This window comes from Actinomadura sp. NPDC048955 (assembly GCF_040649435.1).
Classification (GTDB): Bacteria; Actinomycetota; Actinomycetes; order Streptosporangiales; family Streptosporangiaceae; genus Spirillospora; species Spirillospora luteofluorescens.
This window is the reverse complement of sequence record NZ_JBEZJI010000015.1, coordinates 1-56,874: the sequence shown is the minus strand read 5'-3', so window position 1 is coordinate 56,874 and position 56,874 is coordinate 1. Positions and strand designations below refer to the sequence as shown.

Below are 56,874 nucleotides of genomic sequence, written 5' to 3'. Positions count from 1 at the left end.
CGGCACGGCTCAGCACGTCGGCGGACATGAAGATCTCACCGCCGGGCTTGAGGACGCGCGCCATCTCGTCCAGCGACCTGCCGCCGTCGTCGAAGTGCTCGATCGCGCAGACCGACAGGACCGCGTCGAAGGAGCCGTCGGCGAACGGCAGCCGCAGCGCGTCGCACTCGATCAGCGCCGGGGCGTGCGCGAGCGTCCGCCCGTAGACCATCTTGCCGCGGGCCAGGTCGATCGAGACGGCGTCGGCGCCGCGCCGGCGCGCGCGGCCGGCCCAGTAGCCGTCACCGCCCGCGACGTCGAGGACCCGCTTGCCGCGCAGGTCGCGCCCCATCCAGTCGAGCAGCGTCCCCGCCTCGCGGTACCGGCACACGTGCACCTGGTGCCCCATGAAGGCGACCACATCCGAAATCTTCATCGCCACCCAACTCTAGGCGGAGCGGACGGCCGCGAGGTCACGTTCGCCTACGCTGGGCGCGTGAAGATGAAGGTCGTCGCCGTCCGGGGCCTGCGCGTGCTCCTGGTCCTGCTCGCGCTCGCGTTCTGCGGCTACAGCGTCGCGTCCCAGTGGGACGCCGCCGTGGACGCGTTCCGGCAGATGTCGTGGGCGACGCTCGCCGGGGCGCTCGCCGCCGGCCTGGCGGGGCTCTTCGTCTGGATGCTCGGCTGGCGGGAGTTCCTCGCCGGCCTCGGGTCGCCGCTGCCGGTGCGGGCCGTCTTCCGGATCTCGGGGATCAGCCAGCTCGGCAAGTACGTCCCGGGCAAGGTGTGGGCGCTGGTCACCCAGATCGAGATGACGCGCGAGCACAAGGTGCCGCCCGAGCGCAGCTTCGGCTCGACGATGCTCGCGGTCGCGACGTCCACCTCGTGCGGGCTCGCGGTCGCGGCGGTGACGCTGCCGCTGACGTCCGCGGCGGCGCGCCGGGAGTACTGGTACCTGTTCCTCCTGGCGCCCGTCCTGCTGGCCATGCTGCACCCGAGGATCGTGAGCTGGGCGCTCGGCGTGATGCTCAGGCTCGTGCGGCGGCCGCCGCTGGAGCACCCGGTCAGCCTGGGCGCGACGCTCAGGGCCGTCGGGTGGACGGTCCTCGGCTGGGCCCTGTTCGGCCTGCACACCTGGCTCCTGTGCGCGGCCGTGGGCGGCGACGGCAAGGGGCTGCCGTTCCTGGCGACCGGGGCGTACGCGCTGGCGTTCGTGGCCGGCTTCCTCGTCTTCATCGCGCCGGGCGGCATCGGGGCCCGGGAGGCGGCGCTGACGGTCGTGCTGACGCCGGTGCTCCCGGCGGGCGCGCCGGTCGTGGTCGCGATCGCGTCCCGGGTGCTGCTGACCGCCGCCGACCTGCTGATCGCGGGCGCGGCGTTCCTGCTGGGCAGGACGGCCCCGGGACCCGGGAATGAACCGCGGTCCAAGGAGCTTGTGACGGGTACGCAGCCCACGACAGGCACGCAGCCTACGAAGGAGGGACCGTGACGGCCCCGATCACCGTGACCGACGCGACGTTCGCGGACGAGGTCCTGAGCAGTGACACTCCCGTGCTGGTCGACTTCTGGGCCGACTGGTGCGGGCCGTGCCGCATGATCGCTCCGGTGCTGGAGCAGATCGCCGCCGAGCAGGACGGCAAGATCAAGATCGCGAAGATGGACTACGACGCGAACCCGCAGACGCCGGGCAAGTACGGCGTGATGGGGCTGCCGACCCTGCTGCTCCTCAAGAACGGCGAGGTCGTGGAGCAGATCGTCGGCGCCAAGCCGAAGCGCGCCCTGATGAAGGTCATCGAACCGCACCTGTGAGCGCGTCGAGGTAGGCGGCCCACACCGGGCCGTGGTCGACCGGGCGGACGCCGGAGCGCAGTCGCTCCGGCTCCCCCGGCTCGTAGAAGCGGCGGAGGGCGCCGGCGAGCGCGGGCACGTCGTCCGGCGCGCAGACCAGGCCGTCCACACCGTCGCGGATCTGCCCGGCGAACCCGCCCACATCGGTGGCGATCACCGGGAGGCCGTGCTCGTGGGCCATCCACACGTTCTGCGACGACGTCGCCGACCGGTAGGGCATGACGAGCGCGTCGGCCGCGGCGAACAGCCCCGGGATGTCGGCCGCCGGGACGTACCCGGGCCGCAGCTCCACCCTGGACGCCAGGTCCAGCGAGCCGACCAGCTCCCGGGTCTCGTCGAGGCCGCCCCAGAACTCGCCCGCGACGGTCAGGGCCACGTCGTCCGGGCCCTCGGCGAGGGCGCGCAGCAGGACGTCCAGGCCCTTGTACGGGCGGACGATCCCGAAGAACAGCAGCCGCCGGCGCACCTTCCCGTCGCCGGGCGCGGCGGCGCCGGCCGCGGGCAGGTGCGCGGCCATCTCCGCGACCCGCACCGGCCGCGGGGTGAGCCCCCGCGCCAGGCCGGCCTGGGCCTCGGTGTGGACGAGCACGCCGTCCACCTTCCGCAGCAGGCGCCTCATCAGCGGCTCGTCGTAGGACTTGCGCTCGTGCGGCAGGACGTTGTGGCACAGCGCCACCACCGGGGTCCGGCCCCCGAGCCCGGCGAGGATCCCCAGGTAGGACGGCACCTGGACGGTGCTCAGCACCACCAGGACGACCAGGTCGCACGACCGCAGCGCGCGGCCGGTGCGCCACCAGCCGTCCGGGCGGCGCCAGTCGAGCCGGCGCCGGGTGCCGGGGAACGGCTCCCCCTCCGGCTCGGAGATCGTCTGCTGGCCCGGGTACAGGAACGAGGGGTACTGAGCCCGCCACGACTCGATGACGACGTCGTGGCCGGCGGCCGCCAGCCGGTGCGCCAGCTCGGTGGTGTGCCGGGCGCCGCCGCCCTTGTAGGGGAACGCGGGCCCGACGATCGCGACGCGCATGCCGCTAGACGTCGCCGCGCGAGCGGACGATCAGGTCGGCCAGCAGCGCCAGCGAGGCGATGATCAACCCCGTCACGAAGATCATGATGGTGTTGTTGGCGAAGTAGCCGAAGTGCACCACCATGTCGAACACGCCCTTGAGCAGCCCGATCACGATCAGCCACAGCGCGGGCGGCATCAGCACCTTGAGCGGGTTGAAGTACATCACCATCCGCAGCACCTGCAGGATGTAGCGGTAGGCGTCCTTGGTGAAGTGGAACTTCGACTTGCCGGCCCGCTTGGCGTAGTCGATCGGCATGTACCGGACCGGGTGCTGGTTCGACAGGAACGCGATGGTGATCGTCGTGACGCAGGAGAACCCGGGCGGCAGCAGCCGCAGGTACGGCAGCGACACCTCGCGGCGGAACGCGCGCAGCCCCGAGTTCAGGTCGGGGATCTTGGTGTTGGTGAGCCGCTCGGCGACCTTGCGGATGAACCACTTGGCGGGCACCCGCAGCGCCTTGTGCGTCCCCTCCTCGGTGGTGCGCGCCCCGACGACCTGGTCGACGGCCGGGTCGGTGTCGAGGACCTCGACCAGCTCGGGGATCCGCTCGTTCGGGTAGGACATGTCGGCGTCGGTCCACACGACGATGTCGCCGCGGGCCTGCTGGGAGCCGATGCGCCGGACGGTGCCCGACCCGCTGTTGTGCTGGAACGCCATGATCCGCATGTTCGGGAAGCGGGGCGCCGCCTCCTCCAGCCGGGCGAGCGTCGCGTCCGTCGAGCAGTCGTCGACGGCCAGCAGCTCGTAGGTCTTGCCGCTGCCGTCCATCGCCTTGCAGATGCGCTCGATCTCGTCGATCACGTGGTCCTGCTCGTTGTAGCAGGGCAGGACGATCGTGACGTGGACGCTGTCGGACGCGGCCGGCGGACCGGGCGCGGGCGCCGGGCCCGGCACGGGCGCGGGCTCCACATCGGCGGGCGGCTGGGACTTCGGCTCGACAGACTGGGTGCTCACGCAGCGCGAGGATACTCGCCCCCGCGCGCATCGGCGGCCTTACGGCCGCGCGGGCTCGGCCGTCCACACGTCCATCGTCAGCCCCCAGGTGCCGCCGGGCGGGCCGGTGAGCGTGCGCCCGTCCTGCCGCGTCACCAGGTGCAGCACCTGCCGCGGGGTCCCGTACGGGGCGACCTGCTCGGGCTTCGCCGCCATGATCACCGGACGCCGCCCGGCCCGGTGCGCCCCGGCGGCGACGCGCCGCACGTCCTCGGGCGACGCGGAGCCGGCGGTGCGCGCGGCGGGCACCCCGCACTCGCCGCGGACGACCTGGAGGAACCGGTCGGCGGTGGACTGCTCGACCATCACGACGGAGGCGCGCGGAGGCAGCGCGCGGCACATCCCGTCCACGGCGGCGACCTCGCCCTGCTCGGTGCGGGTGACCAGGTAGCCGCCGGACGTCAGCAGGATCGGCACCAGCATCAGCACGACACCGGCGACCGTGCCCGTCCGCACCACCCGCGGCCCGTAGCCGAGCCGCCGGACGCGCTTGACCGTCCAGGCCGACGCGAACACGGTGAACAACAGCAGGCCGGGGATGACGAGGCCGATCAGCCGGCGGGACGCCCACGGATGGTCGGGCGTGATCCCGGGACGGACCAGCACCTGCGCGGTCGTCCAGACGACCATCGCGTAGGGCAGCAGCCATTCCGGGGACTGCCCGCGCAGCAGCCGCCGCACCAGCAGCGCCGCGCCGAACGCGGCGAACAGCAGCGCGGGGACGCCGACGTACCAGAGGACCCAGTACAGCGACAGCTCCGAGTACTGCCGGGTGCCGTCGACCGGGAGGGCCTGGATCTTCTGGATCATCTCGATGAACCGGACGTTCATCGCGTCGTCGCCGGTCGCGGGCGGGCGGCGGACCGTCTGCACCAGTGGCCGGGCCGCGAAGGCCGCCAGCACCAGCACGGTGAGGACGGCGGCGGCGCCCGGCAGGCGGCCGCGCGCGACCGCCGCGCCGGCGCGGCGCAGCCGGGCCCCCGCCGGGTCCCAGCGCAGCGCCGCGACCAGCAGGACGGTCGCGACGAGCACGGCCGCGGAGATGGCCAGCAGCGGCACGAGCGACGTCCGGAGGTAGGACAGGTAGGGCCGGGACATCGTGAAGCCCTCGACCACGCCGGCGCCCGCGCCGAGCAGCAGGCCACCGGCCGTCCAGTAGCCGGCCGCGCGCCTGCGCGCGACCAGCAGGCCCGCGAACGCCACCACCGGCAGGACGTCCCGCAGCCCGTCGATGCGGACGAGCACGATCAGCCCGAGCGCGGCCCCGGCGAGGAGCGCCTTGGCGCCGGCGACGCGCCCGTCGCGGGGCTCCCGGCGGACGTCGTACATCAGCGACAGGCCGCCCAGCAGCAGGACGATGGCGGGCAGCTCGCTGAAGGTGTTGCGGGAGACGTAGAGCATCGGCAGCGTCAGCGCCAGCAGCAGCGCCCCCGCGGGCGCCCAGCGGGGGCCGACGAGGCGCGCCACGAGCCCGGCGAACGACAGCACGCAGCACGCGCCGAGCACCGGCGCCATCATCACCATCCCGTGGGCGCCGCCGACCCATCCGGCCGGCGCCAGCACGAGCGGCCATCCGGCCATGAACTGCGGGACGACGGCCCCGCCGTCCTGGTAGAAGGCGGGGCTCGCGAAGTTCAGGACCGCGTCGGGGCCGCCGAACGCCGCCTCCGACAGCGGGATCGGCAGCGAGCCGTGCTTCGCCAGCCACGTCGCGAACTGGACGTAGGACGCGGGGTCGCGGCGGACGACGACCTGCTCGGCGCACATGACGACCTGGAGCACCAGGAACGCGGCGGTGACGGCGAACACCGACCACACCGGCCAGCGCTGCACCGCGTCGAGGCCGCCCGGGGCGTTCAGGCTCCCCGGGCGCCCGCCGGGGTCGTCGCCCGGGCGGGTGCGCAGGCCGAGCCACAGCACCAGGGCCGCGACCGGCACGAACAGCGCGACGGCCGGGGCCGGGCGGAACACGCCCGCCATCAGCAGCGGCAGCGACACCGCCAGCCACGCGACGAGGACCAGCGCCGGGGCCGCGGTCGCGCGGACGAGCAGCCGACCAGCGTTCATGATTCCGCCCCGTGCTCGCCGTCGCGGCGCTCGCGGTCGTGGTGCCCGCCGCCGCGGCGCCCGCCCGCCACTGTTCCGTCCTTCACCCGTGCGGAGCGTAGCGGCATCGGCGCGATGGCGGCGCCACGACGATCATGCGGGCATACGCTCGGACCATGAGCGCACATGCCGGGGCCGCGGACACGCCCGCGGAGCTGCTGCGGAGGCGGGTCGCGGACGATCCGTCCCGCCCGCTGGTCACCTTCTACGACGACGCGCGCGGCGAGCGGGTCGAGCTGTCCGCGCGGACGTTCGGGAACTGGGTGGCCAAGACGGCGAACTTCCTGGTGGACGGCCTCGCCGCCGAGCCGGGGACCCGCGTCGTCCTGGTCCTGCCGCCGCACTGGCAGACCGCGGTGTGGCTGATGGCCTGCTGGTCGGCCGGTCTGGTCGCCGAGCCGGTCGATCCGGAGGAGTTCGGTCGCGGCGGCGCCGAACCGGCCGGGGCGTCCGGGCCGTACATCCTGGCGGCGGCGCAGGAGGTGCTGGACGACGTGCTCGCGGACGACGTGCTCGCAGGAGGGGCCGAGGAGATCGTCGGCCTGTCGCTGCACGCGCTCGGCGGCCCGCTCGCCGACTGCCCGCCCGGCGTGACCGACTACGCGGCGGAGGTGCGCGCGTACGGAGACCGATTCGACCCGGGCCCGGAGGCGGCGCCGGAGGCCCCCGCGTTGAGTGTGACAAAGACCACATTCACTGCGGCGGAGCTGGTGGGCGCCGCGCGCGGGGCCGTTGAGAAATGGGAGCTGGACGCACGCGACCGGCTCCTGGTTGACATGTCCTTCACCACACTCGACGGGGTACTGACCTGCCTTCTCGCACCACTAGCCTCGGGTGCTTCCGTCATAATCCAACGAAACTTTGACAAAGCCGCCCTAGATCGTCGCCTGACCGTGGAGCATGTGACGGTGGTGGCCGGTACGCCCGGACCGAATGACGAATCCGGCTCCGTGCACCGCCTCCCCTGACCTACGCTTCCCTTGCCCTCGTCCCGTCCGTTCGACCATGAGCCATGGGCCGGCCCCCCTCCCGGGGGACGCCCCCGGACCCCCGGAACCGCCCATACCCCCGGACCTCGGAGCCGATGAACAGCAACCCGATGTACATGGAGTACGTCGACGACGCCGACCCGCAGCCGGCGCCGCGACGCGGCTGGCGCATCCTCGGCTGGGTGTGCATCGGACTGTCGGCGGTCATGGTGGTCGGCTCTCTCACCGCCTACGGCCTGTACCGCCAGGCGTTCGGGAACATCTCGCACGAGGACGTCAACGCCCAGCTCGGCCCCAACCGGCCGAAGAAGCTGAACAGCGCGATGAACATCCTGATGCTCGGGTCCGACACCCGTGAGGGCGCGAACTCCAAGTACGGCCGCTCGATGAAGAACGAGGTGCCGCGCTCGGACACGATGATCCTGCTGCACCTGTCCCCGGGCGGCGGCCAGGCGATGGGCATCAGCTTCCCCCGCGACCTCATGGTCCGGATGCCGTCCTGCAAGAGCCGCAAGGGCGGGACGATCCCGGCGCAGACCCGGGCGCAGATCAACTCGGCGTTCAGCAACGGCGGCGCGGCCTGCGTCATCAAGACGATCGAGAGCATCTCCAACATCCGCATCGACCACTTCATGCAGGTCGACTTCAACGGGTTCAAGGCCATCACCAGCGCCGTCGGCGGCGTCCCGGTGTGCCTGCCCAAGGACGTGAACGACCCCAAGTCCAAGCTCAAGCTGAGCCGGGGCAAGCACAAGATCAAGGGTGAGACGGCGCTGGCGTACGTGCGCGTGCGGCACGGCCTCGGCGACGGCTCCGACACCGACCGCATCAAGCGCCAGCAGAAGTTCATGGGCTCCCTGGCCGGCCAGGCGATGAGCGCCGGCGTGCTCAGCAACCCCCGGCGCATGCTCCAGCTGATGAACGCCGTGACCAAGTCGCTCACCACCGACAAGGAGCTGACGCCGCAGGTCATGATGGACATCGGCAAGGAGATGCAGGGCATGACCACCGGCAAGCTCCGGTTCGTGACCGTCCCGTCCGGGCCCGACCCGCTGGACCCGAACCGGGTGGCGCTCACGACCGCCGCCCAGCCGTTCTTCTCCGCCGTCCGCAACGACAAGACCGTGCCGAAGGAGCCCAAGCCGGGCGCCACGAAGATCCCGCCGAGCCAGGTGCGCGTGCGGGTCTACAACGGCAGCGGCATCGACGGCCAGGCCGGGCGCGTCGCCAGCGACCTGGAGTCGCAGGGCTTCCAGGTCACCGTCGGCGGGAACGCCCCCGCGCCCACGACCGTCACGAAGGTGATGTACGGTGCCGGAGCCGACCAGCAGGCGCAGACCCTGACCGCGCTGATCCCGAGCAAGCCGCAGGCCGCGGCGCGCACCACGGGCGGCACGCCGGGGCTCGTCGACCTGATCGTCGGCCAGGACTGGACCAACCTCAAGAGCGCCGGCGCCGGCATCCCGAAGCAGCAGGGTGAGATCCGCGCCAGCGACGACATCTGCAAGGAGAGCTGACCGGGCAGCCGTATGACCTACACCACCAGGCCCTCAGAGGCCGACGCGGCACAGCGGACCGAACGGCCGTCCCCCACGGACGCGGCGGCGCCCCCCGGGGCGAGGCCGCCGGACGCCGCGGGCACCGCCCCCTCCGGGAGCCCGGCCCCGCAGGCCGCCGCGCGCAAGGTACGCGACCCGTTCTTCGACAACGCCAAGTACTTCGCGATCCTGCTGGTGGTGGCGGGGCACTCCCTGGCCAACCTGCTGAACGTCCCGCTGGCCAAGGGCCTGTACCTGTTCATCTACCTGTTCCACATGCCGCTGTTCATCGTGATCACCGGCTACTTCTCCCGGAACTGGACGTTCGCCGGCGGCAAGGCCCGCAAACTGATCACCAACGTCGGGGTCCCGTACGTGGTGTTCGAGTTCGCCTACTCGATCTACGACTGGCTCGCGGGCCGCAACCACCTCGAGATCAGCCTGCTGAACCCGTACTACCTGACGTGGTTCCTCTGCGCGCTGTTCATGTGGCGCCTGTCCACCCCGGTCTGGCAGCAGATCCGCTGGCCGCTCGCCGTGGCGACGGTGTTCGCGCTGCTGTCGTACATGAGCGACCTCGGCGGGACGTTCGACATCCACCGGGTGATCGGGCTGCTGCCCTTCTACGTCCTCGGGCTCACGCTGAAGCCGCAGCACTTCGAGCTGCTGAAGAAGCCGATCGCACGGCCGATCGGCGCGCTGGTGCTCGCCGCCGGCCTCGCCGGCAGCTACCTCGTCATGGACCACATGTCGCGGAGCTGGATCTACTGGAAGCACGCGAACTTCGAACTCCACGTCGGCAACCTCACCGGCACCGTGGTGCGGATCGCGATGTTCGCCGCGGCGGTCGTCTTCGTCGCCGCCTTCCTCAGCCTCATCCCGCGCAAGCGGTACTGGTTCACCTCTCTCGGCTCCTACACGCTGTACGCGTACCTGCTGCACGGGTTCGTGACCCGGCTGCTCAACTTCACCGGCTGGTGGGGCGCCGACTGGATGCACACCCCGACCGGGGTGGGCATCGTGGTCGTCGGCGCCCTGGTGGTCGGAACGTTCCTATGCTCCAAGCCCGTCGTGCGGACGATGAGCTGGGCCCTGGAACCGAAGATGATGTGGGTCTTCACCCCCCTGAGAAGGCCCGCCCGCTCCCGCTGACGCCCGCTCCCGCTGAGACCCGACCCCCCGGAGATATGACCGACGTCCTCCCGACCCCGCCACCCGCCACGGGCAGTGCGCCTCCCGCCACGGGCAGTGCGCTCGCCGTGCCCGCGGCGCCGCCCGTCCCCGCTCCGCGTCCCGCGCCCGGCCCGGCGCCGCCGAAGCCCGCCTCGCGCGCCCGGGACGCCTACTTCGACAACGCCAAGTTCTTCACGGCCGTGCTGGTCGTGGTCGGGCACTTCTGGTCCCAGTTCGGGGACAGCCGTGCGGCACATGCCGCATATGTCGTCCTCTACGCTTTTCATATGCCGGTATTCGTTTTCATCTCCGGCTATTTCGCACGCGGATTCATGCGCTCGACGGACAAGTTCCGGAGCGTTCTCCCGACGCTCGTCGTCCCCTATGTCATCTTCATCCTGCTCTACCGGGCGCAATTGATCCTCATCAACGGGGTGCCGTTCCGGTTGAGCGAACTCTTCCGGCCGCACTTCCTGATGTGGTTCCTCGTGGCGCTCGTGTTCTGGCGGCTGAGCGCGCCGCTGTGGGGGCACCTGCGCCATCCGGTGGCCGTCTCGGTCGCGTTCGCCCTCGTCGGCGGGAGCTGGGCGTTCACCGCCGACTCCACGCTCAGCCGGACCGCGGGCCTGCTGCCGCTCTTCGTCCTCGGGCTGACCGTCGACCCGGAGCACGTGCGGCGCCTGCGCGGCCGCTGGGCGAGGTGGGCCGGGTTCGCGGTACTGGCCGCCGCCCTCCCCGTCGCCTACGTCTGGGAGCTCGGCACCGTCGTCCCGAAGATCGACAGCGGTCTGCTCTACTGGAACCAGGGTTACGATGCCATGGGCTTCGGCACCGCCGAAGGCATGATGTGGCGGTTCGTGGCCCTCGCCTTCGCCGTTCTCCTCGGTGCGGCCTTCCTCGCGTGCATCCCGCGCGGACGGTCCTGGTACACCGAGATGGGGACGCGGACGATGTACGTGTACCTGCTGCACGGACTCGTCATGAAGACGTTCGATTACACCGGCATGCTGGACAAGCCAGTCCTGCACGGCCCGTCGGGCATCGTCTCGGTCACCGTGGCGGCCGTGGCGCTCGGCGTCGTCCTGGCCACCGCGCCCGTACGGCGGCTCACCCGGTGGGCGGTCGAGCCCGACGCGCGGTGGCTCCTGCGGCCCGCGCACGGCAGGACCTGAGGTTCGAACCCGACCCGTGGGTATAGTCCAGAATCACCGAGTAGTTGATTGGCCTTCGCGTGAGCTCTGATCACGATATTTCCCTGAGCATCATCGTGCCCGTGCACAAAGTGCAGGGGTACATCCGGCAATGCCTTGATTCCATCCTCGATCCGGACCTTCCCCATCTCGAGGTCATCGCCGTCGACGACCGCTCACCGGACGGCTGCGGCGAGATCCTCGACGAGTTCGCCGAGCGCGACCCGCGCGTCAAGGTCCGGCACCTCGAGGAGAACGTCGGGCTCGGCCGGGCGCGCAACATCGGGCTCGACATGGCGACCGGCGACTACGTCTGGTTCTTCGACAGCGACGACCACGCGACCGAGGGCGCCGTCCGCGCGATCTGCGACCGGCTCGCCGAGACCCGCCCCGACGTCCTGGTCTTCGACTACGCCCGGTCCTACTGGAACGGCAAGGTCAAGCGCAGCATCATCAACCACCTGTTCCGCGAGCCGCCGGCGCCGGACGTGTTCACCCTCGCCGAGCGGCCGAGCGTCCTCGAGATGATGATGACGGCGTGGAACAAGGCGATCCGCCGCGAGTTCCTGCTCGACCTCGGGCTGCGCTTCAGCGGCGGCTACTACGAGGACGTCAACGTCACCTACCCGATCCTGATGGCCGCCGAGCGCCTGAGCCTGCTGGACCGGGTCTGCTACATCTACCGGCAGCGCCGCCGCGGGGCGATCACCAAGACCGCGAGCGCCAAGCACTTCGACGCGTTCGCGCAGTACGACCGCATCTTCGAGTTCATGGACGCGATGGGGGCGAAGGCCGACCCGTTCCGCCCGCTGATGTTCGACCGGACGATCTGGCACCTGCTCGTCATCCTCGAGCGCCCCGACCGCGTGCACGAGTCGGAGAAGGCGCGGTTCTTCGCGGAGATGTCGAAGACGTACGGCAAGTACGAGCCCGCGGGGCACGTCCCGCCGGACGACAAGCCGTTCCTCGCCGACAAGCACCAGATGATCAAGGCGGGCGACCACCGGGGCTTCGAGCGGGTCCGCGCCGCCGAGGCCAAGGACAAGACGAGGAGCCGGGCCGGGAAGGCCGCCAAGATCCGCAGGCGCGGCGTGCTGCTGGGCAAGGAGCTCGCCAAGGAGCGCTACTACCAGATGCAGCGGCGCCTCCCGATCGAGGAGGACCTCGCCGTCTTCGGCGCGTACTGGTACCGCGGGTACGCCTGCAACCCGGCGGCGATCTACGAGAAGGTCCGCGAGCTGGCCCCGGACGTCCGCCCGGTGTGGATCGTCAAGCCCGGGGCGCGCAAGACGATGCCGGAGGGCGTCGAGTACGTCGTGGCGGGCTCCGCCGACTACTACCGGACGCTGGCCCGCGCGAAGTACTTCGTCAACAACGTCAACTTCCCCGACAACTACGTGAAGCGGCCGGGGCAGGTGCACATGATGACGCAGCACGGGACGCCGCTGAAGAAGATGGGCCTCGACCAGATGGAGTACCCGGTCGGCGCCAACGACATGGACTTCAAGGCCCTCATCGCCCGGTCGGACCGGTGGGACTACCTCGTGTCGTCCAACCCGCTGTCGACGGAGGCGTGGGAGCGCGGTTTCCCCTGCGACTACGAGATGCTGGAGATCGGCTACCCGCGCAACGACCGGCTCGTCGCGGCCGGCGAGGAGGAGCGCGCCCGGCTGCGCGCCGAGCTCGGCGTCCCGGACGGCGCGACCGCGATCCTGTACGCGCCGACGCACCGCGACTACCAGCGCCGCTACACGCCCCAGTTCGACATCGGGCGGGTCGCGGACGCGCTCGGCGAGGGGCACGTGCTGCTGCTGCGGGCGCACTACTACTACAAGATCAAGAACATGGCGGCGGACCTGGGCTGGCCGGAGGGCCGGGTCATCGACGTGTCCAAGCACCCGTCCGTCGAGGACCTCATGATCGCGTCGGACGCGCTGCTCACGGACTACTCCTCGGTGATGTTCGACTACGCCAACCTCGACCGGCCGATCGTGATCTACGCGAACGACTGGGAGACCTACCGGCTCACCCGCGGGGTCAACTTCGACCTGATGGCGACCCCTCCCGGCGCCGTCGCCGCGACCGAGGCCGAGCTGGTCGACGCGTTCGTGTCCCGGGCCGCGTGGAGCGACGCCGCCGCGAAGAACCTCGCGAACTTCCGGGCGCGGTTCTGCCCCTGGGACGACGGGCACGCGGCCGAACGCGCCGTCCGCCGCATGTTCCTCGGGGAGAAGATCCCGAACCCGCCGCAGGCCCAGTAGGCCGCCGGGCGCCGGCCCCGCCGCAACGCCGTCCGGCCCGCACATCCCGTCACGCCCGAAGGAGTGGGTCGCTTGCCCTCCAGCAGGATCAGCGTCGTCGTGCTCGCGCACGGAGCCGGAGAGTCGCTCGGCGGCACCCTCGCGTCGATCGCGGGCCAGTCGCACGCCGACCTGAGGGTCCTGGTGATGGACGACGGCGCGGGCGCGGCCGCCGGGGCGGTCCTGCCCGACGAGCGGTTCCGCGTCGTGCGGCGGGGCGCGCTCAGCCGGGGCGCGGCGCGCTGCCTCGGCGCCGCGGAGAGCGACGGCGACTTCCTGCTGTTCGTGGACGGCGGCGACGAGCTGCCCGAGGACGCCGCCGCGTCGCTGGCCGCGGCGCTGGAGGCGTCCGGGTCCGACATCGCGATCGGCCGCGAGGCCGTGCGCCGCGGGCCGGACCGGGCGCCGGTGTGGCGGCCCGTCGAGCCCGCCCTCGCCCCGGCCACCGGCACGGACGTGCGCCGGACCCCCGACCTGGTGCGCGAGCGCGGGGTCCGCGGGAAGCTGTACCGGCGGTCGTTCTGGACGTCGCACGGGCTGGAGTTCCCCGACCTCGGCCGCTACGACGACCTGCCGGCGGCGGTGCGGGCGCTGCACCTCGCGGCGGGCGTGGACGTGCTGCCCGGCGTCGTCCTGCGCCGGCGGGGCGAGCGGTTCGCGGCCACGACGGAGGCGCAGGAGATCGCGGACGGGTTCGGCGCGGTCGCCCTCGCCGTCGACTGGCTCGGCGAGCACGGCCACACCCGGTCCCGGCGGCGGTTGCAGGCCCTCGCGGCCGCCGAGGAGCTGCGGGTGTTCCTCGACGCGCTGCCCGACCTGCCCGCCGACGAGCGCGAGCAGGTCGTCGCGCAGGCCGCCGGGTACGCCTCCGGGCTTCCCGCCAAGCTGCTCGCCGACGTCCCGGCGCTCACCCGGCTGAAGTGGCATCTCGCCTCGGCCGGGCACACGACGGAGCTGGTGAAGGTCGTCCGGTACGAGCGGGGGAAGGCGTCGCCGTCGATCGTCCGCGACCCGCTGCGCCGGTACGTCGTCTACCCGTACTGGAAGGACACCAAGGTCGACGTCCCGCGCGAGGTCTACCGGGCCCGCGGCGAGCTGCGGATGCGGGGCCGGGTCCACGCGGTCGGCTGGGACGGCGACCGGCTCACCGTCACCGGCGAGGCCTACATCAACTCCGTCAGCATGCGGCGCCGCTGGACGTCGGTGAAGACGATCACGCTGCGGTCCGGCAGGCGGAAGATGACCGCGCGGGCCCGGCAGGCGCCGGCGCCCGGCAAGAAATCGGGCTGGTCCGGCTTCGAGTTCGCCTTCGACGTCGGCCGTCTTCGCGACCACGGGACGTGGGTCGAGGGCGTCTGGACGGTCGAGGCGTCGGTGCTGAACGCGGGCGTGCTCCGGCGGGGGCCGCTGCGCGGCGGCGGCTCCGGCAGCGGCGCCCACCCGCCGTACCGCTACGTCGCCGACGGCGTGCGCGTCGTCCCGCGCATCGACGACGGCCGCCTCGTCATCGAGGTCGAGCGCGTCGCGACGGCGGCCGTCGCGCTGTCGTGGGACGACGGCACGCTGGTCGTCGAGGTGGAGGCGGACGAGGCGCCGGACGGGCTGTCGCTCACGCTCGGCGACGACCGCGTCGACGTGCCGGTCACCGCGTCCGGCGGCCGGTACGTCGCCCGCGTCGCCCCGGAGGCCCTCGAAGGGTCCCCGCTGCCTCCGGAGGAGATCGACGACACCCGGGACTGGACGGTCCGCGTCGCGGGCCGCCCCCTGGTGCTCGCCGAAGGCGTCGAGGACGCCCGGCGGTCGTTCGGCCCGCTGGAGGTCGCCGCGGACCGCGGGCCCGGCGGCTACCTTCGCGTCCGGCGCACCACGGCGCGGCTCTCCGTGGACGCCTGCGCCTGGCGGCCGGACGGGACGCTCGTCCTGACCGCGGCGCATCCCGCGCACGGCGGCGGCCAGATCGTGCTGCGCGGCCGGTGGCACCGCAAGGAGTACGCGTTCGACCTCGTCGCCGACCCGGAGTCGGGGGTGCTGCGCGGGCACGTCCCGGCCGCGGCCGTGCCGGGCGTCGCGGGCGTCCTGCCGCTGCGTCCCGGCCGGTGGGACGTGCTGTTCCGGCCTCCGGGCGAGCGGGCGCTGACCGTCCGGCTGTCGCCGGAGGCGCAGCGCGAGCTGCCCGGACCGGTGGAGGTGGCGCGGCGCGGCTACGCCCTGGAGGCGCGCGACGGGCGGCTCGCCGTGGCGGTGACGGGCGACGTGCCGGCGGAGGAGAAGAGCGCCGGAGGCAGGTACCGGGAGGAGGCGCGCCGCCGCGCCGACCGCGACGGGCTGCGCGACACCGTCCTGTTCTCCTGCTTCAGCGGGAGGCAGTACTCCGACAGCCCGAAGGCCGTCCACGAGGAGCTGACGCGCCGGGGCTCGGACCTGGAGCAGCTCTGGGTCGTCAACGACGCGCAGGTGGAGTTGCCGGGCACGCTGCGGCCCGTCCGGCTGCACGGCAGGGAGTGGCACGAGGCGCTCGCCACGTCCCGCTACATCGTGACGAACCACCGGCTGGGCGACGCGTTCCAGCGGCACCCGGACCAGGTCGTCCTGCAGACCTGGCACGGCACCCCGCTCAAGAAGATCGGCGGTGACATCAAGGAGGTGCACTTCGCCTACGCGCCCGGCATGAAGAAGGCCCTCCAGTCGCGCTCGAAGGACCCCGGGCCCTCCCTGCCCGAGTGGACCCACCTGCTGTCCCCCAACCCGTTCAGTACGGAGATCTTCCGCCGCGCTTTCGCGTTCAAGGGCGAGATGCTGGAGGTCGGCTACCCGCGCAACGACCTGCTGCACAGCCCGGAGGCCGACGCGGTCGCGGCGCGGGTCCGGGCCCGGCTCGGCATCCCCGAGGGCAAGCGGGTCGTGCTGTACGCCCCGACGTGGCGCGACGACCAGTACTACAGCCGCGGCCGCTACAGGTTCGACATGCGGATCGACCTGGAGCGGGCCCGCGCGGCGCTCGGCGACGACCACGTCCTGCTGGTCCGGCTGCACACCAACGTCGTGGACGGCGTCCGCGAGGACGGGCACGGCTTCGTCCGCGACGTGTCGGCCTATCCCGACATCACCGAGCTGTACCTGATCTCCGATGTGATGATCAGCGACTACTCGTCGGTGATGTTCGACTACGCCAACACCGGCCGGCCCATGCTGTTCTTCACCTACGACCTCGCCGACTACCGGGACCGGCTGCGCGGCTTCTACTTCGACTTCGAGGCCGAGTCCCCGGGACCGCTTGTGGAGACCTCCGACGACCTCATCGAGGCGGTCCGCCACGCGGAGTCCGCCATGGACGGCTATCGCGACCGCTACAAGGACTTCGTCGCGCGTTTCTGCCCTCTCGACGACGGGCATGCCGCCTCTCGTGCCGTCGACCGGGTGTTCGGCCCGGACGGCGGAGGCCGGTAGGCGTCATCGGGGAAGGCGACTGGTCCGTGAACACGGTTCCTGACCGTTGCAAGGAGTTAGACGGGTGCGGGGTGGCCGACCATTGCAGGGTCGGCGCGGACGACACGCTCCACATCCGGTGGAGGCGCCCTGCGGCGGAGGGCGAGCGGATCGTCCTGCGCCACGCGCCGACCGGGGAGGTCCGTGCCGGGCCGCTCGCGGATGACCGGTGCTCCGCCGCGCTTGCGGTCGGCGGGCTCGCGCCGGGCGCGTGGGACGTGCTGCTCGGCGCGGACCGTCCGCTGCTGACCGACGACCCCGGGTTCTCGTTCGACGGGCTGCGCGAGTACGCCGGGCGGGCGCGGGAGCGGGCCGTCCGCGTCGTGCGGGCGCCGGACGGGCGGGCCACGCTCGACGTCCGCGATGTCGCCCCGCACGCGGAGGTCGAGGAGGTGCACCCGCTCGACGGCGAAATCAAGATCATCGGATGGCTCGCCCACACCGGGCCGCGTCCGGGCGCCGCCGCCCGGCTGGTCGCGGTCGCCCGCGACGGCGGCGGCCGTGAGACGGGGGTCGCCCGGCTCGACGGGACCGCGTTCGACGCCTGCCTGGACGTTCACGCGTTCACCCGGCACGAGCCCGGCCTGTGGGACCTCTGGCTGGAGGCCGGCGACGTCCGCGCCCGCCTCGCCACCTTCCTCGACGACGCGCCGGGCAAGCACGGCACGCTCTCCTACCCCCGGCAGATCGTCCCGTCCGGCGCGCGGCGGATGGGCGTGCGGCCGTACTACACGCTCAAGGACGGGCTGGCGGTCGCCTGCCACCTCCTCCCCGAGGACGACGCCCCATGAAGATCACGTTCCTGCTGCTGGAGGCCTGGACCGTCGACGGCACCGTGCGCAGCACCTTCACGCTCGCGGACGAGCTGTCCCGCCGCCACGACGTCGAGATCGTCAGCGTGCGGCGCACGGCCGACCGGCCGGTGTTCCCGCTCTCGGACCGCGTCCGGCTGCGCTCCCTGGTCGACGTCCGGCCGGGCGCGAAGGTCCCGTGGCCGAACACCGAGCGCGCCGCGCGGCTCATGGCCGAGCCGACGCGGATCGTCCACCCCGAGGAGCGCAGCTTCTCCAAGTACTCCGCCTGGACGGACGAGAGGCTCACCCGCTTCCTGCGCAGGCCGCGCACGGACGTGCTGGTCACCACCCGGGCGGGGCTCAACCTGATGGCGGCGCGGCTGGCGCCGGCCAAGGTCGTCGTGGTCGGGCAGGAGCACCTGCAGCTCGGCATCAACGACGCCGGGATCCTCGCCGAGATCGAGGAGTGGTACCCGCGGCTGGACGCACTCACCTGCCTGACGGCCGCCGACACGGCGGAGTACGGGCGCCTGCTTCCCGCGGGCTCGTGCCCCGTCCACACGATCGGCAACGGCCTTCCCCCGCGGGTGCACCCGCGGTCGCGGCAGGAGAACCGGGTCGTCGTGGCGGCGGGCCGGATCGTCTGGATCAAGGGGTTCGACCTGCTCGTCGACGCGTTCGCGAAGGTCGTGGAGAAGCATCCGCAGTGGCGGCTGCGGATCTACGGCGAGGGACCGCGCCGCGAGGAGATGCGCCGCCGGGCCACCCGCCTCGGCCTCTATAACCACGTCCGGATGATGGGGCCGGCCCATGACATGGAGGGCGAGCTGGCCAAGGCGTCCGTCCTCGCCCTGCCCTCGCGCGCCGAGCCGTTCGGCATGACGATCATCGAGGCGTTCGCGTGCGGGCTGCCGGTGGTCGCCTTCGACTGCCCGCACGGGCCCCGCGAGCTCATCACCGACGGGGCGGACGGGCTGCTCGTCCCGCCCGAGGACTCCGGCGCGCTCGCCGAGACGCTGATCCGGCTGATCGACGACGAGGAGGCGAGACGGGCGATGGCGGCGAACGCCGCCGCGTCGGCGGAGCGGTTCGCCGTGTCCGCGGTCGCCGCGCGATGGGAGCGGATGCTCGGCGGGCTGCTCGCCGCGCCACGCCGCGACAACGGACGCCGCGGGCCAACGTTGTCTCTCTGAACGGTGAGGCCAGAGTGGCCGAACAACCTCTTCCAGGCGATATCACTCTAAGTGACACTTCAACCCCGGAGTGAGACGCCGGAGCTGGAGGAGGACCACGGTGCATCTGACCCCGCACGAGCAGGAGCGCCTGATGATCCACGTGGCCGCCGACGTGGCGGCCGGACGCCGGGCCCGGGGGCTCCGGCTGAACTACCCCGAGGTGGTGGCGCTGCTGACCGCGCACGTGCTCGAAGGGGCCAGGGACGGCAGGACCGTCCGCGAACTGATGGCCTCCGGGCGGGGCGTGCTCACCCGCCGGGAGGTGATGCGGGGCGTCCCCGAGATGATCGAGATGATCCAGGTGGAGGCGACCTTCCCGGACGGCACCAAGCTGGTGACCATCACCGACCCCATCCCCGCGCGGCCCGAGGTCACCGCGCCCGGGCAGGTCGAGCACCCGGACGGCGCCGAGCCGGTGCCGGTCAACGAGGGGCTGCCGGTGACGCGGGTCGAGGTGCGCAACACCGGCGACCGCGCGGTGCAGGTCGGCTCCCACTACCACTTCTACGAGGTGAACCCGGCGCTGGAGATCCGGCCGGTCACGGCGGCGGCGGACGCGGCGCCCGACCGCGAGTGCGCCTACGGCAAGCGCCTGAACATCCCCGCGGGCAAGTCGCGGCGCTTCGAGACCGCCTGCCGCGTCGAGGTCGATCTCGTCCCCCTCCAGGGAGAGCGGAAGGTCATGGGGCTGCGCGGGATGGTCGGAGGCGGGCTGCATGACTGAGCCCGAGGTATGCCGCCCCCGGCTGGAGCGCGCGGAGTACGCCGACCTGTACGGGCCGACCGCGGGCGACCGGATCCGGCTCGCCGACACCGACCTGTGGATCGAGATCACCGAGGACTGGGCGGGCGGCCCGGGGCACAGCGGCGACGAGGCGGTGTTCGGCGGCGGCAAGGTGATCCGCGAGTCGATGGGCCAGTCCCGCGTCTCGCGCGCCGAGGGCGCTCCGGACACGGTGATCACCGGGGCGGTGGTCCTGGACCACTGGGGCGTCGTCAAGGCGGACGTCGCGCTGCGCGGCGGTGACATCGTCGCCCTGGGCAAGGCCTACAACCCCGAGACCATGAACCGGCGGCACGACGGCCACGCGGTCGCCACCGACATCGTGATCGGCCCGGAGACCGAGATCATCGCCGGCAACGGCAAGATCCTCACCGCGGGCGGGGTGGACACCCACGTCCACTTCATCTGCCCCGAGCAGCTCGACGAGGCGCTCGGCTCGGGCGTGACGACGCTCATCGGCGGCGGCACGGGGCCCGCCGAGGGCAGCAAGGCCACCACCGTCACGTCGGGCTCCTGGCACATCACCTCGCTGCTGGAGGCGCTGGACGGCTCCGCCGTCAACATCGGGCTGCTCGGCCAGGGCGCGACGATGTCCGCCGACTCCATGCGGGACCAGCTCGGCGCGGGCGTCATCGGGTTCAAGGTGCACGAGGACTGGGGCGCCACCCCCGCCGTCATCGACGCCTGCCTGCGCGTGTGCGAGGAGTCCGGCGCGCAGCTGGCCATCCACGCCGACACCCTCAACGAGGCCGGCTTCCTGGAGAGCACCCTGAAGGCCGTCGCAGGGCGCTGCATCCACGCCTTCCACGTGGAGGGGGCGGGCGGCGGCCACGCCCCGGACATGATCGAGATGGCGTCCCGGCGCAACGTGCTGCCCGCGTCCACCAACCCCACCCGGCCGCTGACCGTCAACACCGTCACCGAGCACGTCGACATGCTGATGGTCTGCCATCACCTCAACCCGAAGGTCACCGAGGACCTGGCCTTCGCCGAGTCGCGGATCCGGCCGTCCACGATGGCGGCCGAGGACGTCCTGCACGACATGGGCGCGATCTCCATCATGTCCTCCGACGCGCAGGCGATGGGACGCGTCGGCGAGATGATCCTGCGGACCTGGCAGACCGCGCACGTGATGAAGCGGCGGCGCGGCCCGCTGGACGGCGACGGGGCCGCGGACAACCTGCGGGCCCGCCGCTACGTCGCCAAGTACACCATCAACCCCGCCATCGCCCAGGGCGTCGCCCACAGGGTCGGCTCGGTGGAGACCGGCAAGCTAGCCGACCTGGTCCTGTGGGAGCCGGCGTTCTTCGGAGTCAAGCCCCACCTGGTGATCAAGGGAGGGCAGATCGCCTACGCCCAGGTCGGCGACGCCAACGCCGCCGTCCCGACCCCGCAGCCGGTCCTTCCCCGCCGCATGTTCGGCGCGCTCGGGCACGCCCCGGGCGGGAACTCGGTCAACTTCGTCTCCGAGCGGTTCGCCGGGCGGGTGGACGGACTCCGCAAGCCCTTCGAGACGATCACCAGCACCCGGGGCCTGACCAAGGCCGACATGCGCGAGAACGACGCCCTCCCGCGCATCGACGTCGACCCCGACAGCTTCACCGTGGTCATCGAGGGCAGCGGCGGAGCCGACGAGCAGGACGACCGGACCGAGGACGTCAGCGTGGAGGTCGGCGAGGACGCGGTCACCCCGGAGTACCACACCGAACTGCCCATGGCCCAGCGGTACTTCCTGTTCTGACCGATCCTCGCACCCTGGAGCCACGATGAGCCCGCTGCCGCTGCTGATCCTCGGCGACGGCCGTTTCCCCTCCGGCGGCCACGCGCACTCCGGAGGGGCCGAGGCCGCGGTCGCGGCCGGACGCGTCCACGACGCCGCGTCCCTGGAGACCTTCTGCCTCGGGCGGCTGGCCACCACCGGCCTGGTCGCGGCCTCCCTGGCCGCCGCCGCGGCGGCCGGGTACGACCCGCTGGCCCTGGACGACGCCGCCGACGCGCGCACGCCCTCCCCAGCGCTGCGCCAGGCGGCGCGCAAGCTCGGCCGGCAGCTGATGCGCGCCGTCCGCGCCGTCTGGCCCGGCCCCGAGCTGGAGCACCTGGCCGCGGCACGCCCCGCCGGGGCGCACCAGCCCGTCGTGCTCGGCCTCGCCGCGCGTTCGGCCGGGCTGACGCCGCGAGGCGCCGCCCAGGCCGCCGCCTACGACAGCGTCTGCGCCCCGGTGACCGCCGTGGTACGCCTGCTCGGCCTCGACCCCTTCGCGGCCACCGCCGTCATCGCACGCCTCGGCGGCGCCATGGAATCCGTCGCCGCCGAGGCCGCCGGCCATGCGGCGCGGCTGCCGGCGGACGGAGTGGACGCACTGCCCGCCGCGTCCGCGCCGCTGCTGGACATCACCGCCGAGCAGCACGCGGCCTGGCCGGTACGCCTGTTCGCCAGCTGAACACCACCCGGAGGGCACCATGCACCTGCACCGCACCGACCCGGTCCTCAGCGACGTCGTCCCTCCCGGCGCGGCCCGCTCCGGCGGCCGTCCGCGCCCCCTGCGCATCGGGCTGGGCGGCCCGGTGGGCTCCGGCAAGACGGCCACCGTCGCCGCCCTGTGCCGGAGGCTGCGCGACACCCTGTCCATCGCGGTGGTGACCAACGACATCTACACCCGCGAGGACGCCGAGGCCCTGCTGCGCCAGGCGGTGCTGCCACCCGAGCGGATCACCGCCGTGGAGACCGGCGCCTGCCCGCACACCGCCATCCGCGACGACATCTCCGCCAACCTCGAAGCCGTCGAGGAACTGCAGGAACGCATCGGGTCCCTCGACCTCGTCCTGATCGAGTCCGGCGGCGACAACCTCACCGCCACCTTCTCCCGGGGCCTGGTCGACCACCAGATCTTCCTCATCGACGTCGCGGGCGGCGACGACATCCCCCGCAAGGGCGGCCCCGGCGTCACCACCGCCGACCTCCTGGTCATCAACAAGGCCGACCTCGCCCCGCACGTCGGCGCCGACCTCGGCGCCATGGAACGCGACGCCAGGGCGGCGCGCGGCTCGTTGCCCGTCGTCCTCACCAGCGTCAGAGCCGAAGGCGGCATCGAGCCCGTCGCCGACTGGGTCCGCCGCCGCCTCGCCGAGCACCCCCCGGCCCGGGCATGACCGCGGCGCCGCCCCTCCGGACCGCGGCGCGCACCGCCGATGCCGCGCCCGCCCCCTACAGGCTGCATGCCACCGCCCGCATCAGAGCCGAGGCCGCCGACGGAGTCACCGACCTGCCGCTGCTGCACGGCGACGGCCCCTTCGCGCTCCGCCGGCTCCGCCCGCGCGGCGCCCAGGCGCGCGTCTGCACGCTGAACACCATGAGCGCCCCGCACAACGGCGACCGCCTGCGCATCGAGGCCGCCGTCGGGCCGGACGCCGACCTGCACGTCATCTCCGCCGCCGCCACGGTCGCGCTGCCCGGCCGCACACCCGACCACTCCGTCCTCGACGCGGCACTGCGCGTGGACGACTCCGCACGACTGCAGTGGCTGCCCGAACCCGTCATCTCCGCCGCGGGAAGCGACCTGCGCCAGCACACGCGCATCGACCTCGCGGGCACCGCGCGGCTCGTCCTCAGCGAGCAGCTGATCCTCGGCCGCGCACACGAGCCGCCGGGACGGCTGGCCAGTCGCCTCACGGTCCGCCGCGACGGCCGGACGCTGCTGGACCAGCACAACGCCTACGGCCCCGGCGCCCCCGGCTGGGACGGCCCCGCCGTGCTCGCCGGCAACCGCGCCGTCGGCCAGCTCCTCGTCATCGACCCCGCGTACCAGGACCGTCCGCCCGGCACGCACATCCTCGACGGCGTCCCGGCGCGCGCGCACGGCGTCATCACCCCGCTCGCGGGCCCGGGCGTCCTTCTCACCGCCGTGGCCCCCGACGCCGGCGACCTCCGCCGCTGCCTCGACGCCGCACTGCACCACCTCGATCTCTGACCGCGCGCCCGATCGGACCGGCCGCGCTAGGCGGACTCTGCGTCGATCTTCGCCCGGGCCGCCGGGGCGTGCTCGCGCCGGGGCGCGGGCACGCGCGGCGGGCGGGGCGGCGGGAACAGCGCCAGGCCGAGCGCGACGCACGCGAACGGGACGGCGGGCATGACGTAGCGGAAGTCGAAGTCGGCGGTCGCGGCGGGGATCACCAGCAGTGCCAGGCTCGTCCCCCACGGGAGCAGCGCGCCCCCCGCCCAGTGCCGGACGGGCCGGGCGAGGCGCCACCGCCCGTCCGACCGCGCGTGCGCCGTCGCCCCGGCGAGCCCGCCGAGCAGCAGGACGCCGAGGATCGTCCCGGGCATGACCACGTGGTCCTGGTAGGCGAGGACCTGCCCCGCCCACGGCCGGACGACCCGGGTCTCGCCGTCACCGCCGTACTGCCGGGCGAGACCCGCCTGCTTGTCGCTCCACGCCTCGCCCTCGGGGAACTCGTACTGGAGCCATGTCCACGGCGTGGGGTACGGCTGCCGGTGCCAGGCGAACGCCCTCAGCGTGTCGCGGACCACGACCTGCGCGTAGTCGACGGGCTGCGCCTTGATGGCGGCCCAGGCGAACTCGCCCGCGAGCCGGTTGCCGTCCTCGCCGTACACCCAGCCCGGGATGCGGCGGAACGGGGAGTCGGGCGTCCACATGACCGAGAACGACCTGGAGATCCTGGGGTCGCTCCGCTTCGGGCACATGACCGCCAGCTCGGGCCTGGGCCTGATCACCCGGCAGTCGGCGAACGCGGCGGTGCGCCCGTACAGGAACACCTGGTCGGCCTTGGCGAGCTTGTACTGGCCGTACTCCGCGTGGAACCAGACCAGGTACCCGGCGACGGGCAGGGCGAACGCGGCCGCCGTCGCCGCGCACACCCTCCAGCCCGCCCTCCTGATCACCATCGCGGCCAGGACCAGGGCGATCAGCGGCAGGCCCGCCGTGCGGGTGAGCGTCGCGCAGGCCGTGAAGGCCCCGGCCAGGGCGCCGAGCCACCAGGCCGGCCGGCGGCGCCACAGCACGGCGGCCACCGCCGCGAGCAGCAGGAACGCGAACAGCGAATCCGACATGAGCATGTGCTCAAGGGCGATCTGGTGCACGGGGATCAGCACCGGGACGGTCAGCAGCGCCGCCGCCGTGCCGGGCAGCCAGGCACGCCACCGCCTCTCGTCCGTGACGGGCCAGGCCGCCCGTGCGGCGCGCCAGACCAGGACGTACACCAGGACCCCGGTGAGCACCCCGACGGCGTGCTGCACGGACACCATCAGAGCGAAACTGTGGAAGGGCTTGAGCAGCCACAGCAAGATCGGATATCCACTGGGGCGCATCTCGTCCGGCCGGAACTCGACCGCGGCCTTCAGATACGCGGGTGAGTCGCCGAACCACAGCGGCGCCGGATAGGCGAGGACGGCGACGGCGCGGATCCAGAGCGCGACCGCGAGCACCGCGAGGAACGGCAGGTGGGGCAGGTGGGGGAGGACGGAACGCACGCGCACCCCGCCTCTTGTACCCACGGCGGCGATCGTCATGTGACCGGACGATCACGATCCGGGAGATCGCCGGTGTCCGGAACCGGACAGCCGATACGATCAGACCGCTCCGCGAACGAAAGGAACCCCATGGCGAACTTCACGCTCGACGACGTTCGGCAACGGACGTACAAGGCGCGTGACGCCTGGTGGACCGTGCTGCTGGTCGACCCCCTCGCCGCCAGGCTCGTCAAGTTCACGGCGAACAGGACGCGCGTGACGCCGAACCAGCTCACCGTCGGCGCGCTCGTGCTCGGCCTCGCCGCCGGCGCCTGCTTCGCCGTCGCGTCCTGGCCGTGGCTGCTCGCCGGCGCGCTGCTGTACCACCTGTCGTTCACGCTCGACTGCATGGACGGCAAGATCGCCCGGCTGAAGGGCACCGGGTCGGTGTTCGGCGCCTGGCTCGACTACATCTTCGACCGCGTCCGCGTCCTGGCCTGCGCGATCGCCCTGATGGCCGGCCAGTACGCCGCCACCGGCAACGTCGCCTACGTCTGGACGGCGCTCGGCGTCGTCTTCCTCGACATGCTGCGCTACATGGACGCGCTGGAGATCTACAAGGTCCGTTCGCAGATGCGGACGACGCTGACCGCGGCCCGCGAGGAGGCCCGGAGCCTCGAACTCGCGGCCCGCCGCGCCAACGGCGACCTGGCGGCCGACGCCGACGAGGACCTGCGCTCGGCCGAGGCGCTCACCGAGGACCCCGAGGCCGACGCGGAGAACCGCGTGGTCGGCGACGACCCCAACGTCGTGGCCCTCCAGGCGGGCTTCAACCAGCGCTTCCCCTGGTACGCCCGCATCCGCAACGTCCTCATGGCGGGCCGCATCCGCCCCCACCTGATCAGCGGCATCGAGTTCCAGATGGGCGTGTTCATCGTCGCCCCGATCGCCGCCGCGATCGTGCCGGGCGCCATCATCCCCGTGGTGGTCCTCAGCGGCGTCGGCCTGCTGGCCTTCGAGCTGATCATCATCTACAAGTTCTGGCTCTCCAGCCGCGACTACAGCCGCAGCCTCGCCAAGCTCAACGCCAAGATCGAGAGCTACCGCGCCGAGCTGCCCGCCGAGCCCGCCCCGGCCGGCGCCGCCGTCGGCAGCTCCGGCTGACCCGTACCCCAGCGAAGGTCCCCGCGGCGGCGCCGCGGGGACCTTCTCCGTCTTGACGGATCTCTACGGATCTCTTGCGGTCCGTTGCTCAGCCGGCGCGGCGGGCCGTCACCAGGAGGTACTCCCAGTCCATGGACAGGGTCGGCGCTCCCCGGTCGTGGTCGCGGGCCAGCCCGGCGAGGGCCTCGTCCAGCGCCGCGACCTTGTCCGGGTCGCCCGCGATGCGCTCGTAGACGCTGATCGTGGGGCCGTAGCGGCTCTTGAAGTAGTCGCGGAAGTCGCCGGGCTCGTCGAACAGGTCGACCCGCAGCGCGTCGCGCCGGAAGCCGAACTCCGCGACGCGCCCGCCGAGCAGCGCCCGGACGTGCTCGGGGCTCCCCCACAGCGGCGGCGGCTGCGCCCCCGGCGGGGGCGGCGGCGCGTACGGCCTCATCACGCCGAACATCCGGCCGATGAACCCCTCCGGCGTCCAGTTGAGCAGCCCGATCGTGCCCCCCGGCCGGCAGACGCGCACCAGTTCGCCCGCCGCGGCCTCGTGGTGCGGGGCGAACATGACGCCCACGCAGGACAGCACGGCGTCGAACTCCCCGTCCTCGAAGGGCAGCGCCTCCGCGTCGGCCACCCGCCACTCCAGCTTCGCGCCGCGCCGCTCGGCGTCGGCACGGCCGGCGTCGAGCAGTTCCGGCGTCAGATCGGCGGCGACCACGTCCGCGCCCGCCAGCGCCGCCGCGACGGCGGCGTTGCCCGCCCCGGCGGCGACGTCCAGAACCCGCTGCCCGCGCTCGATCCCGGCCGCGCGGACCAGCGCGGCCCCCAGGTCCGGGATCACCTCGTCCGCCAGCGCCGGGTAGTCGCCCCTCGCCCACATCGCCCGATGTGCGGCCTTTACCGCGTCCCCCATGGCCTATCTCCCCTCGTGTCCCCTCTTGCCGTGGAGTCCACGCTAGGAACCGGCCGGGCGCGCTCCTAGTACAGGATCTGTACCGGCCCTGGCAGACGGCGCCGCGGCCGCCTAGCCTGCCCGTTATGGGGGCTTCGTACTACCAGTTCTGTCCCGTCGCCAAGGCGATGGAACTGCTCGACGAACGCTGGACGCTGCTGATCGTCCGCGAGCTCCTCGCGGGGAGCGAACGCTTCAACGAGGTGCGGCGCGGCGTGCCGCGCATGTCGCCCACCCTCCTGGCCAAGCGCCTGAACCAGCTCGTCCGCGCCGGGGTCGTCGCCAGACGGGGCGACCGCTACGTCCTGACCCCGGCGGGCGAGGAGCTGCGCCCGGTGGTGGAGGCCCTCGCCGTCTGGGGCGTGCGCTGGATCGGCGAGCTCGGCGAGCGCGACCTGGACCCGAAGCTCCTGCTCTGGGACATGCGCCGGCACGTGGACGCCGGCGCGGCGCCCGCGGGCCGGACCGTGGTCCTGTTCCATTTCCCGGACGTCCCGCCCGCCGCCCGCGACTGGTGGCTGGTCCTGAACTCCGGCACGGCCGACGTCTGCGACGAGGACCCCGGGCACGAGGTCTCGGTCACCGTGACCGCTCCCCTGCGCGCCATGGTCGAGATCTGGCGCGGCGACCTCGCCTGGCCCGACGCCCTGCGCGCCGGGACGGTGGAGCTGCACGGGCCGGAGCACCTGCGCCGCGGCGTCCCGACGTGGTTCACCCTCTCCCCCTTCGCCGCCGTCCCCCGCCCCGTGCGGACGGGAGGCGCGGCCTAGCCGGTGAGGAGGTCCGTCCACTGGCGGCAGACCTCGTCCAGGCCGTAGGCGGCCTTCACCTGGGCGCGGGCCTGCTCGGCGTCGTCCTGCCAGCGGTCCAGGGAGACCGTGGTGGCGATGGACGCGGCCATGGCGGAGGTGTCGTCGTGGATCCAGCGGCGGTCGTAGATGGTGCCGGCGCCGGGCCAGGGCAGCAGGGCCGGGACGGCGCCCGAGGCCATGCCCTCGGCGGGGGCGAGGTGGAAGCTCTCGTCGTCGCTGGTGGACAGCACCCAGCCGATGCGGCGCAGCCAGGAGGCCACGTCGCGGCCGTAGGAGTCGAAGACGACGCCGCCGGAGAGGACGCGGGAGCGGCGGATGCGGCGGAAGACGTCCTCGTAGTGGGCCCGCTCCTCGTCCTTCTGCCAGATCCACCAGTACTCCCAGGGGAGCTTGGACTTGACGAAGAGGGTGAAGCGGGGGTCGTCGCGGCGGAGCTCCTCGACCACGTCGAGGGCCAGGTCCAGGCGCTTGCGGGACGGGGCGATGCCGATCATCCCGAGGTGGTGCTCGGCGCCGGGGAGCTTGGCGCGGTCGAGCTGGGCGTCGTCCACCCAGTTCGGGATCGTGAGGACCTTCTCGGCGGGCCAGCCGGTGATCTCGCGGGTCAGCGCGTCGTAGTGGGGGCTGACGCAGATGACCTTGTCGACGGCGCCGATGTCGAGCTGCTTCGGCCAGCCCGCGTACAGCTCGAAGCGGTGCAGGCGCACGACGAGGCGCTGGTCCGGGCGCTTGCGCCGGGCGTACCAGAGGGCGTTCGGGCCGCACCACTCGCAGACGATGACGTCCGCCCAGTCGACCAGGGCCTGGCTGCGCTCCTCGTCGTGGGCCTTGAGCGCGGCCCAGTGGTCGACCTGGACCTCCAGGTCGGGACGGGAGCGCAGGTAGTCCAGCAGGCGGGAGAAGAACTTCAGGTCGTGGCCCGCCACGCCCACGCGCAGGCGGCGCCCCTTCACCGCGAGGACCTTCTCCGACGGTTCCGGGAACGCCTGCGCCAGGTGGCCGCGGAGGCGGGCGGCGGCCGCGTCGAGGGTGAACCCGGCGGCGGCGGCGCGGCAGCGGTCCGCGGCGAGGGTGAAGACCTCCGGGTTCTTGCCGATGAGGGCCAGGGCGTCGAGCACGTCGTCCTCGGTGGCGGCGAACAGCGGGTAGTCGGTGCCGAGGAGCCGTTCGTGCATCGGGGTGCGGTTGAGGACGACCGGGACGCCGAGCGTCCCGCACTCCAGCACCTTCGTGGACACCTCGAGGCTGGCGTCCAGGGAAACGTCGCGCCACGACAGGCCCACGTCGCAGGCGGCGGTCAGGCGCATCGCCTCGGCACGCGGGTGGCCGCCGTGCCAGACGACGCCCTCGCCCGTCTCCAGCGCGGTCCTCATCCGGGCCGCGAAGCCGGGGTCGGACGGATCGTCGTGGATCTTGTCCCCGACCATGTGCAGCTCGGCGTCCACGCCGCGCACGGCCAGCAGGCGCGGGAGGGACGTCATCTCGTAGGTGTTCCAGCGCGGCGCGAACTTGCCGGTGTAGACGAGGCGCAGCGGGCCGTCGGCGGGCCCGGGGCGGCGCGTCTCCAGGCCGTCCGGGAGCACGACCACCGGCGGGAACAGCACGCTCTTGCCGGCCGTGGCCGGGACCGCGCTCTCCAGGAACCCGCGCAGTTCCTCGGTCTGGCAGAGCAGGACGCGGGAGGCGTCGGCGATCCGGCGCAGGTCGCCCTTGGCCGAGGCGGTGAACTCCGCGGCCGACTGCGGGACGTCGGTGAGGTACGTCCAGAGCCGCCCGGCCATGGGGCCCGCGGCGAGCTTGCCCGCGAGGACGCGGCCGCGCACGACGACGAGGTCGTGCGGCTCCTCGGCGTCGACGCGGGCGAGCACCTCGGCGGCCTGCCGCGCGGCCATGCCGGCGGGCCCCTCGAACAGCCCCTCCTCGTGCGGGCTGCGGACGGTGACGCCGGGCAGGCCGCGCAGCGGGTCGACGAGCCGGCCGGTCCGGAGGGGGGCCTTGAGGACCAGGGTCACCTCGCAGCCGGCGCGGACCAGGGCCTGCACCATGCCCTGGGCCCAGATGGCCGACCCGTCGATGATGTTGAGGTCGACGTCGCCGTAGACGAGGGCGCGTGGTCGCATGGCGGTTCCTTTCAACGGGCCGGAGTCCCCGGGGCGTGCAGGAGCCGGGCGAGCCCGGCGGGCGCGGTGGCGGTCGCGTCCCAGTGCAGGGACGCCAGGGTGGCGGGCGGCGCCTCGCCCCACAGGACGAGCGGGAGCGAGCGGGCCGCGGCGATCCGGCGGATCTCGTGCAGGGCCAGATCGCGGTCGTACATGCCGGGGACGCCCAGGTAGGCCCACGGGCCGCCGGGCTCGCCGGCCGCCGCGTCCACCACGAGCGCGTCCACGTCGGCGGTTTCGAGGGCGATCGCGGCGTCATGCGGGTACAGGGCGACGACCTCGGTGTGCCCGGCGAGGGCGGCGGCCGTGCCTGGCGCGAGCACGCCCGCGATGATCGGCAGGTCGGAGGGGCCCGCGACGAGCAGGCGGTCCTCCGGCCGCTCCACGCGGTCCGGGTGGACGCCGCCGCCGGCGGCGGCGCGCGCCGCCGCCGAGACCGGGGCGCTGCGCTTGCGCCAGAGCCGGTACAGCTCCCGCGGCAGCCGCTTGCCGCGCTTGGGGTTGCGCGCCGCTCCCGCGACCAGCCGCCCGAACTGGACGGCGGTCGAGGCCTCCAGCGCCGCGAGCCGCTTCTCCATCTCGTCCAGGCGCGCCTCGCGCTCGCGCAGCGTGGACTTCAGCCGCCCGAGCTGCTGGTAGGCCTTGGCGTTCTTCTCCTCGTCACTCACCCAGGAACTCCATGATCACTTCGGCGATGCGGGGGCCGGCGTGGCCGTCCCACAGCGGCGGCCGGCGCCCGCCCGGCCCGTCCGCCGGCGCCGGCCCCCCTTCCAGGCACTTGCGGACCCCCGGCACCAGCTCCTCGAACGTGACGAGCCGGTTCGTGCCGTGGGTGATCGTGATCGGCCGCTCGGTGTTGGGGCGGACGGTCAGGCACGGCACCCCGAGGATCGTCGTCTCCTCCTGCAGGCCCCCCGAGTCCGTGACGACCGCCGCCGCCCCCCGCACGGCCGCGATGAAGTCGATGTACCCGAGCGGCTCCAGAATGTGCACGCGGTCGTGCTCGTCCAGCCCGGCGGCCAGCAGGTTCGCCCGGCCGCGCGGGTGGACGGGGATGACCAGGTCGGCGAGGTCGGCGACGCCGTGCAGGCGCCGGACGAGGGCCGCGGCCGTCTCCGGCGCGTCGACGTTCGCCGGACGGTGCATGGTCGCGAGGACGTAGCGCTCCGGCAGCCCGTGCGCCTCCCGCACCGCGGCCGTGTCGAACTGGTCCAGGTTGGCCAGCAGCGTGTCGATCATCGGGTTGCCGACCAGGTGCGCCCGGCTCACCGCGACGCCCTCCGCGGCCAGGTGGCCGATCCCCTCGGGGCTCGTGACCAGGCACAGCGCGGAGAGCTGGTCGGTGATCCTGCGGTTGACCTCCTCCGGCATCGTCATGTCGAAGCTGCGCAGCCCGGCCTCCACATGGGCGACCGGGATGTGCAGCTTGGCCGCGACGAGGGCGGCGGCGATCGTCGAGTTCACGTCGCCGTACACGATGACGAGCGCGGGTGAACGCCCCGTGAACTCCTGCTCCAGCCCGATCATGAGCGCGGCGGTCTGCTCGGCGTGCCCGCCCGACCCGACGCCGAGGTTGACGTCGGGCTCGGGAAGCCCGAGCTGGTCGAAGAAGATCTCCGACATCCGCGCGTCGTAGTGCTGGCCGGTGTGGATCACCGCCTGCTCGGCGCCCGCCGCGGCGAGCGCCGAGATGACCGGCGCCGCCTTGACGAAGTTGGGCCGCGCTCCGAGGACGTGCACGATGGGTGCCAACACAATTTCCCTTCTGTTCATCGGGGTTGCCTACCGTCCGGCCTGTGGCCGACGAACCCGTGAAGAAAACCGTCTACCTGGCAGGACTCGCCTGGCGCCAGCTCCGCGACGACCCGGGACGGGCGTCGCGGCTCGCTGTGCGGCTGGCCGCCCGGACCCCGCTCGGCGCCCGGCTGCGGCGCTCCCGCCTCGTCGTCCCGAAGCCCCGGGACGTGGGACGCGAGACGCGGGACCTGCGGCTCCTGCTCGCCGAGCCCGCGCCGACGCGCACGCGCCGGGCCGTGCGGGGCACGACCGTCCTGCAGTTCGTGACGAACGCTCTGCCGCGCACGAACGCGGGCTACACGGTGCGGACGCACCGGATCGCCCTCGCCCAGCGCGAGATGGGGTTCGCCCCCCACATCGTGACCCGGCTCGGGTACCCGCTCAGCCAGGGCATCGCCGACGCGCGGGCGGTCGTGGACGTGGACGGCGTCCCCTACCACCGGCTGCTGCCCTGGTTCCCGCAGACCGACCCGCGCGAGACCGTGGCGAAGAGCGCCGACCTCGCCGGACGGCTGGTCGAGGAGCTGCGGCCGTCCGTCCTGCACGCCGTCAGCAACCATCTCAACGCGGCGGTCGCGCTGGAGCTCGGGCGCCGCCACGGCGTGCCGGTGGTCTACGAGGTGCGCGGCTTCCTGGAGGACTCCTGGCTGTCGCGCGACCCCGCGCACAGCGAGGACGACGAGTTCTACCGGCTGACCCGCGAGCTGGAGACCCGCCGGATGGCCGAGGCCGACGCCGTCGTCACGCTCGGCGAGGCGATGCGCGCGGAGATCGCCTCCCGCGGTGTCCCCGAGGAGAAGATCTTCACGGTGCCGAACGGGGTGGACGAGGCGTTCCTGGCGCCGCTCCCGGACGGCTCCGGCATGCGCGAGCGGCTCGGGATCGACCGCGGCGCCACCGTCGTGGGCCTCACGTCCTCGTTCTACGGCTACGAGGGGATCGACACGCTCATCGACGCGGCCGCCCTGCTGCGCGACCGCGGCGCGCCGGTGACGCTGCTGCTGGTCGGGGACGGCCCCGAGCGCGGCGCGCTCGAACGGCGCGCGGCCGAACGCGGCGTCCACGCCGTGTTCACCGGCCGGGTGCCGATGGAGTCCGTTCGCCAGTACCACGCCGTCCTCGATGTCTTCGCGGTTCCGCGCCGGGCGGACCGGGTGTGCCAGTTGGTGACGCCTCTGAAACCGATCGAGGCCATGGCGGGTGGAATCCCCGTTATAGCCAGTGATGTCAAGGCTCTTCGCGAAATCGTGGAACCGGGCGTGACGGGGGCGTTAACAGTTCCGGAAGACCCGGAAGCGTGGGCGAATTGTCTGGAAGATCTGGCTTACAGTCCCGAAAGGAGACAAAAAATCGGGCGGTCGGCCCGTGAATGGGTCGCGGCGGAACGGACCTGGGGCGCCGTGACGGCCGGATACCGGGCCGCCTACCTCTTCCCGAAACCCCAGAGCACATAGATCGAAGGGAGCCTGCCGCGTGGATCTCGTGGTCATCGGACTCGGCTACGTGGGGCTGCCGCTCGTGCGGGAGGCCTGCCGGGCCGGCCTGCGGGCCGGCGGGCTCGACCGGGACGCGCGCGTGGTCGCCGGTCTCAAGGCCGGGATGTCGCACGTCGACGACGTGTCGGCGGAGGAGGTCGAGCGGATGCTGCAGGCGGGGTTCGCCCCGAGCCTGCACGAGGACGTCCTGGACGGCGCCCGCACCGTGGTCATCTGCGTCCCGACGCCGCTCTCGCCGGAGGGCGGACCGGACCTGACCGCGGTGCGCGGCGCGGCCGAGACCGTCGCCCGCCACCTGGAGCCCGGAACGCTGGTGGTCCTGGAGTCCACCACCTACCCGGGCACGACCGAGGAGGTCGTGCGGCCGATCCTGGAGAAGTCCGGCCTGGTCGCCGGGGAGGAGTTCCACCTGGCGTTCTCGCCGGAGCGGATCGACCCCGGCAACCCGGTCTACGGCGTCCGCAACACCCCGAAGATCGTCGGCGGGCTGACGCCCGCCTGCGCGTCGGCGGCCTCGGCGTTCTACGGCAAGTTCGTGGACCAGGTCGTGGAGGCGAAGGGGACGCGCGAGGCCGAGATGGCCAAGCTGCTGGAGAACACCTACCGGCACGTCAACATCGCGCTGGTCAACGAGATGGCGGTGTTCTGCAACGAGCTCGGCATCGACCTGTGGGACGCCATCGACTGCGCCGCCACCAAGCCGTTCGGGTTCCAGGCGTTCCGGCCGGGGCCGGGCGTCGGCGGGCACTGCATCCCGATCGACCCGAACTACCTGTCCTACAAGGTCCGCTCGCTGGGCTACCCGTTCCGGTTCGTGGAGCTGGCCCAGGAGATCAACGACCGGATGCCCCGGTACGTGGCGGAACGCGCCCAGCAGCTGCTCAACCGGGAGGGCCGCGCGCTCAAGGGTGCCCGGGTCCTGCTGCTCGGCGTCACCTACAAGGCCGACATCGCCGACCAGCGCGAGTCGCCGGCCCGCCCGGTGGCGCGGCGCCTGGCCCGGCTCGGCGCCGACCTGTCGTTCCACGACCCGTTCGTCACCTCGTGGGACGTGGACGGCGCACCGGTGCCGCCGGCCGGGAGCGACCTGGCCGCCGCCCTGGAGGCGTCCGACCTGGCGATCGTGCTGGCCGACCACGCCGTCTACGACGCGGCGACGCTGGCGCGGCACGCCCGGCTGCTGTTCGACACCCGCGGCCGGACGCGCAACGTCCAGCGGGACACCGTCGAGCTCCTCTGACGGGCGGGCTCCCTTTCATGGCGGGTTTCTTTGTCAGGGCTTTTCCAACCGGCGGGGCCGGCCTGACCGGCGGACTTCCCTATCAGTCAGGGAAGAGTCGTCCGGCAGCGGCCACGCCCCGGACAACGGGAATTCATCGGCAATTTCCATCGGCACCCGAGACTCGCCGGTGATGGACCAATCGGACGTTGCGGAGTGAGTGTGATGCGGGTCTGCGTTTGCACGGTCGTGCACCACCCCGAGGACGCGCGCATTCTGCACCGGCAGATACGCGCCCTACTCGACGCCGGTCACGAGGTCACCTACATCGCCCCTTTCCGGGCGTGCAACGCGACCCCGTGGCGCCAGATCAGCCCGGTGGACGTTCCCCGTGCCACGGGGCGGCGCCGGATCCGGGCCCTGCGCGCCGCCCACCGCGCGCTCGCCGAGCACGCCGCGTACGCCGACGTGGTCCTCCTGCACGACCCCGAGCTGCTGGTGTCGCTCCCGCGCGAGCTCCAGGGCCGGACGGTCGTCTGGGACGTCCACGAGGACACCGCCGCCGCCCTGTCCGCCAAGGGCTGGGTGCCCGGACCGGCCCGCCCCCTGCTGCGGCCGGCCGTGCGCCACCTGGAGCGCCGCAGCGAGCGGCGGCACCGGCTGCTGCTCGCCGAGGAGGGCTACCGGCCCCGGTTCCGCGAGGACCACCCGGTCGTGCCCAACACCACCTACGTGTCCGACCTGCCGCCCGGGCCGCCGGACGGCCGCCGCGCCGTCTACGTCGGGCAGCTCTCGCGGGCCCGCGGCGCCCTCGACATGATCGAGATGGCCCGGACGCTGGCCGCCGCGGGCGTGCTGGTGGAGCTGATCGGCGCGGCCGACGCCGACGTCCGGGACGCCCTGCGCGCGGCGCAGCGCGAGGGGATCGTGCGCTGGTACGGGTTCGTCCCGAACGACCGGGCGCTGCGCATCGCCGAGGGCGCGATGGCCGGGCTCGCGCTGCTGCACGACGAGCCGAACTACCGGCACTCGATGCCGACGAAGGTCGTCGAGTACATGGCCCGCGGCATCCCGGTGGTCAGCACCCCGAACCCGCCGGCCGTGGCCATCGTCGAGCCCGCCGAGTGCGGGCTGATCGTCCCGTTCGGCGCCCCGGAGGCCGCCGCCAAGGCGGTCCTGCGGCTGCGGGACGACCCCGTCCTGCGCGCCGGGTTCGGCAAGCGCGGCTACGAGGCCGCCCGAGAGCGGTTCCACTGGCCCGTCCACGCCGAACGCTTCGTCGCCCAACTGGAGGCGTGGGCGGGCCGCTCCCCCTCGACCGTCCCGGAACCGGAGGCCGAACCCGTCCCCGAATACTGAGCCGGCCGGGAGCGGGCGGGAGTCAGGAACGGGCCTGGGACAGGTGGTGCAGGCGGTAGGCGACGGCGCGGGCGAGGCGGGCGGCGGCCCCCGGCGGGCGGTTCGCCTCGACCATCACCACGCACCGGCCGACCCGCAGCGCGATCATCCCCGCGGTGGGGCCGATCTCGTAGGCCTCGTCGCCCCCGATGTCGCGCCGCCGCCGGGCCTGCGCCTGCGCGGCCTGCAACGTCTCCAGCATCCGCGACGCCGCCGCGTCGGTGTCGGCCACCCAGCGGACGCTCACCGTCAGGCCGGTGACCGCGGCCTCCCCGCCGTCGTCGCGGTCCGGGCCGCCCTCCCGCGGCCCCGCCGAGGGGTCGGGCGTGGCCGAGCCCGCCGCGCTCGGCTTGGGCGAGGGCGACCTGCGGGCACCGGCCCCGGCCGGATCGCGCCCGCCGCCGCGCGGCTCGTACGTGCAGGACACCGGGTGCGGAAGGCGCACCGTCCCGGCCGACGCGCGGCGCGGCTCGGTGACGTAGCCGGTCAGGCGCGCCGCCGTCAGATCGGCCTTCTTCAGCAGGGAGCACGCATCCGGCCAGTCCTTCGCCGGCACGCCGCCGAGCTCCGGCGGCCCGGCGCCGGCGAGCCCGCCGCGCAGGGCGACCAGCCGGGCCCCGCCGTCCGGGCGCGGCGCCGCCTGCGGGAGCGCCGCGTACAGGAGCCCGCCTGCGGCCGCCAGCCAGGGCCGGACGCCCGGCAGGTCCGGGTCCATCGAGAACGGCGCGGGCGCGGTCGTGACGCTGCCGTCGCCCGGCTGGACGATGTCGACTCCCGCGGGCAGCAAGGGCTCCGACAGCCGGGGACGCAGCGCGAACACCTGCCCGCCGGCCTGCGCGAGCGCGGTGTAGGCGGGCACGTCACGGCTCCACCCGACCCGCCCGGACGGAACGTCCACCGCCTCCATGCGGGCCTCGCCCATGCCCGCTCCGTCGGCGGCCGCCCCGTCGGAGCCCGCCCCCTCGGCGCCCGTCCCGCCGGCGCCGTCCGGGTGGTAGACGACCACGAGTCGGCCCGGCGCCAGCACGCCCGGGCACATCAGGTCGCCGCAGACCCCGTCGCCCTTCCAGATCCCGAACTGGCGGCCGCCGTCGTCGAACGCGCGCAGGGCCGTCCCGTCCGAGACGAGCGTCACCCCGTCCAGCATCGACACCTCGGGCGACTCCCGGGAGCCGAGCCGCCGCTCCCAGCGCACGATGCCCTTGGTCGGATCGACGGCCAGCAGCCGGCTGCGGTGGCCCTTGTCGCTGCCGGGGCCCGCGCAGCGCAGGCCCAGCGCGGCGAGGTCCTCCCGGCCGTCGGACGGATGCGCCCCGCCCTCGAACAGGCGGCAGCCGCGCGGCAGCGCCAGCCGCCACACCCGGTTCCCCGTCACGGCCGACACGCCGAACAGCGTCCGGCGCCCCTCGTCGGCGGTGAGCAGCACGCCGGACCCGGCGGGCCAGCGCAGCGTCGTCCGGGAGACCGCGGCGGGGCGCTCGTCCTGGCGGCGCCACAGCAGCCCGCCCGACAGCGCGTCGAACGCGACGAGCATCCGGTCGCCGCGGTCGCCGTCCCGCTCGAAGTAGGCGACGACGCGCGACCCGGTGGACGTCCAGCCGAGCAGGGACCACCCGGCGCGGCGGTAGCTCCAGCGGGCCCCGCCGGTGCGCGCGTCCCGCGCCTCGATCCCGTGCCCGGACGCCGTCACGACCTGCCCTCGCGCGACCTGGAAGGCGACGCCGTCGTAGCCGGCGACCGAACCGCGGTGCGTGCGAGTCGCCAGCTCCCAGCTCACCGCGAGCGGGCCCGGCGGCGGGCCCACCTCGCTCTGCGGGGCCGCGGGCTCCCCGGTCACGGTGTGGCGGACCTGCCACCACTCGGCGCGCAGCACGTACGTGTCGACGAGGACGACGCAGAGCGCGACGGCGACCGCCCCGGACAGCAGGCCGAGCGCGACGCGGACCCTGCCCACGGACTCCGGTCGGCCGTCAGGCCGCTGCCGGCTCCCGACCACGACCGCGCCGCCTCCCTCCACGTACGGTGTACACCGACGCTTGCTCATAAGGACGACACCCACCATGCCCTGTGCGGGGCTCCCGCGCGACACGGCCGGGAAGAACGGAGCGAACCCGTGGAGGTCTTCACCCGCTGGCACGCCTGGGAGACCGCTCGCGCGGACATCGCCGCGTCCGGCGCGCAGGTCGACCTGGACGGCCTGGAGCGGGCCGTCGGCGCCGCCCGGCGCTGGCACGGCGAGCAGCGGCGGCCGACCGGCGCCCCCTACGTCGAGCACCTGCTGGAGGCGCTCGAAGTGCTGGTGCGCGGGGCGGGGGTGACGGCGCCCGCCGTCCTGTCCGCCGCGGTCCTGCACGACGTCGTCGAGGACACGCCCGCCTCCCTCACCGACGTGGAGGCCGAGTTCGGCCCCGAGGTGACCGAACTGGTCGACTGGGTCACCAAGCCGCCCGCCGCCGGCGCCGGGCGCCAGGCCAAGCGCGCCGCCAAGGCCGCCTACCTGCGGCGACTGGGCGAGGCCCCGCGCGAGGCGGTCCTGGTCAAGCTCGCCGACCGCGTCAGCAACGTGCAGACCCTCGACCGGATGGCGCCGGACTTCCAGCGCCGCTACTACGCCGAGACCCTCACCTACATCGTCCCGCTGGCCGAGCCCGAGCCGTGGTTCCGGGCCTGGTTCGCGGACTGGCGGCGGCAGTTCGCCCACCTCCAGTGACCCGCCGGTCATGAGGTGGGAGGATACGGAGCCATGGAGCGCGAGTGGGTCGTCGAGGAGAGCGTGGTCGTCGCCGCGCCGGCACGGGACGTGTACGCGGCCGTCGCGAATCCGCGGCGGATGGGCGAGTGGAGCCCCGAGGTGTTCGCGACCTGGATGCGCGGGCGCGCCGTCGGGCCGGGGACGAGGTTCATCGGCTTCAACCGCATCGGCTGGCGCGTGTGGTTCACCACGTGCCAGGTGAGCGCGGCGGTGCCCGGTGAGGCGTTCGCGTTCCGGGTGTCGAGCTTCGGGGTGCCCGTGGCGCTGTGGGGGTACCGGTTCGAGGACGTCTCGCAGGACCCGGCCGCGCCCCGGACCCGGCTCACCGAGTACTGGGAGGACCAGCGCCGCGACCACCGGGGCGCCGGTTTCGTGTCGCTGCTCGGCAGGGTCTTCACCGGCGTGCCCGCCGAAGGGCGCGCCGAGGTGAACCGCAAGGGGATGCGCGCCACGCTCGACCGGATCCGGACGGCCGTCGAGAAGGGGTGACCCCCGGATCGGCGCGCGGCCGGTACCGGCGCTTGGCAGCAAAACGAGAACCTGTTCTACTTAGCGGTGTGACAACTACCGCGCAGGCGCACGCGATCCAGGGGGAGCGGGTCACCCTCCCGGTACGGATCCGTGACGCCGCCGTCGGCTCGGCCATGTTCGCCGTGCCCGCCGGCGCCGCCCAGGACGTCATCGCCTACTCCGGGCTCGCCGTCGCGGAGCCCCTGCCCGGCAAGGCCGTCTGCTCGCTGGCATTCGTCCGGTACGCCGAGGGCGACCTCGGCCCGTACCACGAGTTCGCCGTCGCGTTCCTGGTGCGCCCGCCCGGCGCGGCGCCGTCGCCGGGCGTGCTCGGGCGGATGCGCGGGATCGGGGCGTTCATCCACTGGCTGCCGGTCAACCAGGAGTTCACCCTGGAGGCCGGACGGACGATCTGGGGCTTCCCCAAGGAGATCGCCGACATCCCCATGGACCTCGCCGGGCGCGTGAAGCGCTGCGCGGTGCGGTTCGGCGGGCGGACCGCGATCGAGATGGCGATCCGGCCGGGCGTGCCGATGCCCTCCGGCTCGGCCGCCCCGAGCGTCGACGCCTACTCCTGCCTGGACGGCGTGACACGCCGGACGCCGTGGACGCTCACGCCGTCCGGCGTCCGGACACGTCCGGGCGGCGCGAAGGTCGTCCTCGGCGACCACCCGGTGGCGGACGAGCTGCGCGGCCTCGGGCTCGACCGGGCGCGGGCGCTCACCACCAGCACCGTCGGGCATCTGCAGATGGTCTTCCAGGGCGCCGAGGAGGTGCGCACGTGAAGCGGACGGCCCTGGTCACCGGCGCCGCGCACGGCCTCGGCGCCATGGCGGCGCGCCGCCTGGCCGCGGCGGCGTGGGACGTCGTCGCGGTGGACGTGGACGAGCTCGGCCTCGCCAAGACCGCGCAGCGCTCCCCCAACACGCACACGCGGGTGTGCGACGTCACCGATCCCGACGCGGTGGCGCAGGTGCTGGCGATGGTGGGCCCGGTGCACCGCGTCGTCCACACCGCGTCGGCCGCGCCGACCGGGCCGGTTCTGGCGCAGCCCCTCGGCGAGGTGGAGGACGCCCTGCGGACGAACGTCCTCGGCACCGTCAACGTCGTCCGGGCCACGCTCCCGGGGATGCTGGAACGCCGGGCCGGGGAGCTGTTCCTGTGCCCGGACGCCTCGGGCCCGCCGCAGAGCCCGTCCGCCGCCGCCGTGGCCGCCTACACCGACGCGCTGTGGGCCGAGCACGGCGGCCGGGGCGTGAAGCTGCGCTGCGTTCACCCGCAGGCCGGAACGCCGCACGACCTCGTCCTCGACGCGATGGACCGCTCGCTCGCGCGCCCCGCCCCCGACCTCCACGTACGGGTCCGGCCGGCGCGCCGACCGCTCCTGGCGGCGCTCGCCCGACGATGAACGTCGGTGGAACCGCATAAGCTGTCTCTTCGCCTTCGGGGTGTCGGGGGACGTCCCCGGCACGACACACGCGCGAGGAGCAGCCTGCATGTCGTCCCAGGTCAACGGGCGGCCGCCCGGTCCCGGCGGCACGGTGAAGGACCGGGAGATCGCCACCGAACAGCGCTACGTCGACACCGCCTACGCGCGGCTGGAGGAGATGCGCGCGGACGCCCAGGCCATGATCCGCGAGGGCTACCGCCAGTCGCTCGCCGGCACCAAGAGCTCGCTGGTGGACCGGGACGCGATGGTCCACCAGGCCGCGCTGCGGGTCCAGGCCCTCGACGTGGCCGACGACGGCCTGGTGTTCGGCCGGCTCGACCTGACCTCCCGTGAGATCCGCTACATCGGCCGCGTCGGCGTCCGCACCAGCGAGCACGACTCCCTCGTCATCGACTGGCGGGCCCCCGCCGCCGAGGACTTCTACCGCGCCACCCCCGAGGACCCGCGCGGCGTCGTGCGCCGCCGCGTGCTGCACTCGCGCGGCCATACCGTCGTCGACCTGGAGGACGACCTGCTCGACCCGGAGGCGTCCGACGGGATGACGGTCGTCGGCGACGGCGCGTTCCTCGCCTCGCTCGCCCGCACCCGCGAGGGCGCCATGCGCGACATCGTCGCGACGATCCAGCGGGAGCAGGACGAGGTGATCCGCGCGCCCGCCGACGGGACCGTCCTCGTCCGCGGCGCCCCCGGCACCGGCAAGACGGCCGTGGCGCTGCACCGCGTCGCCTACCTGCTGTTCCGGCACCGCCGCCGGTTCGGGTCCCGCGGCGTCCTCGTCGTCGGCCCGAACCGCCGGTTCACCGCCTACATCGAGCGGGTGCTGCCCTCGCTCGGCGAGGGCTCGGCGACCCTCCGCTCGCTCGGCGACCTCGTCGACGGCGCCACCGCGACCGTCCACGACACCCCGCGGCTCGCCCGCGCCAAGGGCGCCGAGACGATGGTGACGGTGCTGCGGCGCGCGGTCGCCGACCACGCCCCCGGCGCCCCGGACGAGCTGCGCGTGGTGTTCAAGGGCGTCGTCATCGCCCTCGACCGCGCCCGCCTCGACCGCATCCGGAACGAGGTCCACCGGCGCAGCCGCGGCAGCGTGAACGCGGCGCGCGGCCGGGCCGCGGAGATGCTCCTGGACGCCCTCTGGCACCGCTTCGGCGAGGTCGGGGGCCCCGAGGCGGCCGAGGCCGAGGAGGGCGCCGAGGCGGGCCTGTGGAACGCGATCCTCGCCGCCGACGGCCTGGCCTCCCTCGACGACGAGCCCGCCCGCGGGCACGGCGGCGGCAACGGCGACCCGAAGCGCGCCCAGTTCGACGCGCGGGTCCGCGAGCAGCGCGCGTTCACCGACTTCCTGGTCGCCTGGTGGCCGATCCGCCGACCGCTGGACGTGCTGCGCTCGCTCGGCGAACCGGCCCGGCTGCGCCGCGCCGCCGGGCGCGACGTCGACCGCGCCGACGTCGATCCCCTCGCCGCGTCCTGGGCCGGCGACGCGCCGCTCAGCTACCAGGACGTCGCGCTGCTCGACGAGATCGACGCGCTGCTCGGCTCCCCGCCCCGCCCGTCCCGCCGCCGCAGGGCCCCGTCCGAGGACGACCCGTTCGTCGTGGACGGCGTCAACATCCTCACCGGCGAGGAGGTCGTCGACGAGACGTGGGAGCCGGAGATGCAGGAGCTCACCACGTCCATCGAGCGGCTCGAACGCTCCCGGCGCGTGGACGACGGCGTCGTGGAGGAGCGCCCCGAGTACGCGCACCTCGTCGTGGACGAGGCGCAGGACCTCTCCCCCATGCAGTGGCGGATGCTCGGCCGCCGCGGCCGCCAGGCGAGCTGGACGATCGTCGAGGACCCCGCCCAGAGCGCCTGGGAGGACCTGGCCGCGGCCCGGCGGGCGATGGAGGCCGCGCTCGGCGGCGAGCGTCCCTCGTCCCGGAGCCGCCGCCGGGGCCGCAAGGCTCCCCCGCCCCGCGCGCGCCACGAGTACGAGCTGACCACGAACTACCGCAACTCCACCGAGATCGCCGCGGTCTCCGCGCGGGTGCTCGCCCGCGCGCTGCCGGACGCGAAGCCCGCCCGCGCCGTCCGCGCGTCCGGGATCGAGCCGGTCGTCCGGGTCGTCCCCGAATCCGGGCTCGGCTCCGCCGCCCGCGCCGCCGTCGAGGAGCTGCTCGGCCAGGTCGAGGGCACCATCGGCCTGATCGTCCCGCTCTCCCTGGAGGAGTCCGGCGGCCAGGCCTCGCTGTTCGACGGGCCCGCCACGGCCTGGGACGCCGCCGACCGCGACCGGCTCGGCGCGGGACTGCCCGAGCGCGTCCAGGTGCTGGACGTGCTGGAGGCCAAGGGGCTGGAGTTCGACGCGGCGGTGATCGTGGCGCCAGAGACCGTCGCGGCCCAGTCCCCGCGCGGGCTGCGGGTCCTCTACGTGGCGGTGTCGCGCGCGACGCAGCGCCTCACCGTCCTCACCGCCGACCCGCGATGGAAGGACGCGCTCATCACCGGCTGACGGCGCCCTCCGCCGATCCGCGCGGGGTTAGGCTGACGCTGCCCCATCCGCATCGGGTGAACGGAGATCGATGAGCGGCCGCAATCGGGCACCCAGGCGCAGCTACGCGGGGCGGTCGGCCGAGGAGCGCCGCGCGGAGCGGCGCGACCGCCTGCTGGCCGCCGGGCTGGAACTGTTCGGGACGCGCGGCTACGCGGCGACGTCCATCGAGCGGCTGTGCGCGACGGCGAGCGTGTCGACCCGCAACTTCTACGAGGAGTTCTCCGGGCGCGAGGAGCTGCTCACCACGCTGCACCGCGGCATCAACGAGCGCGCCGCCGAGGCCGTCTCCGCCGCGTTCGCGCAGGCCGCGGACGCCGACTTCCCGGCCCGCGTCGAGGGCGCCGTCCGCGCGTTCGTCACCGTCACCGCGAGCGACCCCCGCTGGGCCCGCATCGCGTTCGTCGAAGTGATCGGCGTCAGCGCCGGCCTGGAACGGCACCGCTTCCGCTGGCGCGGCCAGTGGGAGGACGCGATGCTCGCGATGATCCGCGAGGCCGCCGCCCGCGGCGAGGCCGTCGACCGCGACCACCGCCTCACGATGATCGCGGTCATCGGCGCCGTGAACAACCTCGTCCACCACTGGTCGGCCCGCGACCAGGACGCCCCCCTCGACGCCATCACCGCCGAACTGACCCACCTGATCGTCGCGGCCGTGACAACCCCCTGAGTAAGGGCACGGGCCGCACGACCACTTCCAGGGGGTCGCCCCCAGGGCTTGTAGCTCAGCCGGGGTGCGGGCGGGCGCGTGGAGCGAGCGCAGCGAGCGCAGCGAGCGCAACGCGCATGCCCGCCGACGCAGGCGACCGCAGCGACGCCACACAGACCGTCACAGGCACAACCGACCGCAACAGCGGCGTGAGGATCGCCTGCGTCGCAACGAGGGTTCCAGGGGGTCCGCCCCCAGGGCTTGTAGCTCAGCCGGGGTGCGGGCGGGCGCGTGGAGCGAGCGCAGCGAGCGCAACGCGCATGCCCGCCGACGCAGGCGACCGCAGCGACGCCACACAAGCCGTCACAGGCACAACCGACCGCAACGGCGGCGTGAGGATCGCCTGCGTCGCAACGGGGGTTCCAGGGGGTCGCCCCCCTGGGCTAACACAGCGACCGCAGCGACGCCACACAAGCCGCAACAGGCACAACCGACCGCAACAGCGGCGCGAGGATCGCCTGCGTCGCAACGAGGGTTCCAGGGGGTCGCCCCCCTGGGTAGACACAGCGGGTTCCAGGGGGTCGCCCCCCTGGGCTAACACAGCTAGATGATCGGGGGGCGGCCGGTGCGGGTCATGCGCCAGGCGGTGCGGTAGGAGATGGGGCGGCGGGGGCCGGCGGGCTTGCGCCAGCCCTCCAGGAAGCCCTTGAACCAGGGTTTGAGGGCGCTCGGCTTGCGCTCGCGCAGGACGGTCATGCCGACCCACACCGCGAGGTAGGTGAGCGCCAGCGGCCACGGCAGGTTGCGGCGGGCCAGCCACACGCGGTTGCGGGCGTTGTAGCGGTAGAACATGGCGTGCCGCGTGGGCAGGACGGCGGGGTGGAACATCACCGCCGAGGCGTCGTAGACGATGCGGTACCCGGCGTTGAGGATCTGCCAGGCGAGGTCGGTCTCCTCGTGGGCGTAGAAGAAGTCCTCCGGGAGGCCGCCGCCGGCGTCGAACGCGGCGCGGCGCATCGCGCAGGCGCCGCCGAGGAACGTGGTGGCGGCGGACGAGCGCTCCGGGTCTCCCGCGCGCAGCCGGGGGACGTGGCGGCGCTCGCCGCGCCCGCCCTCGGGGTCGCGGACGCGGAACGAGACGACGCCGAGGTCGGGTTCGGCGGAGAACCGGTCGCGCAGGTGGGCGCCGAGGCGGGGCGAGCGGTACCAGCCGTCGTCGTCCAGGAACAGGATGACGTCGCCGCAGGACGCCTCCACTCCGCGGTTGCGGCCGCCCGGGATGCCGAGGTTCTTCGGGAGGCTGAGGGTCTTGACGCGCTCGTCGTCGAACGGCGGCGTGCCCGCCGCCTCGCCGACGGGGTCGGCGCCGTTGCCGACGAGGACGACCTCGACGTCCACGTGCTCCTGCTCCAGGGCGCTGCGGACGGCGCGGGCGAGCTCCTCCGGCCGGTTGCCCATGGTGAGGACGACGACGGAGAGTTTCACTTCAGCCTCCGGGAGGCCAGGATGCTGACCAGGTGCAGCAGGGTCTGGAGGACGGCGACGGCGGCGACCGCGACCGTCAGGACGCGGACCGCGACGGGGTCGTCAGCGCCGGTGAGCGTGTCGATCACGGCGGCGGCGAGGATCAGCAGCGACAGCTCGACCGCGCCGATGATGCGGTGGAAACGCACCATGGACGCCGCCTGCCGGGCCAGCGCGATGCCGGTGGAGCGGGGCCGCAGCGCGCGGTCGCCGCCGGTCGGGTCGGCGGCGAGGCCGGACTTGGCGCGGGCGACGACGACGTTGTCGGTCTCCGCCTTGATCAGCGCGGCGCCGAGGGCGGCGAGCAGGCCGAGCTCGACCCAGCCGCCGTTCTCCCAGCCGCCCTGCGCCATGAAACCGAGCCCGGCGAGCAGCGACACCTCCGACAGGTAGTGGCCGATGCGGTCCAGGAACACCCCGGCGACCGACGTCTGCCGCAGGTAGCGGGCGACCTCGCCGTCGACGCAGTCGAGCAGCAGGTAGACCTGGATGAGGAACGCGCCGGCGAGCGCCGTCCACAGCGGGTCGACGGGCAGCGACACCGCGACGCCCGCGAGGACGCCGCTGAGCATCATCAGGTAGGTCAGCTGGTTGGGGCTGAACCCGAGCCGCAGCGCGATCCACGCGAAGAACGGGGACAGGTCGCGCATGTAGAGGCGGCCGGCCCAGTGCTCCTCGTTGCGCCGGTCCTTCAGGCCGGGCGGCTGGCCGTACCGGCGGATGTCGGCGATCCTCGCGCCCTTGCGGTGCGGCCGGTGATCGTCGCCGGGGGGCTCCGCGGCGCCGGGCGGCTCGGGGGAGCCGGGGGGCTGCGGGGATGGGTTCTGCCCGGACAGCTCAGCCTCCATGGGCCTGGACATACTCGTGCACCGCCTTGCGCGTCTCGTCCTCGTCGAGGCTGAGGTGTTCCAAGATCGTATAGCGGCCGGGGCGGGTCTGCGGGGCGTACCGCACGGCCTCCGCGAACTGCTCGGGGGACAGCCCGACGTCGGCCGGGAACCGGGGCAGCCCGTGCCGTCCGAGGCAGGCGAGGATCTCCTCGAGCCGCTCGTGCCCCGTGCCGAGCCGGGTGGCGCGCAGGTGGAAGCAGAACGCGGCGCCGATCCCGGCGAGCTCGCCGTGGTTGGCGGTGTCGGGGAAGAGATGGTCGATCGCGTGCAGGATCTCGTGGTCGCCGCCGGAGGCGGGGCGGGAGTCCCCGGCGAACGCCATCGCCATCCCCGACAGCACGAGCCCCTCGGCGAGGACGGTCAGGAACCGGTCCGAGTCGATCGAGCCGGGCTGGTGCAGCAGGGCCTCGGCGGCGGTGCGCGCCACGGTGAGCGCCATCCGGTCGATCCGCTCCCCGGTCTCCTCGGCCGCGAGGAGCCAGTCCTCCACGGCGGAGAAGTTGCTCACCACGTCGCCGATCCCGGCGCGGACGAGCCGGTCGGGCGCGGCGCGCACGTAGTCGAGGTCGACGATCATCGCCAGCGGCATCACGACGCCGAACGAGCCCTTGCCCTTGTCGTGGACGAGGGAGGCGACCGGCGAGCAGATCCCGTCGTGCGACAGGTTCGTGGCGACCGACACCATCGGGATGCCCGACAGCGTCGCCGCGTACTTGGTGGCGTCGATCGTGCGGCCGCCGCCGATGCCGACGACCGCCTCGTAGGACCCGGCGCGCAGCCGGGACCCGAGGCTGACCGCCGCCTCCACGGTGCCGCCCGCGACGTGGAACACCTCGCAGGCCGCCAGGGACGGCCGGACGTGCTCGGCGATCTGGTCGCCCTGGCCGGGGCCGACCGCGATCGCGACGCGCCCCTCGGTGGCGATCCGCCTGTCGGCGAGCAGCTCGCCGAGGGTCGCCACGGCTCCCCGCCGCACGTCGATGGAGAGCGGCGCGTTCAACATCCGCGTCAGCAGGGGCATGGGCCTCCTCGTGCCGTGCGTGCGGTCGGTTCGTGCCGTGCGTGCGGTCAGTAGCCCTTGGCGATCCGGCGGGCCTTCTCCAGGTCGTCGTGGTTGTCGACCTCGACCCAGTCGACCTCGCCGATCGGCGCGACGCCGATGCGGCCGCCGCGGTTCACGAGCTCCTGGTAACCGTCCTCGTAGTAGAGGTCGGGGTCGCCCTCCCAGGTGGCCTTGAGCGCGTCGGCCAGCGGGCCGGCGGCGGCGGGCTCGATCAGGGTGGCGCCGATGTACTCGCCGTTCGCGGTGGCGGGATCCATGAGCTTGGTGATCGTCTTCAGGTGGCCCTCGCCGTCGAGGATCACCTTCATCTCCTCGTCGGCGAGAGTTTTCACGTCGTCCACCGCCAGGAGGATGTCCGGTCCGCGGTTCGCCAATAGTGTCTTCTCGACGCTCACCGGATGGACCGTGTCGCCGTTGACCATCAGGACGCCCTTGGAGAAGTGCTCCCGAGCGAGCCACATGGAGTAGGCGTTGTTCCACTCCTCGGCCTTGTCGTTGTGGACGAGCGTCAGCGACACGCCGTACCGCTCCTCAAGGGCCGCCCTGCGCTCGTGCACCGCGTCCGCGCAGTAGCCGACGACGATCACGACGTCGGTCAGCCCGACCTCGGCGAGGTTGCCGAGGGCGATGTCGAGGATGGTGGTCTCGCCGTCCACGGGGACCAGGGCCTTGGGGAGGGTGTCGGTGTACGGCCGCAGCCTCCGGCCCGCGCCCGCCGCCAGCACCATGCCGATCATGCTTTCTTCTCCCTCTCGCCGTGGGGACCGTCCCCCACTCCCCCGGACAACTTCTTCGTCAGGTCGATCGTCACTCCGCCGGCGCGACCGTGCCGCGCCCGCGTGGCGGCGCTCTCACCGCCGGACAACACGCCAAGGTAGGCGGCCAGCGCCGCGTACGCGAACGGAAGCGGCGCGAACACCCCGGCGAAGGCCGTGAACAGCATCCGGCCCTCCCAGCCGAGCCCGGCGAGGCGGGCCCACCGCGGCGGCCGGCGCCCCTGGCGGGTGCGGTAGGCGGCGTCGTAGTGGTGGAGCGCGAGAACCGTGAGCAGCACGTAGACGAGCGGCGCCGGGACTGCCCGCGCATCCCCCAACACGGCGAGGTAACCATACTCGATCCCGCGCAGAATGGGCGGAACCAGCCAGTCCAGCCGCCCGGCGTGCGGGCTGCGCGACGCGGGCCCGGCCAGGAGCAGCACGATGAGCGGCGCGAACACCGCCGGTTCGGGCCCGAGCCGCGTTCCGGGCTGCGGCCCCGCCGCGAGCAGGACGCCCGCGGCGGCCGCCGCGAGGACGGCGACGGGCAGCGGCGGGAGCCGTCCGCCCGCCGCGTGGCCGAGGGCGAGTGACAGCGGGCCGTCGTCGCGGTACGTCCGCACGGTCGTCATGGCGACAGTGACCTCGCCACCCGCCCGCCCAGGGTCAGCGCGGCGGCGGCCGAGCCCCACGCGAGCAGGGCGGTGAACACCGGACGGGCGTCCGCGAGGGCGGCGGTGAGCGCGATCAGCGCGAACCGCTCGCCGACCGGCAGCCGCAGGCTCTCGGCGGCCCGCCGCGCGAGCCCGCCCCGGCGGGACGGGCGCGGGCGGCGCGCGTGCCGGCTCGCCGCGTACGCGGCCGAGACCGTGTCGCGGACGGACAGCAGCGCCGCCGCGCCGACCGCGGGCCACCACGCGCCGGAGCCCGCGGCCCCGGCCGCCAGGCCCGCGTAGACGGCGAGCTCCCCGGCGCGGTCGATGACGGTGTCCGGCCGGGCGGCGGACGGGCTCGCCCGGCGGCGCAGGCCCGCGCCCGCCTGCCCGAGGACGAGCGAGGCGGCCAGCAGCAGGGCGCCGGCGACGAGGCCGCCGCGCACGCCGGCGGAGAACCACACCGCAGCCAGGCCCGCGAGGGCGAGCGAGGCCGCCGACACGGCGCGGGCGGTGATCCCGCGCACGCCGGCCCACCGGGCGACGGCCGCGGCGCAGGGCCCGGTCAGGTACGAGGCGACGAGGCCGTCGCCGGGGCCGGTCCGGCGACGCGGGCGTGCGCCCTCCACATCCACGGTGTCCACGGCATCGGCGGCCTCTCGATCCGGGCGGGTGATCGCGGGGTGGTCCGGTACGTTGAGCGTGACCGGCCGCTCACGCGCGGGCGCCTGATCCATCGGCGCCTCCGGGCCGGTCGCAGAAGCAGGGCAGTGCAAAGCGTAGTGCCTCGAATACGCAGAGTCATGGAAACCGGGAAGAGATGGCGACGCGGACGGTTGCGGTGGTGCTCGCCGGCGGGGTCGGCGAGCGCATGGGCGCCGGGCGCCCCAAACAGCTCATGGAGGTCGGCGGGCGCCCGATCCTGGCGCACGCGGTCGGCGCGTTCGACGCGCATCCGGACGTCGGCGAGGTCGTGGTGGTGATGGCGCCCGGGCATCTGCGCGAGGCGGCGGCGATCGCCGCGCCGTTCCGCAAGACCGCGGCGGTGATCGAGGGCGGCGCGACCCGGACCGCGTCCACGGTGGCGGCGCTGCGCCTGCTGGAGGACCGCCCGGACGACGTCCGTGTCCTGTTCCACGACGCGGCCCGCCCGTTCGTCGACCGTCCGGTCATCGACCGCGTGCTCGACGCGCTGGACGCCTGCGAGGCCGTCGCGGTCGGCGTGCCGTCGGCCGACACGATCGTGGTGGTCGAGGACGGGACGGTCGCCTCGATGCCGCCGCGTGAGACGCTGACCCGGTTCCAGACGCCGCAGGGGTTCCGGCTCGGCACGATCCGCAAGGCCTACGAGCTGGCCCTCGCCGACCCGGGGGTGCGCGCCACCGACGACTGCGGGATCGTGCACCGCTACCTGCCGGACGTCCCGATCCGGGTCGTGGCGGGCAGCGAGCGCAACCTCAAGGTCACCCAGCCGCTCGACGCCGTCATCGCCGAACATCTCGCCAGCGAGGAAGCACCGTGATCTTCGAGAACACCCCCACCGTCATCGGCCACCGCGGCTTCGGCTCGGGCGAGGTCGTCCCGCCCGGGGCGAGCGAGGCCGTCGCCGAGAACACGCTGCCCTCGATGCTCGCCGCGGTGGAGGCGGGCCTGTCCTGGATCGAGATCGACGTGACGCGGACCGCCGACGACGTCCTCGTCCTGCGGCACGACCCGACGACCGTGGACGGCGACCACCTGGTCGACCTGCCCGCGACCGCGAGCGGCCTGCCGCGGCTCACCGAGATCTTCGACGCGCTGCCGCCGGAGGTGGCGGTGGACGTGGACGTGAAGACCGTGCTGGAGGACGCGCTGGACGAGCCGGCCCGCCGCACCGGCGCGCTCCTGGCCCCGGTGCTGAGGCGGGAGGCGGAGCGGCGCCGGCTGCTCGTCACCTCGTTCGACCCGTCGCTGCTGATGCTCCTGCGCGAGGAGGCGCCGGGCGTCCCGCTCGGGCTGCTGACGTGGCTGCGGTTCCCGCTGTGGCACGCCGTCCCGGCCGCGGCGGGCCTCGGCATGGACGTCGTCGCGGTGCACACCGGGTCGTGCGGCATCGAGCACCCCGACACGCGGCTGCGGCCGCTGGAGCACTGCGTGGAGATCGCGCACAAGGCGGGCCTGGAGGCGATCGCCTGGTGCCCGTCGGCCGAGGCCGCCCCGACCTACGCGGCGGCCGGGTTCGACGCGATGGTGGTCAACGACGTCCCCGGCGTGCTCGCGGCCGTCTGAGCGGCGGCGGGGTCAGCTCGGGCGGTTGCCGCCGTACATCTGCGTCCACTCGCCCGGGGGCTCGTCGTCGTCAGGGCGGCCCCTGGCGGGCGGCTCGGACCGGCCGTCGTCGGCGGACCGGGACGGCGGCAGCGGAGGCGGGTTCGAGGAGGGCTGCTGCCCGTGCTGCTGCCCGTACTGCGGCGCGCCGTGCCAGGACGGGCTCTGCCCCGGCGCGGGGGGCGGCTGGGGCGCTCCCATGGGCGCCTGGCCGGGCATGGGCGGCGGGCCCATCGGCGCGGGCGGCGGGCCGCCGTACCGGGGCGCGGGGGCCGTCCGGGCCTTCCACCGCGACGGCGCGAGCGAGGCGACCAGGAGCGCCACGCCTAGCAGCAGGAAGACCCCGTAGGAGGCGAGCGTCGTGTAGCCGAGGTAGAGCCGGTGGCCCAGCAGATCGCGCCCGGAGTGCTCGATCGCGAAGCGCGGCGACGCGAGCCAGAGGAGGCCGATCGCCGTGTAGACGGCCCCGGGGACGAGCGAGCCGAGCGGCGAGACGCGCGACCCGGCGGCCAGGCCCACCAGCACCGCCGCCACCACGACCGCCGCGGCGCCGATCCAGCGGTCCTCACCGCCCCGGGTGAAGAAGTACCGGAAGTACTCCGTGAACCTGGTCGTGCTGTACATCAGGCACAGCGCGATCACCGGGGTCACCACGAGCCCGATCAACACGCCGAGGCCGTGGCGCGCTCCGTTGGACATGGCCACCTCCGAACTACGGCGGGCGAAATCCCACCCAAATCCCGCCAAACCTAACGGTCAGACGGGCCGCGCACCATGGCGGTTCGGAGGTGATCCTAGTTTTTTGTCCCGTTACTGTACGGATTCGCCGGGTTTGATCGGAGCGGGCTGACCGAGCCGCGGCGGGCTCGTCAGGAACCCGACGCCCCAGGTCACGTGCATGGTGGCGAAGACGAGCGGGAGCCGGATCCAGGCGGCCAAGGGCAGCCCCCGCCCCTCCACGGCGGCACCGGCGATCATCGCGGCCGCGTACCCGCCGGGCACGATCCAGCCGGGCCAGAACCCGAACAGCCCCGCGACCACGCCCGCCGCCATCGCCACGACGGCGATCGGCGGCGCGAGGTAGCGCAGGTTGAGCGTGCCCTGGTGCTCGCGCCCGACGACGCGCCGCCAGCGCCCGGTGTGGAAGTACTGCCGGGCGAGGGCCCGCAGGTTGGGCCGGGGCCGGTAGGTGACGCGCATCCGCGGGGTGAAGTAGATCCGGCCGCCGGTCTGCCGGATGCGGTGGTTCATCTCCCAGTCCTGCGCGCGGGTGAACGTCTCGTCGTAGCCGCCGACGCGGTCGAGCGCGCTGCGGCGGAACGTGCCGAGGTAGACCGTCTCCACGTCGCCCGCCTCGCCCCCGGTGTGGAAGCGGGCGTTGCCGACGCCGAGCTTGGAGGTCATCGCGCGCGCGACGGCCTTCTCGAACGCGGTGACGCCCTCGGCCGCCATGATCCCGCCGACGTTGTCGGCGCCGGTCTCCTCCATCGTCTCGACGGCGGCGCGCACGTAGTCGGCGGGCAGCAGGGAGTGCCCGTCCACCCGGACGATGATCGAGTACTGCGACGCCTTGATCGCGATGTTGAGGCCCTGCGGGGTGCGCCCCGTCGGGTTCGCGACGACCACGACGCGCGCGTCCTCGGCGGCGAGCTTGCGGGCGATCTCCTCGGTGCGGTCGCGGGACGGCCCGATGGCGAGCACGAGCTCCAGCTCGCCCGGGTAGTCCTGGCTGAGGATGCGGCGCACGGCGTCGGTCAGGTGGCGCTCCTCGTTGAGGACCGGCATCACCACCGAGACGGCGGGCCACGTGCGCTGACCGGAGTCGGGAAGGGGCTTCACGGCGTAGCGGGTTTCCTGGTTCATGGCGCGCTGGGCATGGGGAGACGAATTCATGTGGGCTCGGCGGGCGCACCCGTCCGGCGGACCGGAGGGAGGCGCCCCTTCCTCTCTCTTGCTCGCTTGTCTGACGCAGCCCACGCCACCCAGGTTTGCGTGCGGGCCGCCGGGGTGTGGTCAAGACGGCGCCACGTTACTGCAAGGACACGAGGTCCAGGTAGCGAACGGACGGGTGTCCCCCACTTTAGAGTGGTGTGGACTCGCGTCAGCACGTGATCATCGGGAGGCGGCGGCCGGCATGGCAGACGGGCACGACTCGGGTCGCGGCGACGCCGACCCCCTGGAGCGCTATTTCAAGCCGCGTCCCGGCGCGCACGCGGCCGAGGACGACGGCGACATCGAGGGCGTGACCATCGACGGGATGCCCGCGCCGCGCGTCCCGGTGGAGAGCCCGCGGGGGCCGCGCCGGCCCGGCCGGGGGCTGAGCCCGCGGGCGGCGACGAGCGCGCGGCGGCAGAAGCGCTTCCTCACCCTCACCGGGACGGCCTCGGCGTTCGTGCTGCTCACCTCGGGCGGCGCGTGGGCGTTCCAGAACTACGTCACGGGCATGATCGACAAGGTGTCGGTCGGGGGGCTCGGCAAGGGCAAGGACACGCCCAAGGGGGCCATGACCATCCTGGTGGCGGGTGTCGACCGGCGCGAGGGCCTGACTAAGGAGCAGCAGAAGGCGGCCAAGCTCGGGCACGAGGCGGGCGAGCGCTCCGACACGATGCTGCTGGTGCACGTGTCCCGCGACCACGACAGCGTGTCGGTCGTGAGCCTGCCCCGCGACTCCTACGTGACGATCCCGGCGCACAGGTCGAACGGGTCGGAGGGCGCCAAGGGGACGCGGATCTCGGCCCGTCCGGGCAAGCTCACCTGGGCCTACCAGTTCGGGGGGCCCGACCTCACCGTCAGCACGATCAAGCAGGCGACCGGCGTGTCGATCGACCACTACGTCGAGGTGAACTTCTACGGCTTCGTGCGCATGGTGGACGCGATCGGCGGCGTGGACGTGTGCACCGAGCAGGCCGTCGACGACAAGAAGAGCGGCCTGAAGCTCCCGGCCGGGAAGTCGCACGTGGACGGCCTGAAGGCGCTCGCGTTCGCCCGCGCCCGCTACTCGCTGACGGGCGGCAGCGACCTCGGCCGCATCGACCGGCAGCAGCAGTTCATGGCGGCGATGCTGAAGCAGGCGCTGTCGACGAAGACGCTCGGCGACCCGGTCAAGTCCACCAGGTTCCTGAACGCCTCGCTGAAGTCGCTGCGCGTCGACGAGAAGCTGGCCGACAACCTGCCGGGGCTCGCCGACCAGATGAAGAACCTGTCGACCGACGACCTCACCTTCGCGAAGGTGCCGCTGTCGAACCCGGCCTACAACACCGTGCTGTGGAACGCGCCGTCGCCGCAGTCGACCGTCCAGTGGGACCAGCACAAGTCGCACGACCTGTTCACCCGGCTCCGCCGCGACCAGCCGCTCGCGACGCAGAGCCCGAAGCCGAGCGCCACGCCGACGAAGAAGACCGGGGACCAATTGACGGTGGCGCCGGACGACATCTCCGTCCGCGTCCTGAACGCGATCGGCACCCGCGGCCTGGCCACCAAGGCGGGCGGCGAGCTCCGCAAGGCCGGCTTCAAGGTGACCGTCGCGCCGGGGGTGGCGCGGCGCGGGCAGCAGACGACGCAGATCCTGTACGGCCCGGGCCGGGAGGACTCGGCCAAGACCCTCGCCGCCGCGCTCCCCGACGCCAAGCGCAAGAAGGTCTCCTCACTCGGCTCCCAGGTGCAGGTGATGGTCGGCGCGGACTGGGACGGCGCCGGCTGGGCCGGCGTGAAGGAGGTCGAGGTGAAGGACTCGCCTAGCGCGTCGCCTTCGGAAGGGTCCGCCATCGAGACCGGCACGGCCACCCAGAAGCTCTGCGGCTGAGCCGGACGCCCCCGCCCTCCCCGCCTTCTAGAATGCGTTTCTAGTCGCGAGCGGGGAGGAAGCAGCATGGGCGAGGACGTGCCGGCCGAGTCGTTCTACGAGGCGCTCGGCGGGGGTCGGTTCGCCTCCACGGCCGCGACGGCGGGCCCGTGGTCGCCGGGCCTCCAGCACGGCGGGCCGTTCTCTGCCCTCGTCGGGCGGGCCTTCGAGCGGCACGACCCCGTCCCCGGCACCCGGCTGGCGCGGGTGACCGTCGAGATCCTCAACCCCGTGCCCGTGGCGGAGCTGGAGGTCGCCGTGCGCGTGGTCCGCCCCGGCCGGAGGGTCGCCTTCCTCGAAGGCGAGATCGCGCACGAGGGGCGGCCGGTCGCCCGCGCGAGCGCCTGGCGGATCTTGGCGGCCCCGTCCCGGCTGGAGCCTTTCGTGCACGCCGCCGCGCCGCCGGACCTGCCCGGGACGCCGGAGCCGTTCGGCGAGTGGGCGGGCATGCACCGGGACGGCTACCTGTCCGCGATGGAGTGGCGGCTCGTCCGCGGCGCCTTCGGCGAGCCCGGCCCGGGGACGGTCTGGGCGCGGCCGCGGATCCCGCTGGTGGCGGGCGAGGCCGACACGCCCCTCGTCCGCGCGCTGACGCTCGCCGACAGCGCCTCCGGCGTCGGCAGCCAGCTCGACGTGGCCGAGTGGCTGATCATCAACACCGACGTGACCGTCGCGCTGCACCGCGACCCCGTGGGCGAGTGGCTGTGCCTGGCCGCGTCCCTGGACGCCGCCCCGGGCGGCAGCGCGCTCTGCCAGGGGACGCTCGCCGACCGCTCCGGCGAGCTCGGCCGCGTCCTGCAGACCCTCCTCGTGGACGAGCGCCCGCCCGGCTGACACGGCCCGCCCCAGCATGATCGCCACGCTGTGCGACCGTTCTGCTACGGTGGGTAGCGCCCGGGCGACAGAGAGCACAGAGAGCAGAGTTCCCACCTCGTCAGGAGTGCAGAGATGTCCACAAGGATTCTCGGCTTGCTCACCACGACCGCCGCCGTCTCGGTGGCGCTCGGCGGCGTCGCCGCCGCGAGCGTCGCCCGCACCGCGCCTCCGCCGGCCCCGCCACAGGCGAACGCCCCGGGCGACACGAACCCGTCGTTCGACATGGGCCCGTTCACCATGAACTCGGCGTCCGACCCGGCACCGGAGTCGAACGCGAACCCGAACTCGGCGGCGAACACCGAGCCGAAGCCGAACACCGCACAGGAGCCGAACACCGCGCCCGAGCCTGACAGCGCCGCGCCCAAGCCGAACGCCGCGCCGAAGCCGGAGGCGGCGGCGCCCAAGTCGCCGCCGAAGGGCGGGTCCGAGGCCAAGGACGGCACCGACCTGAAGGCGTGCGAGGACGCGGAGTGCCAGGTCGAGGTCAGAGACGGTCAGACCATCAAGTTCGACCGCAAGCTGGGGATCGACCCGCTGCACGTCAAGATCGACGGCAGCCGGGTGATCCTCTCCTCGCGCGGCCGCAACGGGATGATGGCCACCTCGATCGACTCGGCCTGGCCCCGTTCCAGCACCACCTACAACGGCCTCACGCTGCGACCGCACCGGGCCAAGAACGGCGCCATGATCCTCGACATCTCGCACGACTGAGCCGGCGCACGGCGCCGGATCCGAGGGGCGGGCCCTGTGGCCCGCCCCTCGACCGTGCCGCCGCCCGCTACTTCAGGAGCTGGCGGGCCATGACCATGCGCTGGATCTGGTTGGTGCCCTCGTAGATCTGGGTGATCTTGGCGTCGCGCATCATCCGCTCCACCGGGAACTCCCGCGTGTACCCGTACCCGCCCAGCAACTGCACCGCGTCGGTCGTCACGTCCATCGCCACATCCGAGGCCAGCGTCTTGCACGCCGACGACACGAACGTCAGATCCGGCACGCTCGCTCCATGCATCGCCCGCTCGGACTTCACCGCCGCGTGATACGTCAACTGCCGCGCCCCCTCCAACCGCATCGCCATGTCGGCCAGCATGAACTGCACACCCTGGAAATCCGCCACAGCCTTGCCGAACTGCCGCCGCTGCT

Annotated in this window: 50 protein-coding genes (1 of these 50 only partly in view); 31 read left to right on the top strand and 19 right to left on the bottom strand. The window is 73.5% G+C overall.

Annotated features, from left to right (window positions below; genetic code table 11):
- Positions 1 to 415, bottom strand: the 5' portion of a protein-coding gene (locus tag AB0C84_RS17150) for a class I SAM-dependent methyltransferase (RefSeq protein ID WP_179846156.1). It extends 302 nt beyond the left edge of the window; only the first 415 of its 717 coding nucleotides appear in the window; it begins with the start codon at positions 413 to 415; its stop codon lies off the left edge, out of view.
- A gap of 66 nt (positions 416 to 481) precedes the next feature.
- Between AB0C84_RS17150 and AB0C84_RS17145 the strand changes: the two genes are divergently transcribed.
- Positions 482 to 1,468, top strand: a complete 987-nt coding sequence (locus AB0C84_RS17145) for a lysylphosphatidylglycerol synthase transmembrane domain-containing protein (protein ID WP_361066961.1) — start codon at positions 482 to 484, stop codon at positions 1,466 to 1,468.
- On the top strand, positions 1,465 to 1,788 hold the full coding sequence (trxA, locus tag AB0C84_RS17140) for a thioredoxin (protein WP_179837481.1): 324 nt from the start codon (positions 1,465 to 1,467) through the stop codon (positions 1,786 to 1,788). The genes AB0C84_RS17145 and trxA overlap by 4 nt, the downstream gene beginning before the upstream one ends.
- On the opposite strand, the gene AB0C84_RS17135 is transcribed toward trxA, so the two are convergent.
- From AB0C84_RS17135 to AB0C84_RS17125, 3 genes are all read right to left on the bottom strand, one after another.
- Entirely contained in the window at positions 1,769 to 2,851 is a 1,083-nt protein-coding gene (locus AB0C84_RS17135) for a glycosyltransferase family 4 protein (protein ID WP_361066789.1), read from the bottom strand. The two genes, trxA and AB0C84_RS17135, sit on opposite strands and share 20 nt — an antisense overlap.
- Before the next feature lie 4 nt (positions 2,852 to 2,855).
- Positions 2,856 to 3,788 (bottom strand): glycosyltransferase family 2 protein, encoded by a 933-nt coding sequence (locus AB0C84_RS17130; protein WP_179849657.1) that lies wholly within the window; start codon positions 3,786 to 3,788, stop codon positions 2,856 to 2,858.
- 99 nt (positions 3,789 to 3,887) lie between these two features.
- Positions 3,888 to 5,954 carry a hypothetical protein gene (locus tag AB0C84_RS17125; protein WP_361066785.1) on the bottom strand — a complete coding sequence of 689 codons (2,067 nt, stop codon included), beginning with the start codon at positions 5,952 to 5,954 and terminating at the stop codon, positions 3,888 to 3,890.
- A gap of 155 nt (positions 5,955 to 6,109) precedes the next feature.
- On the opposite strand from AB0C84_RS17125, the gene AB0C84_RS17120 reads away from it, so the two are divergent.
- The 13 genes from AB0C84_RS17120 (at position 6,110) to AB0C84_RS17060 (ending at position 23,450) form a co-directional block, all read left to right on the top strand.
- Entirely contained in the window at positions 6,110 to 6,961 is an 852-nt protein-coding gene (locus AB0C84_RS17120) for a TIGR03089 family protein (RefSeq protein ID WP_361066782.1), read from the top strand.
- A 116-nt stretch (positions 6,962 to 7,077) separates the two neighbouring features.
- Entirely contained in the window at positions 7,078 to 8,499 is a 1,422-nt protein-coding gene (locus AB0C84_RS17115) for an LCP family protein (protein ID WP_339155391.1), read from the top strand.
- Positions 8,500 to 8,511: 12 nt separating this feature from the next.
- Entirely contained in the window at positions 8,512 to 9,672 is a 1,161-nt protein-coding gene (locus AB0C84_RS17110; RefSeq protein WP_361066778.1) for an acyltransferase family protein, read from the top strand.
- A gap of 35 nt (positions 9,673 to 9,707) precedes the next feature.
- A complete protein-coding gene (locus tag AB0C84_RS17105) occupies positions 9,708 to 10,865 on the top strand; it encodes an acyltransferase family protein (RefSeq protein WP_361066775.1) in 1,158 nt (385 codons plus the stop codon).
- Between the two features lie 59 nt (positions 10,866 to 10,924).
- Positions 10,925 to 13,144 carry a bifunctional glycosyltransferase family 2 protein/CDP-glycerol:glycerophosphate glycerophosphotransferase gene (locus AB0C84_RS17100; RefSeq protein WP_361066772.1) on the top strand — a complete coding sequence of 740 codons (2,220 nt, stop codon included), beginning with the start codon at positions 10,925 to 10,927 and terminating at the stop codon, positions 13,142 to 13,144.
- Positions 13,145 to 13,216: 72 nt separating this feature from the next.
- Positions 13,217 to 16,630 carry a CDP-glycerol:glycerophosphate glycerophosphotransferase gene (locus AB0C84_RS17095; protein ID WP_361066769.1) on the top strand — a complete coding sequence of 1,138 codons (3,414 nt, stop codon included), beginning with the start codon at positions 13,217 to 13,219 and terminating at the stop codon, positions 16,628 to 16,630.
- Positions 16,631 to 16,701: 71 nt separating this feature from the next.
- Positions 16,702 to 17,460, top strand: a complete 759-nt coding sequence (locus AB0C84_RS17090) for a hypothetical protein (RefSeq protein ID WP_361066766.1) — start codon at positions 16,702 to 16,704, stop codon at positions 17,458 to 17,460.
- Entirely contained in the window at positions 17,457 to 18,656 is a 1,200-nt protein-coding gene (locus AB0C84_RS17085; protein ID WP_361066763.1) for a glycosyltransferase family 4 protein, read from the top strand. The genes AB0C84_RS17090 and AB0C84_RS17085 overlap by 4 nt, the downstream gene beginning before the upstream one ends.
- Positions 18,657 to 18,756: 100 nt before the next feature.
- Entirely contained in the window at positions 18,757 to 19,422 is a 666-nt protein-coding gene (locus AB0C84_RS17080; RefSeq protein ID WP_361066760.1) for an urease subunit gamma, read from the top strand.
- Complete coding sequence (locus AB0C84_RS17075; protein WP_361066757.1) at positions 19,415 to 21,223, top strand: urease subunit alpha; 1,809 nt, start codon at positions 19,415 to 19,417, stop codon at positions 21,221 to 21,223. Before AB0C84_RS17080 ends, AB0C84_RS17075 begins: the two co-directional genes overlap by 8 nt.
- Before the next feature lie 25 nt (positions 21,224 to 21,248).
- Positions 21,249 to 21,923 (top strand): urease accessory UreF family protein, encoded by a 675-nt coding sequence (locus AB0C84_RS17070; RefSeq protein WP_361066754.1) that lies wholly within the window; start codon positions 21,249 to 21,251, stop codon positions 21,921 to 21,923.
- Between the two features lie 19 nt (positions 21,924 to 21,942).
- Positions 21,943 to 22,632, top strand: a complete 690-nt coding sequence (gene ureG / locus AB0C84_RS17065; protein ID WP_361066751.1) for an urease accessory protein UreG — start codon at positions 21,943 to 21,945, stop codon at positions 22,630 to 22,632.
- A complete protein-coding gene (locus AB0C84_RS17060) occupies positions 22,629 to 23,450 on the top strand; it encodes an urease accessory protein UreD (RefSeq protein WP_361066748.1) in 822 nt (273 codons plus the stop codon). Before ureG ends, AB0C84_RS17060 begins: the two co-directional genes overlap by 4 nt.
- A 26-nt stretch (positions 23,451 to 23,476) precedes the next feature.
- Here AB0C84_RS17060 and AB0C84_RS17055 read toward each other — a convergent pair whose 3' ends face one another.
- Entirely contained in the window at positions 23,477 to 24,976 is a 1,500-nt protein-coding gene (locus tag AB0C84_RS17055) for a hypothetical protein (RefSeq protein ID WP_361066745.1), read from the bottom strand.
- A 123-nt stretch (positions 24,977 to 25,099) separates the two neighbouring features.
- On the opposite strand from AB0C84_RS17055, the gene AB0C84_RS17050 reads away from it, so the two are divergent.
- A complete protein-coding gene (locus tag AB0C84_RS17050) occupies positions 25,100 to 26,113 on the top strand; it encodes a CDP-alcohol phosphatidyltransferase family protein (protein ID WP_339155398.1) in 1,014 nt (337 codons plus the stop codon).
- A gap of 88 nt (positions 26,114 to 26,201) precedes the next feature.
- On the opposite strand, the gene AB0C84_RS17045 is transcribed toward AB0C84_RS17050, so the two are convergent.
- On the bottom strand, positions 26,202 to 27,014 hold the full coding sequence (locus AB0C84_RS17045; RefSeq protein WP_361066742.1) for a class I SAM-dependent methyltransferase: 813 nt from the start codon (positions 27,012 to 27,014) through the stop codon (positions 26,202 to 26,204).
- Positions 27,015 to 27,139: 125 nt separating this feature from the next.
- On the opposite strand from AB0C84_RS17045, the gene AB0C84_RS17040 reads away from it, so the two are divergent.
- Positions 27,140 to 27,823, top strand: a complete 684-nt coding sequence (locus AB0C84_RS17040) for a helix-turn-helix domain-containing protein (RefSeq protein WP_361066739.1) — start codon at positions 27,140 to 27,142, stop codon at positions 27,821 to 27,823.
- Here AB0C84_RS17040 and AB0C84_RS17035 read toward each other — a convergent pair.
- Genes AB0C84_RS17035 through wecB form a run of 3 tightly spaced genes read right to left on the bottom strand, consistent with a single transcriptional unit; the run spans position 27,820 to position 31,767 of the window.
- Entirely contained in the window at positions 27,820 to 29,985 is a 2,166-nt protein-coding gene (locus tag AB0C84_RS17035) for a glycosyltransferase family 1 protein (protein ID WP_361066736.1), read from the bottom strand. The genes AB0C84_RS17040 and AB0C84_RS17035 overlap by 4 nt on opposite strands.
- 11 nt (positions 29,986 to 29,996) lie before the next feature.
- The gene (locus tag AB0C84_RS17030) at positions 29,997 to 30,692 is read right to left on the bottom strand and encodes a hypothetical protein (RefSeq protein ID WP_361066733.1); all 696 of its coding nucleotides are present in this window, start codon (positions 30,690 to 30,692) and stop codon (positions 29,997 to 29,999) included.
- Positions 30,685 to 31,767 carry a UDP-N-acetylglucosamine 2-epimerase (non-hydrolyzing) gene (wecB, locus tag AB0C84_RS17025; protein WP_258942786.1) on the bottom strand — a complete coding sequence of 361 codons (1,083 nt, stop codon included), beginning with the start codon at positions 31,765 to 31,767 and terminating at the stop codon, positions 30,685 to 30,687. Before wecB ends, AB0C84_RS17030 begins: the two co-directional genes overlap by 8 nt.
- A gap of 53 nt (positions 31,768 to 31,820) precedes the next feature.
- On the opposite strand from wecB, the gene AB0C84_RS17020 reads away from it, so the two are divergent.
- The 3 genes from AB0C84_RS17020 to AB0C84_RS17010 all read left to right on the top strand — a co-directional run bounded on the left by AB0C84_RS17020 (position 31,821) and on the right by AB0C84_RS17010 (position 35,895).
- A complete protein-coding gene (locus AB0C84_RS17020; RefSeq protein ID WP_361066730.1) occupies positions 31,821 to 33,275 on the top strand; it encodes a glycosyltransferase family 4 protein in 1,455 nt (484 codons plus the stop codon).
- A 19-nt stretch (positions 33,276 to 33,294) separates the two neighbouring features.
- Positions 33,295 to 34,557 (top strand): nucleotide sugar dehydrogenase, encoded by a 1,263-nt coding sequence (locus AB0C84_RS17015; RefSeq protein WP_361066727.1) that lies wholly within the window; start codon positions 33,295 to 33,297, stop codon positions 34,555 to 34,557.
- 204 nt (positions 34,558 to 34,761) lie between these two features.
- Entirely contained in the window at positions 34,762 to 35,895 is a 1,134-nt protein-coding gene (locus AB0C84_RS17010) for a glycosyltransferase family 4 protein (RefSeq protein ID WP_258942700.1), read from the top strand.
- A gap of 22 nt (positions 35,896 to 35,917) precedes the next feature.
- Here AB0C84_RS17010 and AB0C84_RS17005 read toward each other — a convergent pair whose 3' ends face one another.
- Positions 35,918 to 37,888 (bottom strand): PQQ-binding-like beta-propeller repeat protein, encoded by a 1,971-nt coding sequence (locus AB0C84_RS17005; RefSeq protein ID WP_361066724.1) that lies wholly within the window; start codon positions 37,886 to 37,888, stop codon positions 35,918 to 35,920.
- A gap of 159 nt (positions 37,889 to 38,047) precedes the next feature.
- Here AB0C84_RS17005 and AB0C84_RS17000 point away from each other — a divergent pair, with 159 nt between their 5' ends.
- The 6 genes from AB0C84_RS17000 to AB0C84_RS16975 all read left to right on the top strand — a co-directional run bounded on the left by AB0C84_RS17000 (position 38,048) and on the right by AB0C84_RS16975 (position 43,846).
- Entirely contained in the window at positions 38,048 to 38,644 is a 597-nt protein-coding gene (locus AB0C84_RS17000) for an HD domain-containing protein (RefSeq protein WP_179846133.1), read from the top strand.
- A gap of 33 nt (positions 38,645 to 38,677) precedes the next feature.
- Positions 38,678 to 39,175, top strand: coding sequence for an SRPBCC family protein (locus AB0C84_RS16995; RefSeq protein WP_361066721.1), 498 nt, complete (start codon positions 38,678 to 38,680; stop codon positions 39,173 to 39,175).
- 68 nt (positions 39,176 to 39,243) lie between these two features.
- Positions 39,244 to 39,981 carry an acetoacetate decarboxylase family protein gene (locus tag AB0C84_RS16990; RefSeq protein WP_361066718.1) on the top strand — a complete coding sequence of 246 codons (738 nt, stop codon included), beginning with the start codon at positions 39,244 to 39,246 and terminating at the stop codon, positions 39,979 to 39,981.
- Positions 39,978 to 40,604, top strand: a complete 627-nt coding sequence (locus AB0C84_RS16985) for an SDR family NAD(P)-dependent oxidoreductase (protein WP_361066715.1) — start codon at positions 39,978 to 39,980, stop codon at positions 40,602 to 40,604. The genes AB0C84_RS16990 and AB0C84_RS16985 overlap by 4 nt, the downstream gene beginning before the upstream one ends.
- An 88-nt stretch (positions 40,605 to 40,692) precedes the next feature.
- Complete coding sequence (locus tag AB0C84_RS16980) at positions 40,693 to 43,137, top strand: AAA family ATPase (protein WP_361066712.1); 2,445 nt, start codon at positions 40,693 to 40,695, stop codon at positions 43,135 to 43,137.
- A gap of 70 nt (positions 43,138 to 43,207) precedes the next feature.
- Positions 43,208 to 43,846, top strand: a complete 639-nt coding sequence (locus tag AB0C84_RS16975; protein WP_179846129.1) for a TetR/AcrR family transcriptional regulator — start codon at positions 43,208 to 43,210, stop codon at positions 43,844 to 43,846.
- 582 nt (positions 43,847 to 44,428) lie between these two features.
- On the opposite strand, the gene AB0C84_RS16970 is transcribed toward AB0C84_RS16975, so the two are convergent.
- Genes AB0C84_RS16970 through AB0C84_RS16945 form a run of 6 tightly spaced genes read right to left on the bottom strand, consistent with a single transcriptional unit; the run spans position 44,429 to position 49,447 of the window.
- A complete protein-coding gene (locus tag AB0C84_RS16970) occupies positions 44,429 to 45,310 on the bottom strand; it encodes a glycosyltransferase family 2 protein (RefSeq protein WP_179846128.1) in 882 nt (293 codons plus the stop codon).
- Positions 45,307 to 46,197 carry a CDP-alcohol phosphatidyltransferase family protein gene (locus AB0C84_RS16965; RefSeq protein WP_179846127.1) on the bottom strand — a complete coding sequence of 297 codons (891 nt, stop codon included), beginning with the start codon at positions 46,195 to 46,197 and terminating at the stop codon, positions 45,307 to 45,309. Before AB0C84_RS16965 ends, AB0C84_RS16970 begins: the two co-directional genes overlap by 4 nt.
- Positions 46,187 to 47,260: an iron-containing alcohol dehydrogenase family protein gene (locus AB0C84_RS16960; protein ID WP_361066707.1), complete on the bottom strand. Its 1,074-nt coding sequence runs from the start codon at positions 47,258 to 47,260 to the stop codon at positions 46,187 to 46,189. Before AB0C84_RS16960 ends, AB0C84_RS16965 begins: the two co-directional genes overlap by 11 nt.
- Before the next feature lie 47 nt (positions 47,261 to 47,307).
- Positions 47,308 to 48,039, bottom strand: a complete 732-nt coding sequence (locus tag AB0C84_RS16955; RefSeq protein ID WP_361066704.1) for a phosphocholine cytidylyltransferase family protein — start codon at positions 48,037 to 48,039, stop codon at positions 47,308 to 47,310.
- Positions 48,036 to 48,689 (bottom strand): DUF5941 domain-containing protein, encoded by a 654-nt coding sequence (locus AB0C84_RS16950; protein ID WP_361066701.1) that lies wholly within the window; start codon positions 48,687 to 48,689, stop codon positions 48,036 to 48,038. The genes AB0C84_RS16955 and AB0C84_RS16950 overlap by 4 nt, the downstream gene beginning before the upstream one ends.
- Positions 48,686 to 49,447, bottom strand: a complete 762-nt coding sequence (locus AB0C84_RS16945; RefSeq protein ID WP_361066698.1) for a hypothetical protein — start codon at positions 49,445 to 49,447, stop codon at positions 48,686 to 48,688. The genes AB0C84_RS16950 and AB0C84_RS16945 overlap by 4 nt, the downstream gene beginning before the upstream one ends.
- 83 nt (positions 49,448 to 49,530) lie before the next feature.
- Here AB0C84_RS16945 and ispD point away from each other — a divergent pair, with 83 nt between their 5' ends.
- Together ispD and AB0C84_RS16935 are read left to right on the top strand one after the other, a co-directional pair.
- Positions 49,531 to 50,232, top strand: a complete 702-nt coding sequence (ispD, locus tag AB0C84_RS16940) for a 2-C-methyl-D-erythritol 4-phosphate cytidylyltransferase (RefSeq protein ID WP_361066695.1) — start codon at positions 49,531 to 49,533, stop codon at positions 50,230 to 50,232.
- The gene (locus tag AB0C84_RS16935) at positions 50,229 to 50,978 is read left to right on the top strand and encodes a glycerophosphodiester phosphodiesterase (RefSeq protein ID WP_361066692.1); all 750 of its coding nucleotides are present in this window, start codon (positions 50,229 to 50,231) and stop codon (positions 50,976 to 50,978) included. Before ispD ends, AB0C84_RS16935 begins: the two co-directional genes overlap by 4 nt.
- 12 nt (positions 50,979 to 50,990) lie before the next feature.
- Here the strand turns inward: AB0C84_RS16935 and AB0C84_RS16930 are convergent, their stop codons facing one another.
- Positions 50,991 to 51,716: a hypothetical protein gene (locus AB0C84_RS16930; protein ID WP_361066689.1), complete on the bottom strand. Its 726-nt coding sequence runs from the start codon at positions 51,714 to 51,716 to the stop codon at positions 50,991 to 50,993.
- Positions 51,717 to 51,827: 111 nt separating this feature from the next.
- Positions 51,828 to 52,880, bottom strand: a complete 1,053-nt coding sequence (locus tag AB0C84_RS16925; protein WP_361066686.1) for a glycosyltransferase family 2 protein — start codon at positions 52,878 to 52,880, stop codon at positions 51,828 to 51,830.
- 271 nt (positions 52,881 to 53,151) lie between these two features.
- On the opposite strand from AB0C84_RS16925, the gene AB0C84_RS16920 reads away from it, so the two are divergent.
- From AB0C84_RS16920 to AB0C84_RS16910, 3 genes are all read left to right on the top strand, one after another.
- The gene (locus tag AB0C84_RS16920; protein WP_361066683.1) at positions 53,152 to 54,819 is read left to right on the top strand and encodes an LCP family protein; all 1,668 of its coding nucleotides are present in this window, start codon (positions 53,152 to 53,154) and stop codon (positions 54,817 to 54,819) included.
- A 66-nt stretch (positions 54,820 to 54,885) separates the two neighbouring features.
- Entirely contained in the window at positions 54,886 to 55,692 is an 807-nt protein-coding gene (locus tag AB0C84_RS16915) for a thioesterase family protein (protein WP_361066680.1), read from the top strand.
- Positions 55,693 to 55,806: 114 nt separating this feature from the next.
- On the top strand, positions 55,807 to 56,445 hold the full coding sequence (locus AB0C84_RS16910; protein WP_361066677.1) for a hypothetical protein: 639 nt from the start codon (positions 55,807 to 55,809) through the stop codon (positions 56,443 to 56,445).
- Positions 56,446 to 56,512: 67 nt separating this feature from the next.
- On the opposite strand, the gene AB0C84_RS16905 is transcribed toward AB0C84_RS16910, so the two are convergent.
- On the bottom strand, positions 56,513 to 56,874 hold a 362-nt coding region (locus AB0C84_RS16905), incomplete at its 5' end, for an acyl-CoA dehydrogenase family protein (protein ID WP_361066672.1).

What these genes read in the sequence shown, in the direction of transcription:
- AB0C84_RS17145 (WP_361066961.1), top strand. Translation starts at nt 482, where the DNA reads ATGAAGGTCGTCGCCGTCCGGGGCCTGCGCGTGCTCCTGGTCCTGCTC.
- AB0C84_RS17135 (WP_361066789.1), bottom strand. Translation starts at nt 2,851, where the DNA reads ATGCGCGTCGCGATCGTCGGGCCCGCGTTCCCCTACAAGGGCGGCGGC.
- AB0C84_RS17125 (WP_361066785.1), bottom strand. Translation starts at nt 5,954, where the DNA reads ATGAACGCTGGTCGGCTGCTCGTCCGCGCGACCGCGGCCCCGGCGCTG.
- AB0C84_RS17120 (WP_361066782.1), top strand. Translation starts at nt 6,110, where the DNA reads ATGAGCGCACATGCCGGGGCCGCGGACACGCCCGCGGAGCTGCTGCGG.
- AB0C84_RS17115 (WP_339155391.1), top strand. Translation starts at nt 7,078, where the DNA reads ATGAACAGCAACCCGATGTACATGGAGTACGTCGACGACGCCGACCCG.
- AB0C84_RS17110 (WP_361066778.1), top strand. Translation starts at nt 8,512, where the DNA reads ATGACCTACACCACCAGGCCCTCAGAGGCCGACGCGGCACAGCGGACC.
- AB0C84_RS17105 (WP_361066775.1), top strand. Translation starts at nt 9,708, where the DNA reads ATGACCGACGTCCTCCCGACCCCGCCACCCGCCACGGGCAGTGCGCCT.
- AB0C84_RS17085 (WP_361066763.1), top strand. Translation starts at nt 17,457, where the DNA reads ATGAAGATCACGTTCCTGCTGCTGGAGGCCTGGACCGTCGACGGCACC.
- AB0C84_RS17075 (WP_361066757.1), top strand. Translation starts at nt 19,415, where the DNA reads ATGACTGAGCCCGAGGTATGCCGCCCCCGGCTGGAGCGCGCGGAGTAC.
- AB0C84_RS17070 (WP_361066754.1), top strand. Translation starts at nt 21,249, where the DNA reads ATGAGCCCGCTGCCGCTGCTGATCCTCGGCGACGGCCGTTTCCCCTCC.
- ureG (WP_361066751.1), top strand. Translation starts at nt 21,943, where the DNA reads ATGCACCTGCACCGCACCGACCCGGTCCTCAGCGACGTCGTCCCTCCC.
- AB0C84_RS17060 (WP_361066748.1), top strand. Translation starts at nt 22,629, where the DNA reads ATGACCGCGGCGCCGCCCCTCCGGACCGCGGCGCGCACCGCCGATGCC.
- AB0C84_RS17050 (WP_339155398.1), top strand. Translation starts at nt 25,100, where the DNA reads ATGGCGAACTTCACGCTCGACGACGTTCGGCAACGGACGTACAAGGCG.
- AB0C84_RS17045 (WP_361066742.1), bottom strand. Translation starts at nt 27,014, where the DNA reads ATGGGGGACGCGGTAAAGGCCGCACATCGGGCGATGTGGGCGAGGGGC.
- AB0C84_RS17040 (WP_361066739.1), top strand. Translation starts at nt 27,140, where the DNA reads ATGGGGGCTTCGTACTACCAGTTCTGTCCCGTCGCCAAGGCGATGGAA.
- AB0C84_RS17035 (WP_361066736.1), bottom strand. Translation starts at nt 29,985, where the DNA reads ATGCGACCACGCGCCCTCGTCTACGGCGACGTCGACCTCAACATCATC.
- AB0C84_RS17010 (WP_258942700.1), top strand. Translation starts at nt 34,762, where the DNA reads ATGCGGGTCTGCGTTTGCACGGTCGTGCACCACCCCGAGGACGCGCGC.
- AB0C84_RS16995 (WP_361066721.1), top strand. Translation starts at nt 38,678, where the DNA reads ATGGAGCGCGAGTGGGTCGTCGAGGAGAGCGTGGTCGTCGCCGCGCCG.
- AB0C84_RS16980 (WP_361066712.1), top strand. Translation starts at nt 40,693, where the DNA reads ATGTCGTCCCAGGTCAACGGGCGGCCGCCCGGTCCCGGCGGCACGGTG.
- AB0C84_RS16975 (WP_179846129.1), top strand. Translation starts at nt 43,208, where the DNA reads ATGAGCGGCCGCAATCGGGCACCCAGGCGCAGCTACGCGGGGCGGTCG.
- AB0C84_RS16965 (WP_179846127.1), bottom strand. Translation starts at nt 46,197, where the DNA reads ATGGAGGCTGAGCTGTCCGGGCAGAACCCATCCCCGCAGCCCCCCGGC.
- AB0C84_RS16960 (WP_361066707.1), bottom strand. Translation starts at nt 47,260, where the DNA reads ATGCCCCTGCTGACGCGGATGTTGAACGCGCCGCTCTCCATCGACGTG.
- AB0C84_RS16955 (WP_361066704.1), bottom strand. Translation starts at nt 48,039, where the DNA reads ATGATCGGCATGGTGCTGGCGGCGGGCGCGGGCCGGAGGCTGCGGCCG.
- AB0C84_RS16950 (WP_361066701.1), bottom strand. Translation starts at nt 48,689, where the DNA reads ATGACGACCGTGCGGACGTACCGCGACGACGGCCCGCTGTCACTCGCC.
- AB0C84_RS16945 (WP_361066698.1), bottom strand. Translation starts at nt 49,447, where the DNA reads ATGGATCAGGCGCCCGCGCGTGAGCGGCCGGTCACGCTCAACGTACCG.
- ispD (WP_361066695.1), top strand. Translation starts at nt 49,531, where the DNA reads ATGGCGACGCGGACGGTTGCGGTGGTGCTCGCCGGCGGGGTCGGCGAG.
- AB0C84_RS16930 (WP_361066689.1), bottom strand. Translation starts at nt 51,716, where the DNA reads ATGTCCAACGGAGCGCGCCACGGCCTCGGCGTGTTGATCGGGCTCGTG.
- AB0C84_RS16925 (WP_361066686.1), bottom strand. Translation starts at nt 52,880, where the DNA reads ATGAACCAGGAAACCCGCTACGCCGTGAAGCCCCTTCCCGACTCCGGT.
- AB0C84_RS16920 (WP_361066683.1), top strand. Translation starts at nt 53,152, where the DNA reads ATGGCAGACGGGCACGACTCGGGTCGCGGCGACGCCGACCCCCTGGAG.
- AB0C84_RS16915 (WP_361066680.1), top strand. Translation starts at nt 54,886, where the DNA reads ATGGGCGAGGACGTGCCGGCCGAGTCGTTCTACGAGGCGCTCGGCGGG.
- AB0C84_RS16910 (WP_361066677.1), top strand. Translation starts at nt 55,807, where the DNA reads ATGTCCACAAGGATTCTCGGCTTGCTCACCACGACCGCCGCCGTCTCG.